This window comes from Streptomyces sp. NPDC006134, from assembly GCF_040628835.1.
Lineage (GTDB): Bacteria > Actinomycetota > Actinomycetes > Streptomycetales > Streptomycetaceae > Streptomyces.
Map to the genome: position 1 here is coordinate 1 of NZ_JBEXTV010000059.1, position 52,192 is coordinate 52,192.

The 52,192-nt window shown below is 74.0% G+C and carries 46 protein-coding genes and 1 pseudogene; 23 read left to right on the forward strand and 24 right to left on the reverse strand.

Going from position 1 to position 52,192, the window contains the following annotated elements:
• Nucleotides 1-345 precede the first annotated feature (345 nt).
• Complete coding sequence (locus ABZ340_RS29725) at nt 346-909, forward strand: DUF6461 domain-containing protein (RefSeq protein ID WP_358784938.1); 564 nt, start codon at nt 346-348, stop codon at nt 907-909.
• A gap of 82 nt (nt 910-991) precedes the next feature.
• Here the strand turns inward: ABZ340_RS29725 and ABZ340_RS29730 are convergent, their stop codons facing one another.
• The 5 genes from ABZ340_RS29730 to ABZ340_RS29750 all read right to left on the reverse strand — a co-directional run bounded on the left by ABZ340_RS29730 (nt 992) and on the right by ABZ340_RS29750 (nt 9,690).
• Nucleotides 992-5,401, reverse strand: a complete 4,410-nt coding sequence (locus ABZ340_RS29730) for a hypothetical protein (protein WP_358784939.1) — start codon at nt 5,399-5,401, stop codon at nt 992-994.
• Between the two features lie 111 nt (nt 5,402-5,512).
• On the reverse strand, nt 5,513-6,025 hold the full coding sequence (locus tag ABZ340_RS29735; protein ID WP_358784940.1) for a hypothetical protein: 513 nt from the start codon (nt 6,023-6,025) through the stop codon (nt 5,513-5,515).
• Between the two features lie 2 nt (nt 6,026-6,027).
• Nucleotides 6,028-6,936 carry a hypothetical protein gene (locus ABZ340_RS29740; RefSeq protein ID WP_358784941.1) on the reverse strand — a complete coding sequence of 303 codons (909 nt, stop codon included), beginning with the start codon at nt 6,934-6,936 and terminating at the stop codon, nt 6,028-6,030.
• Between the two features lie 448 nt (nt 6,937-7,384).
• Nucleotides 7,385-8,860: an amidase gene (locus ABZ340_RS29745; protein WP_358784942.1), complete on the reverse strand. Its 1,476-nt coding sequence runs from the start codon at nt 8,858-8,860 to the stop codon at nt 7,385-7,387.
• Between the two features lie 230 nt (nt 8,861-9,090).
• Complete coding sequence (locus ABZ340_RS29750; protein WP_358784943.1) at nt 9,091-9,690, reverse strand: TetR/AcrR family transcriptional regulator; 600 nt, start codon at nt 9,688-9,690, stop codon at nt 9,091-9,093.
• 109 nt (nt 9,691-9,799) lie between these two features.
• On the opposite strand from ABZ340_RS29750, the gene ABZ340_RS29755 reads away from it, so the two are divergent.
• The 7 genes from ABZ340_RS29755 to ABZ340_RS29785 all read left to right on the forward strand — a co-directional run bounded on the left by ABZ340_RS29755 (nt 9,800) and on the right by ABZ340_RS29785 (nt 17,503).
• Entirely contained in the window at nt 9,800-11,515 is a 1,716-nt protein-coding gene (locus tag ABZ340_RS29755; RefSeq protein ID WP_358784944.1) for a CocE/NonD family hydrolase, read from the forward strand.
• A 162-nt stretch (nt 11,516-11,677) separates the two neighbouring features.
• Nucleotides 11,678-13,342: an ABC transporter substrate-binding protein gene (locus tag ABZ340_RS29760; RefSeq protein WP_358784945.1), complete on the forward strand. Its 1,665-nt coding sequence runs from the start codon at nt 11,678-11,680 to the stop codon at nt 13,340-13,342.
• Entirely contained in the window at nt 13,339-14,289 is a 951-nt protein-coding gene (locus tag ABZ340_RS29765) for an ABC transporter permease (protein WP_358784946.1), read from the forward strand. Before ABZ340_RS29760 ends, ABZ340_RS29765 begins: the two co-directional genes overlap by 4 nt.
• On the forward strand, nt 14,286-15,161 hold the full coding sequence (locus ABZ340_RS29770; RefSeq protein WP_358784947.1) for an ABC transporter permease: 876 nt from the start codon (nt 14,286-14,288) through the stop codon (nt 15,159-15,161). The genes ABZ340_RS29765 and ABZ340_RS29770 overlap by 4 nt, the downstream gene beginning before the upstream one ends.
• Nucleotides 15,158-16,222, forward strand: a complete 1,065-nt coding sequence (locus tag ABZ340_RS29775; RefSeq protein ID WP_358784948.1) for an ABC transporter ATP-binding protein — start codon at nt 15,158-15,160, stop codon at nt 16,220-16,222. Before ABZ340_RS29770 ends, ABZ340_RS29775 begins: the two co-directional genes overlap by 4 nt.
• On the forward strand, nt 16,215-17,027 hold the full coding sequence (locus ABZ340_RS29780) for an ATP-binding cassette domain-containing protein (RefSeq protein WP_358784949.1): 813 nt from the start codon (nt 16,215-16,217) through the stop codon (nt 17,025-17,027). The genes ABZ340_RS29775 and ABZ340_RS29780 overlap by 8 nt, the downstream gene beginning before the upstream one ends.
• Nucleotides 17,028-17,029: 2 nt before the next feature.
• Nucleotides 17,030-17,503: a DUF3237 domain-containing protein gene (locus ABZ340_RS29785; RefSeq protein ID WP_358784950.1), complete on the forward strand. Its 474-nt coding sequence runs from the start codon at nt 17,030-17,032 to the stop codon at nt 17,501-17,503.
• 143 nt (nt 17,504-17,646) lie between these two features.
• Here ABZ340_RS29785 and ABZ340_RS29790 read toward each other — a convergent pair whose 3' ends face one another.
• The 4 genes from ABZ340_RS29790 to ABZ340_RS29805 are packed head-to-tail and all read right to left on the reverse strand — an operon-like array spanning nt 17,647 to nt 19,902.
• Entirely contained in the window at nt 17,647-18,021 is a 375-nt protein-coding gene (locus ABZ340_RS29790) for a hypothetical protein (RefSeq protein WP_358784951.1), read from the reverse strand.
• Nucleotides 18,022-18,056: 35 nt separating this feature from the next.
• Nucleotides 18,057-18,698, reverse strand: coding sequence for a roadblock/LC7 domain-containing protein (locus ABZ340_RS29795; RefSeq protein ID WP_358784952.1), 642 nt, complete (start codon nt 18,696-18,698; stop codon nt 18,057-18,059).
• A gap of 38 nt (nt 18,699-18,736) precedes the next feature.
• Complete coding sequence (locus ABZ340_RS29800) at nt 18,737-19,507, reverse strand: hypothetical protein (protein WP_358784953.1); 771 nt, start codon at nt 19,505-19,507, stop codon at nt 18,737-18,739.
• The gene (locus ABZ340_RS29805) at nt 19,504-19,902 is read right to left on the reverse strand and encodes a hypothetical protein (protein ID WP_358784954.1); all 399 of its coding nucleotides are present in this window, start codon (nt 19,900-19,902) and stop codon (nt 19,504-19,506) included. The genes ABZ340_RS29800 and ABZ340_RS29805 overlap by 4 nt, the downstream gene beginning before the upstream one ends.
• 243 nt (nt 19,903-20,145) lie before the next feature.
• Between ABZ340_RS29805 and ABZ340_RS29810 the strand changes: the two genes are divergently transcribed.
• Together ABZ340_RS29810 and ABZ340_RS29815 are read left to right on the forward strand one after the other, a co-directional pair.
• Nucleotides 20,146-21,246, forward strand: a complete 1,101-nt coding sequence (locus ABZ340_RS29810) for a YihY/virulence factor BrkB family protein (protein WP_358784955.1) — start codon at nt 20,146-20,148, stop codon at nt 21,244-21,246.
• 76 nt (nt 21,247-21,322) lie between these two features.
• A complete protein-coding gene (locus ABZ340_RS29815; RefSeq protein WP_358784956.1) occupies nt 21,323-21,643 on the forward strand; it encodes a hypothetical protein in 321 nt (106 codons plus the stop codon).
• Nucleotides 21,644-21,743: 100 nt separating this feature from the next.
• Here ABZ340_RS29815 and ABZ340_RS29820 read toward each other — a convergent pair whose 3' ends face one another.
• On the reverse strand, nt 21,744-22,538 hold the full coding sequence (locus ABZ340_RS29820; protein WP_358784957.1) for an SDR family oxidoreductase: 795 nt from the start codon (nt 22,536-22,538) through the stop codon (nt 21,744-21,746).
• Between the two features lie 145 nt (nt 22,539-22,683).
• Here ABZ340_RS29820 and ABZ340_RS29825 point away from each other — a divergent pair, with 145 nt between their 5' ends.
• The 4 genes from ABZ340_RS29825 to ABZ340_RS29840 all read left to right on the forward strand — a co-directional run bounded on the left by ABZ340_RS29825 (nt 22,684) and on the right by ABZ340_RS29840 (nt 27,860).
• Complete coding sequence (locus tag ABZ340_RS29825; protein ID WP_358784958.1) at nt 22,684-23,964, forward strand: hypothetical protein; 1,281 nt, start codon at nt 22,684-22,686, stop codon at nt 23,962-23,964.
• Between the two features lie 168 nt (nt 23,965-24,132).
• Complete coding sequence (locus ABZ340_RS29830; RefSeq protein ID WP_358784959.1) at nt 24,133-24,702, forward strand: 2Fe-2S iron-sulfur cluster-binding protein; 570 nt, start codon at nt 24,133-24,135, stop codon at nt 24,700-24,702.
• Entirely contained in the window at nt 24,699-25,694 is a 996-nt protein-coding gene (locus ABZ340_RS29835; RefSeq protein ID WP_358784960.1) for a xanthine dehydrogenase family protein subunit M, read from the forward strand. Before ABZ340_RS29830 ends, ABZ340_RS29835 begins: the two co-directional genes overlap by 4 nt.
• Nucleotides 25,695-25,721: 27 nt before the next feature.
• Nucleotides 25,722-27,860 carry a xanthine dehydrogenase family protein molybdopterin-binding subunit gene (locus ABZ340_RS29840; protein WP_358784961.1) on the forward strand — a complete coding sequence of 713 codons (2,139 nt, stop codon included), beginning with the start codon at nt 25,722-25,724 and terminating at the stop codon, nt 27,858-27,860.
• A gap of 76 nt (nt 27,861-27,936) precedes the next feature.
• Here the strand turns inward: ABZ340_RS29840 and ABZ340_RS29845 are convergent, their stop codons facing one another.
• The gene (locus tag ABZ340_RS29845) at nt 27,937-29,331 is read right to left on the reverse strand and encodes a hypothetical protein (RefSeq protein WP_358784962.1); all 1,395 of its coding nucleotides are present in this window, start codon (nt 29,329-29,331) and stop codon (nt 27,937-27,939) included.
• A 233-nt stretch (nt 29,332-29,564) separates the two neighbouring features.
• On the opposite strand from ABZ340_RS29845, the gene ABZ340_RS29850 reads away from it, so the two are divergent.
• The 3 genes from ABZ340_RS29850 (at nt 29,565) to tgmB (ending at nt 31,228) form a co-directional block, all read left to right on the forward strand.
• Complete coding sequence (locus tag ABZ340_RS29850; protein ID WP_358784963.1) at nt 29,565-29,876, forward strand: YkvA family protein; 312 nt, start codon at nt 29,565-29,567, stop codon at nt 29,874-29,876.
• Between the two features lie 148 nt (nt 29,877-30,024).
• Nucleotides 30,025-30,216, forward strand: coding sequence for a putative ATP-grasp-modified RiPP (gene tgmA, locus ABZ340_RS29855; RefSeq protein WP_358784964.1), 192 nt, complete (start codon nt 30,025-30,027; stop codon nt 30,214-30,216).
• A 16-nt stretch (nt 30,217-30,232) separates the two neighbouring features.
• Nucleotides 30,233-31,228: an ATP-grasp ribosomal peptide maturase gene (gene tgmB / locus ABZ340_RS29860; protein ID WP_358784965.1), complete on the forward strand. Its 996-nt coding sequence runs from the start codon at nt 30,233-30,235 to the stop codon at nt 31,226-31,228.
• 121 nt (nt 31,229-31,349) lie between these two features.
• Here tgmB and ABZ340_RS29865 read toward each other — a convergent pair whose 3' ends face one another.
• Together ABZ340_RS29865 and ABZ340_RS29870 are read right to left on the reverse strand one after the other, a co-directional pair.
• The gene (locus ABZ340_RS29865; protein ID WP_358784966.1) at nt 31,350-31,571 is read right to left on the reverse strand and encodes a hypothetical protein; all 222 of its coding nucleotides are present in this window, start codon (nt 31,569-31,571) and stop codon (nt 31,350-31,352) included.
• 197 nt (nt 31,572-31,768) lie between these two features.
• Nucleotides 31,769-32,539, reverse strand: a complete 771-nt coding sequence (locus ABZ340_RS29870; RefSeq protein ID WP_358784967.1) for a calcium-binding protein — start codon at nt 32,537-32,539, stop codon at nt 31,769-31,771.
• Between the two features lie 815 nt (nt 32,540-33,354).
• On the opposite strand from ABZ340_RS29870, the gene ABZ340_RS29875 reads away from it, so the two are divergent.
• Together ABZ340_RS29875 and ABZ340_RS29880 are read left to right on the forward strand one after the other, a co-directional pair.
• Nucleotides 33,355-33,960: a lytic polysaccharide monooxygenase gene (locus ABZ340_RS29875; protein ID WP_358784968.1), complete on the forward strand. Its 606-nt coding sequence runs from the start codon at nt 33,355-33,357 to the stop codon at nt 33,958-33,960.
• 298 nt (nt 33,961-34,258) lie between these two features.
• Nucleotides 34,259-34,378, forward strand: a pseudogene (locus ABZ340_RS29880) (IS630 family transposase); the annotation flags it as partial.
• A gap of 104 nt (nt 34,379-34,482) precedes the next feature.
• Here the strand turns inward: ABZ340_RS29880 and ABZ340_RS29885 are convergent.
• A complete protein-coding gene (locus tag ABZ340_RS29885; RefSeq protein ID WP_358784969.1) occupies nt 34,483-34,956 on the reverse strand; it encodes a DUF2269 family protein in 474 nt (157 codons plus the stop codon).
• A 235-nt stretch (nt 34,957-35,191) separates the two neighbouring features.
• Here ABZ340_RS29885 and ABZ340_RS29890 point away from each other — a divergent pair, with 235 nt between their 5' ends.
• Nucleotides 35,192-36,235, forward strand: a complete 1,044-nt coding sequence (locus tag ABZ340_RS29890) for a helix-turn-helix domain-containing protein (RefSeq protein ID WP_358784970.1) — start codon at nt 35,192-35,194, stop codon at nt 36,233-36,235.
• Here the strand turns inward: ABZ340_RS29890 and ABZ340_RS29895 are convergent.
• Both ABZ340_RS29895 and ABZ340_RS29900 read right to left on the reverse strand, forming a co-directional pair.
• Nucleotides 36,177-36,443, reverse strand: coding sequence for a DUF5133 domain-containing protein (locus ABZ340_RS29895; RefSeq protein ID WP_358784971.1), 267 nt, complete (start codon nt 36,441-36,443; stop codon nt 36,177-36,179). The two genes, ABZ340_RS29890 and ABZ340_RS29895, sit on opposite strands and share 59 nt — an antisense overlap.
• A 232-nt stretch (nt 36,444-36,675) precedes the next feature.
• Nucleotides 36,676-37,221, reverse strand: coding sequence for a hypothetical protein (locus ABZ340_RS29900; RefSeq protein WP_358784972.1), 546 nt, complete (start codon nt 37,219-37,221; stop codon nt 36,676-36,678).
• A 541-nt stretch (nt 37,222-37,762) separates the two neighbouring features.
• Here ABZ340_RS29900 and ABZ340_RS29905 point away from each other — a divergent pair.
• Together ABZ340_RS29905 and ABZ340_RS29910 are read left to right on the forward strand one after the other, a co-directional pair.
• Nucleotides 37,763-37,990 (forward strand): DUF397 domain-containing protein, encoded by a 228-nt coding sequence (locus ABZ340_RS29905; protein WP_358784973.1) that lies wholly within the window; start codon nt 37,763-37,765, stop codon nt 37,988-37,990.
• Between the two features lie 105 nt (nt 37,991-38,095).
• Nucleotides 38,096-39,019 (forward strand): helix-turn-helix transcriptional regulator, encoded by a 924-nt coding sequence (locus ABZ340_RS29910; protein ID WP_358784974.1) that lies wholly within the window; start codon nt 38,096-38,098, stop codon nt 39,017-39,019.
• A 119-nt stretch (nt 39,020-39,138) separates the two neighbouring features.
• Here ABZ340_RS29910 and ABZ340_RS29915 read toward each other — a convergent pair whose 3' ends face one another.
• From ABZ340_RS29915 to ABZ340_RS29940, 6 genes are all read right to left on the reverse strand, one after another.
• Nucleotides 39,139-39,957, reverse strand: a complete 819-nt coding sequence (locus ABZ340_RS29915) for an SAM-dependent methyltransferase (RefSeq protein WP_358784975.1) — start codon at nt 39,955-39,957, stop codon at nt 39,139-39,141.
• A 166-nt stretch (nt 39,958-40,123) separates the two neighbouring features.
• Nucleotides 40,124-41,404: an ABC transporter substrate-binding protein gene (locus tag ABZ340_RS29920; protein WP_358784976.1), complete on the reverse strand. Its 1,281-nt coding sequence runs from the start codon at nt 41,402-41,404 to the stop codon at nt 40,124-40,126.
• Entirely contained in the window at nt 41,401-42,525 is a 1,125-nt protein-coding gene (locus tag ABZ340_RS29925; protein WP_358784977.1) for a branched-chain amino acid ABC transporter permease, read from the reverse strand. Before ABZ340_RS29925 ends, ABZ340_RS29920 begins: the two co-directional genes overlap by 4 nt.
• A complete protein-coding gene (locus tag ABZ340_RS29930) occupies nt 42,518-43,414 on the reverse strand; it encodes a branched-chain amino acid ABC transporter permease (RefSeq protein WP_358784978.1) in 897 nt (298 codons plus the stop codon). Before ABZ340_RS29930 ends, ABZ340_RS29925 begins: the two co-directional genes overlap by 8 nt.
• Nucleotides 43,411-44,247, reverse strand: coding sequence for an ABC transporter ATP-binding protein (locus tag ABZ340_RS29935; RefSeq protein ID WP_358784979.1), 837 nt, complete (start codon nt 44,245-44,247; stop codon nt 43,411-43,413). Before ABZ340_RS29935 ends, ABZ340_RS29930 begins: the two co-directional genes overlap by 4 nt.
• Nucleotides 44,244-45,128, reverse strand: coding sequence for an ABC transporter ATP-binding protein (locus ABZ340_RS29940; protein WP_358784980.1), 885 nt, complete (start codon nt 45,126-45,128; stop codon nt 44,244-44,246). Before ABZ340_RS29940 ends, ABZ340_RS29935 begins: the two co-directional genes overlap by 4 nt.
• A gap of 379 nt (nt 45,129-45,507) precedes the next feature.
• Between ABZ340_RS29940 and ABZ340_RS29945 the strand changes: the two genes are divergently transcribed.
• Nucleotides 45,508-47,190 (forward strand): ABC-F family ATP-binding cassette domain-containing protein, encoded by a 1,683-nt coding sequence (locus ABZ340_RS29945; protein WP_358784981.1) that lies wholly within the window; start codon nt 45,508-45,510, stop codon nt 47,188-47,190.
• 264 nt (nt 47,191-47,454) lie between these two features.
• Here the strand turns inward: ABZ340_RS29945 and ABZ340_RS29950 are convergent, their stop codons facing one another.
• Both ABZ340_RS29950 and ABZ340_RS29955 read right to left on the reverse strand, forming a co-directional pair.
• Nucleotides 47,455-48,744: a helix-turn-helix domain-containing protein gene (locus tag ABZ340_RS29950; RefSeq protein WP_358784982.1), complete on the reverse strand. Its 1,290-nt coding sequence runs from the start codon at nt 48,742-48,744 to the stop codon at nt 47,455-47,457.
• Between the two features lie 119 nt (nt 48,745-48,863).
• Complete coding sequence (locus ABZ340_RS29955) at nt 48,864-51,839, reverse strand: LuxR C-terminal-related transcriptional regulator (protein WP_358784983.1); 2,976 nt, start codon at nt 51,837-51,839, stop codon at nt 48,864-48,866.
• Nucleotides 51,840-52,192: the final 353 nt, after the last annotated feature.

A 52,192-nucleotide genomic window follows, 5' to 3' on the forward strand; every position in this document is an offset into this window, starting at 1 on the left:
CGCGCCGCTGGGGCGCGAGCGCGTGAAGATCGTCGAGCGCGAGGACATGCTCAGGGAGAGCGGCGCGTGAACCGTTGACCTCCGCCTCCCCGCCCGGCCGCCTCGCCGCGCGGCGAGGCGGCCGGGCATCCCTGCCGCGCCGTGCGATGCCGCGCGGCGGGCGATGTCCCGGACCAGGTCGCTCCCGGCGGTGAAGCCCCGCTGTCCACCGCGTCCATGGGCGTAACCTGCCGCAGTAATCTGACGCCCCGTGCACCGAAGACACGTGCTCCGAAGACACGTGCGCCGAAGACACGTGCACTGAAGACAGAGGCGAGGGCGGTAGGCATGTCCGGCATTTCATGGGTGCCCGATGCATTCGGGCAAGGATTTTCGCTGACGTTCGTCCGTGACGTTCCGGTACGTGAACTGCTCGGCAGGTTCGGATGCGCACCGGGCTCGATCCGGCCGTCGACGCTGGCCGACGCGCGGGAGCTGGAACTCGAGGACGAGGACGACGGCGCGGTGATCTGCGCCGGACGTGCCGGCGGCTGGTCCTTCGCCCTGCAGAGCTGGGGGGCGCGCATCCTGGAGGAGGGGGTCATCGAGCGTGTGTCGGCCGGTGCGGAGATGGTGGGGCTGATCAGCACGGCGTCGGCTCCCGCCTTCGTCTACGCGGTCGACGGCGAGGAGATCTGCGGTTTCGACCCCGGACTGCCCCACCTGCGCTACGGGGCGGATCCCGACCGGTTCCTCGCCCGGATGGCGCAGGCCGGTATGCCCGCGGACGGCACGCCGGTGGAGGGGAGCCCCACGGCCGCGATGCTGCGTTTCGCGGAAGCCGCGTTCGGGTTGTCCCTGCCGCAGTCCTCGACACTGCGGGAGGAACTGCTCAGCGGCAGGGTTCCCGAGGACCCGGATGACGCATGACGGACACATGACGGACGCATGACAGCGACACAGGGGCGCGGACCGTGCGGTCCGCGCCCCTGCGCCTTTTCCCCCGACGACGTCAGGGAAGGTCACACGCCGTCAGGTTGCAGTTGCTGAAACCCGGCACGTCGACGTAGTACTTGTCCTCGTCGTGCAGGCGCATCGCCGTGGTGAACCTGCCGAGCTGGCCGCCCGCACCCGTGTTCTGGTCCAGGGGGATGCTCCCTCGGCCGCATACCTCCTTCCAGGTCGGAAGGGGAGAGTTCGGGTCGTACTCGAGCGACCAGCGACTGCCGTTCTTGACCGCGTAGAACTGGGCGCACTGCGACCCCGAGGTCAGGGTTCCCCCGCCGCTCTGGCGGGACTTGGCGAAGGGGTATTCGTCGCAGGACGGTTTGGTGCTCGATGCCGTGGTGCCGTTCGGCACCGGATTGAAGGTGCTGTCGCAGATCACCTTGCGGTTGTTGGCCGCGATCGTCTCGTCGGCCTGGCGGGACAGCGGGCTGTTGTGCTTCGCACTACCCGGGTGGCTGTCCAGCTTCTCCATCAGCAGCCAGTACAGCGCGGCCGCGGAGGGGTACTTCTTGGTGTTGATCTGCAGGGTGGGCGTGTACGTGGGGAAGACGCAGCCGGGCTTGGTCTCCGGAACCTCTTCCTTGCCCATGATCACGTCGCAGCGGACCACCAGGTCGCTGTCCGACCACGACGTCTCGGCCGTGTCCACGGTCTGGGTCGAGGTGGCCGTGAGCGTCCAGGAGAGGATCAGGCTGTCCTTTCCTGTGGTCCCCGTCCACCAGCTGCCCACACCGAAGGTCGCTTGGTGCAGGTCCTCCTTGAGCCAGGTACGGGAGCCCGCCCACTGTGACTGACTCGACTGGCAGGGCCCGAAGCAGTCGGCCTTCACGTTCAGCGTCACGTTGGTGAGCGCGCCGGTGAAGTTGACGGGCGTGAAGGTGATCTGCTGGTCGATGGCGTTCTCGTTCTTGTACAGCTTGATCTGCTGGTCGATGTCCCAGCTCGCGCTGCCGATCGGATTTCCGCGCTCGGTGAGCGTCGCGACGATGGGGGCGCTGCGGTCGGTCGAGATGCACGCCTCGTACCTGTTGTACAGGTTGACGGCCTGGTTGACGCAGGCGGGCACGATGCCGGCGCGCGTCGAAGGGGACGTGCTGCGCGTCGAAGGGGACGTGCTGCGCGTCTGCCGTCCGGCGTCGCTGTTCACCTGGATGCAGAGCCGGCGGCCCGTCTTGGCGTCCTCCGGGGTGCAGCTCTGCGCGGGGGCGCTCCGGGCGACTCCGGACCTCGTGCCGGACGAGGTGAAGTCCAGCGGCGGCGTGGGGATGGGGATCATCTTCTGAGCGTCGTAGTCGATCTCCGGGGCGTTCGGGTCCGGATCGGGGAAGGTGATCTCCGGCATGCCCGAGTAGTCGCCGGGGACGAAGGCGACGGCGTCGAAAGCGATGTCTTCCTCACCCGTGCCACTCGGCACGATGGTGTCGACCTGGACCTCGGGGACGGCGCCCTTGAACTGGTACGCGCCGAGGGACACCCAGCGGTTCTTTCCCTCACCGCCTTCCAGGAGCTGGTTGACCGGCGGCGTGTCCCGCCAGCCTTGGGCGGTCCTGACGCGGTACCGGGCGTCCTGGGTCTGCGCTCCGTGGTCGGGGATGTGGACCATGACCTTGGCCGCGCTGTCCAGTTCCCTGTTCAGCTTCCAGGTACCGGTGACCTTCAGCCGCTGGCCCTTGGCGTCGTCGGCGCGGGTGTGGGCGAAGTAGAAGTGGCCGCCGAAACCGGCACCGAGCTGGTGCAGGTCGACCTTGGCGGGCCAGACCGTGGAGACGGTCTGTCCGTCATGGGCGAGGCCCGCTTCGCCGGCACCGAAGTCGAGGGTGAAGGTGCCCTCGTTGGTCCAGTCGCTGTTGGAGCAGTCCGGCCGGACCGACGGGGTCCCGGCCGGTGCGTCGTCGACGACGATCGCGCCGGAGGGCAGGCCGGAGGCCGTGCAGTTCGGCGGGTAGGCGGTGCCGTCCGCCTGCTCGTAGTCGTAGTCCGGCGAGGGGAAGCGGAAGAACTCGTTGCCGCACGAGTAGGAGCAGTCCGTCTTCCACTGCACCGACTGGTGATACCAGCACTTGAAGTCGTCACGGGTGCACGGGCCCTGTCCGGGCTCGTTCTTCGCGTCGTCACCGATCTTCGACGGCTCGCACCAGTTGTACGGCCCGCAGAAGAGGTCCTCCGGCGGCTTCACGTGCGCGCGGTTGTACTTCGCCGAGCCCTTTATCGTGGCGTCACCGCCGGTCCCGTTCCACCAGGCGGCGCGGAAGGCCGGCACCATCGTGCCCGGTGACTCCAGGTACGCCGGCGGGTGCGCGGCGAACCCGAGCACCTTCTCCGGGTACGGCCAGTGCTGCGGACGGGCGGCGTCCGCGGGGTCCTCGTTGCCGAGGGCGTCCTCCATGAAGGGGGTGCGGCTCGCGTCCCACTCGGGGTTGGCGGGGTTGTTGGCCCAGCCCACGCCCCACGGCTCGTTGCCGTTGACGTTCTCGTAGAACCCGCTGTTGTAGGCCCACAGGGCGAAGAACCAGTTCTCCAGCTTGGTCGGGTCGCCGTCGTGCACGACGAGCCCGGCCCGCCTGGTCTGGTTCCACTTGTCGGCCAGGATCTGCAGGCCGGCGGCGACGTTGGCCGCGTAGTCCAGGGCCACGGCCCGCTGCTTCTGGTAGTCCCAGGCGGTGCCGCCCTTGCCGTGCTCCCGGCCGGCCAGCCGCATGTGGTCGGTGACCTGCGTGATGCCGTAGCCGCAGTCGGCTTCGGACCAGTCGACGTCCCAGTCGTTGTCGGTGTTGCCGTCGTAGTAGTCGATGCCGTAGTAGTTCCCGATCAGCGGGTTGCCCGTCACGCCGGGCACCGACGAGCGGGCCGCCTGCCACATGTTCGACTCCTGCGCGGTGATGCCGAGCATCACCTGGGCCGGGACGCGGCCACCGCCCTCGAGGGACGGGTTCGGGAAGAGCGTCTGGGGGGAGTAGGCGGGCATCCCCAGGTTCTTCCAGTTCGCCGGCCGTGAGGCGCCGCTGTTCAGCTTCCCGGTGATCGCCTTGTTGACGGCCCACTCGACCTGGCGCGGCTTGGGCTGCATCGCCTGGTTGCGGACGTCACCGCGCGGCACGGAGCACGTGCGCTCCGATTCCACGACCTCCGTCCGCGTGCCCGTCACGTCGCCCGGGTCCTCGGCCGCCAGTGCGCGTGTCCCGGCGCTGTCGGTGCGTACTCCGCCCTCGTCGGCCGCCGTCTTCTTCGCTTCGCCCAGCAGGGGTGACGGGGTGCGGGAGGTCGCCCACCGCGGGGACTTGGCCCGCAGCGGAGTCACCGTGAACCCGGCTCGCCGGCCGGTGTCCCGGACCGTCGTGGTGATGTCGACCGAGCGGGCGTCCGTGGCCTTCTCGGGATGCAGGTACGCGGGGGAGCCCTTGCCGTCCGCCCACACCGTGCGCTGGACGATCGCGGCGCCCTCGGTGGAGAGCGTGGCGTCCTTGTCCGCGCTGGCCAGACGGGTGACCGTCTTCGGCAGGCTCTTCGCCACCCGCACGTCGCCGGTCACGTACACCTGGCCACCGCGCCGTGCCAGCCCCGTCCGGCCGAGCGGTCCCGAGCCGAGTGCGGACGTCTTCCGGTCCGCCCACCGGCGGACCAGCGCGGTCTCCGTCTGCTGGAGGCTGTCGCGCTGCACACGTTCCAGGAACACGTACCCGCCGTCGCCGTCCTTGCTGATGCGGTACGGCACCGTGCCCGTCGTCGCGAGCCTGCGCTTCTCGCCCCGCGTGCCGATCTCGACGAGCGTGCGTCCGGAGGCCGCGACGATCCTGCCGTCGCCGGCCGGGACCGAGGAGGTGATCTGACCGTCCACCGCGACGGGCTCGCTCAGCTCGGCTGTCGCGGCGTCCACACGGATCAGCCGGGTCTGTGCCTTGTCCTCGCCCGGCGACTGCGTCAGCACCGCCTCTTCGCCGGTGCCGCACCCCGGGTTGTAGTACGACAGGGAGGCGTTGGCCTTCAGCTTCGTCGTCGCGCCGCTGGCCAGGTCGACGACGGCCGTGAAGCCGCCACGGGCCATCAGCTCGGGGTCGTTGGTGAACGTACGCGGCGCGTAGACCACGACGGCGCGCTTGCCCGAGCCGGTCACGCACACGTTGCCGATCCACTGGTCCGCGTCGAATCCCGGCTCGGCCAGCGACGCGAGCGTCTTCCAGGCGTATCCGCTCTTCTCCGTGGCGGTGAGGATGTGGAAGCCCTGGGCGTCACCCGTCGTGGTCCAGGCGATGTCGGCGGACTCCTGGTAGTCCTCGCCGAGCAGTTCGGCGCGGTCGCCCGGCGGGACCGCGTCGGTTCCGGACTTCTTCGACGACTTGGCGGCCTGCCCCGGTTCGGGGGTGTCCGCCCAGGCCGAGGCCTGGAGCAGGCCGGCCAGCATTCCGCCGGCCGCCATCACGGCCAGCGGAACTCTTGCGTGTCTATGGCGTATCAACGCTCGTCCTTCGGATGGGGGGAGGGAACGGGCACGGCTGCCGTACCGGCAGAGCACCCGTTCCCGAAGGGGCTAGCTCCGCTTGTGCGACGCGTTTTCGTTCTTCAGGCCGGTCTTCAGATTCTCGGCCCACGTGTATTCGCCGCAGTACGCGTAGAATGACTGGGAGGTGCCCAGGTAGCCGGAGTTGAAGTAGACGGTGTTCATCACCGAGCACTCGCCGTTGGCGACGGACGCGGCGTTGTTCTTGATGGGCTGGCCCTCACCGCTGTCGTCCTTGCACGAACTCGTCCCGTAGATGTTCTGGTATGCGAACACCAGTCGCACCAGGACCGCCCCGTTGGGGGAATAGCCGTAGTGGTCCGGGACGCTCTTGTTCGCGATGTAGCAAGAACCCCCTCCCAGCCAGGTGTTCTCGCTCCGGCTGTTGTAGAAGATCGCGAAACAGTACCTGTTGTCGGTCGACGTGCACCCGTCCGACTCGTACGACGTCGCGGCATGGGCCGGCTGCGCGACGACGGCGCTGGCGGCGAGTACCGCGGAGGTGACCGCGGTGCTGATGAGGTGGTGTGTTCTGCGCTTCACGTTCATTCCCCCGAGAGTGCGCGCTGCGCCTTCAGTACCGTCGTGTTCTTCTTCGAGAGTTCGGCGTCCAGTGCGGTCCGCCGCTTGGTGATCTCCACCTGCTGGGCGTCGCTCTCCACCTTGTGCCAGACCTGGATGAGGGAGGTCTCCTTCTTGCACGCCACGTCGTCGACGGCGAGCCCGATCTCCTCCTCGGATGCCGTGGCCGCCGCCATGTCGACCTGCTCCGGGGGGTCGTAGGGGTGCGCCACGGAGTGGCCCTTGTCCTTCATGCACGCGGACCACGCGGCGATGGCGGCCTGCACCTTCGCGTCCTTCATGGACTGCTGGAGGGCCGTGATCTCGGCATCGGAGGCGACCGGGCTCTGGGGCGCCGGTCCCAGCTTGCGCGACGTCTCACCGCGGCACCCGCCCTCGGGGAGGGCCTTGCCGTTGTACGTGCCGTCGGCCGATTCCGGCCCTTCACCGGTGAAGACGGCCTGCTCGGCGCCGGGCGCCGGTTCCCACACGGGCGGCTCGGCGGCTTGCTCCGGGGGCAGGTGGTAGCCGTACCGGGCGGCCTGCGTCTCGTCCGAGATGCCGTAGCGGCGTGCCATGTTGGCATCGTTGTAGTGCCCCGGCGGATGGGTGCCCGGCACCGGCGGACGGAAGTCCGTGAACCCGTATCGAGCCATGCACCCGACCCACAGGGCCCGTTGGGCCTGCTGCCACTTCACGCCCTCGGGGTATGCCACGAGGTACTTCTCCACCGGCAGCGTGAGGCCCTTGGCGAGGCCCCTCTCCGGTGTGGGCCGGGGCCACTTGCTCTCGTCCGCGACGTTCTCCGCCGCGACGCGGTGCGAGGCGTCAGGAGACCCGGGGGCCCCGCTGCTCGTCCAGACAAGTGCCCCTGTCACAGCGAGCGTTGACACGGCGACGCTCCCTATGAGCGTCCTCCCTGTGCGCATGTACACGACCCCTCTTGTGTCGCCATCGTTTCTGCGCTCTCAGCACACATCGCTCATCCTGTGCGGCGGCTGTGAGCGTCTCGCCTGGATCATGCCTGAACCCTGATTGGTCCAGGCCACAGCTCGGCAACGGAGCGATCTCGGTTCACTACGGCGACAGTTGGCGTGGCCGGCTGTCCGGCCGCCGGACCGGCCACGGGTGAGGGCGTCACGGCGGGGCAGGCCGCCGGGCCACCGGGCCGGACGCGCCGCACAGCCGGATCGGCCGGTGTCCCCGCAGGCCGGAACCCCGAGCCGGGTGGCCGGGCGAGCTCCTTCCCCGATGCCGCCGACCGGCTCGGTGCGATCGCCCGCGTGCGGGGAGGGTCCTGCGACTCCGGCGTGTCCGCCGGCCTGCCGAGCTGACCACCGGTCAGCCGCGGCTCGTTCCCCAGTGCCACACCGGCGGCACCGCGGCCCGCTCCTCCACGGCCTGGGCGGCGTCGAGGACGAGGTCCTCCTCGAAACGGCCGCCGATGAGCTGGGCGCTCAGCGGCAGGCCCTCGTCGAGGGTGACCGGCACCGTGACGGCGGGGAAGCCGAGCACGGGGACCGCCGTCATCGGCCACATGGCGGTGAACAGTTCCACGGCCCGGCTCCGGCCGGTGAGGTCGGCGTCCTGCTCGAAGGGCGGCTCGGCGCACACGGGGGTGAGCAGGAGCCGGTCCCCGCCCAGCAGTTCCTGGAGCCGGGTGACGAGCGTGGCGCGGCGGGCCCAGCCGTCGATGTAGGTGCGCAGGGACGGGGTCTCGCCCCACAGCCGCGCGGCGGCGTCGAAGTGGTGGCCCAGCGCGGTGCGGATGTCCTCGCCGCCCACCTGGTGGACCAGCGGCAGGATCGGGCGGATGTCCTCCGTGATCAGCAGCGACCACAGCCGGGCGGCCTCGGCCAGTACGGGCATCCCGTCGAGTTCCTCGATCTCGTACCCGGCGTCGGCGAGGTGGGCGACGGCGGCGTCCAGCGCGCGGTCGACGGCGGGGTGGTTCTTCACGGTGCCGATGGTGCGGACGACGCTCACCGTGACCGGCCCGGCGGGGCGCGGCCGGTCGGGTATCGCCGGGACGCCGCTGGGGTCCCTCAGGTCGGGCGTGGTCATCGCCTTCAGGGCCAGCCGGGCGTCGGCCACCGTCCGGGCGAGGGGGCCCTGGACGGCGCAGGAGTGGACCGTCGGCGGGAGGTCCGGCTCGGCGGGGCCGCCGGGGGTGCCGGCGTGGACGGGCGGGCTCCAGCCGGAGATCCGGCCGACGGTGGGGCGGACGCCGACGACGCCGCAGCAGGCGGCCGGGAAGCGGATGGAGCCGCCGATGTCGTTGCCCTGGGCCAGGGGCGTCATCCCGGCGGCCAGGCCGCTGGCGGCGCCGCCGCTGGAGCCGCCCGGTGTGCGGCCGGGGTCCCAGGGGTTGAGGGTGCGGCCGTGCAGGTCGTTGGCGGAGAACCAGCGGAAGGAGAAGGCGGGCGCGTTGCTGCGGCCGAGCGGTATCGCCCCGGCCGACCGCAGGGCGGTGACGCAGGCCGCGTCGCCCTCGGCCGGGTGGTGGGCGAGGGCGGGGACGCCGTTGCTGGTGGCGTAGCCCTTCTGCTCCGTATTGATCTTGATGGAGACGGGGACGCCGTGCAGGGGCCCGAGTTCGGCGCCGGCGGCGACGGCCTCGTCGGCGCGGCGGGCCGCGGCCAGCGCCTCCTCGGGGCGGACGTCGGCGAGCGCGTTGAGGCGCGGGTTGACCTCCTCGATCCGGTCGAGGCAGGACCGCACGACCTCGGCCGAGGAGATCTCGCGGGCGCGGATGGCGGCGGCGAGGTCGGTCGCGGTGCGCTGCCACGGTGCGGTCGGTCGGGGTGGAGTCGCCATGGAGTACCTCTTCGCGTCGAGGCCCGGGCGCGTACGGCGGCGCGGGGGCACGGGGGCACGGGGAAAGCACGGGAAGGGGGCGGCGGCGCCCGGCCGGTCGGCGGGCCCGGCGCAGAAGGGAGGTGCGGGGACACCGCCGTCATACAACGGTGTTTTATCTCGCGGCCAGCCTCCGCCCGCCCCGTCCCGCGTGTCAACCCCCGTCCGCGCCCTCGCTCGCCCGGGGCGGCTCAGCCCGCGGACTCCCCCGCGCCGGGCGGCCGGCGCAGCAGGTCGACGACGGCGAGGGCGGCCCGGGCGCCCCGCTCGTCCGGCCAGCGGTCCGGGTCCTCCAGCGTGGTGAGCCAGTAGCCGCGCAGCAGCAGGTGGAGGACGTCCCCGGCCAGCTCGGGGTCGGGCAGCCCCGCCTCGGCGGCCAGGGCGCCGAGTTCGTCGCGGTAGCGCCGGGAGGTGGCCGTCCTGACCTCCTCGACCGCCGCCCCGGCGCCGGGCCCCTCGCTCGCGATCTCCATGAGCAGGCGGCGCAGCACCTCGTCGTCGCGCTCGGTGGTGCACATCCAGCGCAGCGCGGCCCGCAGCCGCTCCTCGCCCGTGAGGCCGTCGAGTTCGCCCTCCAGCTCGCCCGCCCACTCCTCCTCGGCCCGCCGCAGGGCGTTGATCATGAGGGCGGAGCGGCTGGACACGTAGTTGGTGACCATGGCCGTCGAGCCGCCGAGCCGGGCGGCGACGGCCCGGATGGTCACGGACCGCACGCCCCGCTCGCGGGCGACCTGGATGGTGGCGGCGGCGATCTCGTCGAGCCGCCTGGCCTCGTCTACCTCGATCGGCATGCCGTCGACCCTAACGCAGAGGGTTGACCGGGTTCCCAGGAGCTGCAATGTTGTCATACAACGCTGTTACATGACGGCGTTGCATATCGAGCCTCCCGGAGAACAGCAGATGAGCGTTCGTGTCGAACGAACCGGCGCCGCCCCCGTCCCCGGCCACGCCCGGCAGCACCTGGTGCGCATGCGTGACGGGACCCGCCTGGCCACGGACGTCTACCTGCCGCCCGGCCACGACGGCACGGAACCGCCGGACGGCACGGGGCTGCCGGCCGTGCTGGTCCGCCTCCCGTACGACAAGAACAGCCGGTACGTCTACTTCGACCGGGCGGCCCGGCTGTTCACCGCCCGCGGCTACGCCCTGGTGGTGCAGGACGTGCGCGGCAAGTTCCGTTCCGGCGGGCGGACCCTGCCCTTCCTGCGGGAGCCGGAGGACGGGTACGACACCATCGACTGGATCACGCACCAGCCCTGGTCCGACGGGGCGGTCGGCATGTTCGGCGACTCCTACTACGGCTTCACCCAGTGGGCCGCCGTCGCCGCCCAGCACCCGGCGCTGCGCGCGATCGTGCCCCGGGTGACCACGGTGGACTTCAACGCCACCACCCAGGACCCCGGCCGCGACGGCTCCGGGGTGGGCCGCCCGGTGTGGCTGGAGGGCATCGAGTACTACGCGCACCACTGGGTCGACCACGGCGTCTGGGACTTCGAGCCCGACCGCTCGGTGCGGCCGGTGATCGAGCAGTACGAGCAGGCGTTCCAGGCCATCGGCGCCCGCTCGGTGTGGTTCGACCTGCTCGCGCCCCGCTTCACCGACGTGCTGCACGCGCTGGGCCGGCACCCCTTCGACGCGCGGCCGGTGCCGGTGCTGCACTGCATCGGCTGGTACGACAACATCGGCGTCCCGCACATGCGGGACTACCTGGAGCTGGCCTCCCGCCCCGGCTGGGACGCGGTGCAGTACCTGTGGGCCGGGGCCGTCGACCACGAGAACTACGAGCTCGGCCGCGCGCCGGTCACCGACGCCACCGACCACGCCACCAGCGACGCCGCCCTGGAGCGGATGCTGCCGCGGTACGCGGGCCCGGCGCTGGACTTCTTCGACGTGTTCCTCAAGGGCGTCCGCCCGGTCTCCTCGCTGCCCAAGGTGACCTGGGAGCTCGGGCACGCGGACTGGCGTACGGCGCGGGCGTGGCCGCCGCCCGGCAGCCGGGAGCGGACCTTCTGGCTGGCCGACCCGGCCGCCGCGCACGGCCCGCTGCCGGGCGGCGCCCTCGCCGACGCGCCCCCGCCCGGCGAGGACGGCGCCCGGTGGGTGTACGACCCCGAGCACCTGGTCCCCTCCCTGGTGCCCGACTCCTTCGCCTACCTGCGCACCCACCCCGACGTCTCCGCCCTGGCCGCCCGCGAGGACGTCCTCGTCTTCACCTCCCCGGCGGTGACCGAGCCGCTGGACCTGGCCGGACCGGTCGGCGTGGACCTCCATGTCACCGGTACGGCCCCGGTGTTCGACGTGTTCGCCAAGGTGCTGGACGTCTCGCCCGGCGGTGAGGCCCGGCTGATCGTGCGCGGGCAGGTGTCCGTGCGCGGCGACCGGGCGCCCGGCGAGGTGCACGTCGAGTGCGGCCACACCGGCTACCGGCTGCGTCCCGGCCACCGCCTGGCGCTGCTGCTCGCCGGCAGCGACTACCCCATGTTCCTGCCGTCCTCGGGCAGCGACGAGAACCCCTGGACGACCCTCGCCGCCAAGCCCGGCACCCAGACGCTGCGCACCGGCGGCGCCCACCCCTCGCGCCTGACCGTCACGGTCCTGGAGCCCCCGGCCCGCTGACCCTCCACCTGCGCCGGCCCGTCACCTCCGCCCGCCCTCCGTCTCCGCCGGTCCGTCACCTCCGCCGGCCCGTCACCTTTCCGGACTCACCCGCACGCCCGCACACCCCCACGCCGAAGGATCCGTCACCGCCCCACGACTCCCCTCCTCAGGAGCACGACCATGCACGCTCCCCGCACCGCCCCGGGCCTGATCGCGGCCCTGTCCGCCTTGCTGGCGCTGTCCGCCTGTACGTCGGGGGGCGGCTCTCCGGGCGGCCCGCCGGCCTCCGGCGCCCCGAAGCTGACGGCCACCACGCCCGCCGCGGCCGGCACCCTGGACGAGGTCACCTGGAACCTGCCCCTGGGCGAGCCCACCACCCTCGACCCGGCCAAGGCGGGCGACTACTCCCCCAGCACCGTGGTGTCCAACCTCTGCGACCCGCTGCTGCGCCTGAAGCCCGACTACTCCATCGCCCCCGGCCTGGCCACCGGCTGGCGCCGCCCGGACCCGAAGACCCTCGTCCTGGACCTCCGGGAGGACGTGAGGTTCTGGGACGGCACGCCGATGACCGCGCAGGACGTCGTCGCCAGCCTGTCCCGGCAGCGCGATCCCGCCACCCAGGGCGTCAACGCCCCGGTCCTGGCGGCCGTCTCCTCCATCGCCGCCTCCGGCACCCACCAGGTCACCGTCCGTTTCAAGGCGCCCGACGAGCTGTTCCTGAAGTACCTGGTGAACGGCTTCGGCGCGGTGAACAAGGCGTCCTACCTGAAGAAGGCCGAGGGCTCCTACGGCACCGCCCGAGGCGGCCTGATGTGCACCGGCCCGTTCAAGCTCGCGGGCTGGAAGCCCGGCGAGTCCGTCACCCTGGTCCGCAACACCGGCTACTGGGACACCTCACTGCGCCCCAGGGTGAAGAAGCTGACCTTCACGTTCGTCACCGACCACAGCACGCTGACCGGCGCCCTGCTGTCCGGGCAGATCGACGGCAGTTACGAGATCCCCTCCACCGTCGCCCGCGCCCTGCGCAGGTCCGATGCCGGCACCCTCTACCACGGCCCCTCCGCGCAGACCGTGTTCATCTCCCCCACCGGCCCCTCCTCCCCGCTGGCCGACCCGCGGCTCACCCGCGCGCTGTCGCTGGTGCTGGACCGGGACGCGCTGGTGAAGAACGTCTTCGACGGCGCCGCCCACACGCAGAAGACGTTCATCCCGTCGTTCGTGTGGCGCGGCGGCGAGGCCGCCGACGTCTACGCCGAGGGCTACGCCGCCCTGCCCGCCGTACCGGAACCGGACGAGGCGGCGGCCCGGAAGCTGGTCGAGGAGGCCGCCCCGAAGCGGCGGACCCTCACCGTCGCCATGGGCGCCGGGGACCAGCAGTCCCTGCAGATCCTCACCTTCGTCCAGGCCGCGGCGAAGCGGATCGGGCTGAAGGTGGTCATCCGCCAGCTCCAGCCGACGCAGATGTCCGGCCTGTTCTACAACCCGTCCCTGCGCAGGGGCCTGGACGCGACGATGGCGCTGGGCTACGTCGAGATCCCCGACCCGCTGTCGTACGCGGAGATGTTCACCTCGCCCGCCTCGCCCATGAACTGGACGCGCTACGACAACCCCGAGGTGACCTCCCTCCTCACCCGGGCCCGGGCGGCGCTGGACCCGCGCGAGTCGGCCGAGCTGTTCACGCGGGCGCAGGCCCTGTACTCCGAGGACCTCCCCCTCGTGCCGATCGCCTGCCCGCACGAGCGGCTGTTCCTGAACAAGCGGCTCAGCGGCGCCCCGGCGTCCTTCGCCTACCTCAACATGCCGTGGGCGGCGCAGCTCGGCGGCACGGGCGAGGCGGCGTCATGATCTGGCGGTTCGTGGCCCGGCGGGCGGTGATGCTCGTGGTGACCGCGCTGGTCGCGAGCGTCGCCGTCTACGGGGCGCTGTTCGTCTCGCCGGGCGATCCGGCCACCCTGCTGGCCGGCGGCGGCAAGCCCCCGAGCCCGCGGCTGATCGAGGAGATCCACCGCCAGTACCACCTGGACGACCCGTTCCTCCAGGGCTACTGGCGGTGGCTGAGCGGCATGCTGCACGGCGACGCGGGCCAGTCCCTCACCTACCGGGACTCCGTCACCCGCCTGGTGACCGACCGCATCGGCAACACCCTCTTCCTCGTCGCCTACGCCGCCGTCCTCGTCGTCCTGCCCGGGGTCGCCCTCGGCACGCTGGCCGCGCTGCGCGGCGGGCTCGGCGAGACGCTGGTGACGGTGGTGACCACCGCGCTGATGGCGGTGCCCACGTTCGTGATGTCGGTGCTGCTGATCTGGGGGCTGTCGGTGCAGTGGGACTGGCTGCCGGCGTACGGCGCCGGGAGCGGCTTCGCCGGGCGGCTGGAGCACCTCACCCTGCCCGCGCTGGCGCTCGCCGCGTCCTGGCTCGCGTACGTCGCCCAGGTGACCCGGTCGGCGGTCCGCGCCGAACTGGCCTCCGAGCACGTGGAGACCGCGCGGGCGCGGGGCATCCCCGAGCGGTTCGTGCTGCGCAAGCACGTGCTGCGCAACGCGGCCGGGCCCGTCTTCTCCGTCTCCGGTGTGGCCGTCGCCGGCCTGATCGCCATGTCGTCCGTCGTCGAGCAGGCCTTCGGCGTCAACGGGATCGGTGCCCTGCTGATCCAGAGCGCGGCCAAGCAGGACCTGGCGGTCGTGCAGGCGCTGGCGCTGATCGCCGTGGTCGTCTTCGTCACGGTGAACACCGTCGTCGACGTGGTCGGCGCCGCGCTCGACCACCGGATCTCCCTGGAGGGCGCCGCATGAGCACGTACCGGATCGCCGCGCTCGGCGAGCGCCGGGCGCGGGCGGGCCGGCTGCGGGCCCTGGCCCGGGGACGGGGCGTCCTGATCGCCTCGGGGACGGTCGTCGCGCTGGCGGTGCTGGCGGCGGTGTGCGCGCCGCTGATCGCCCCGTACGACCCCGAGGCCGTCGACCCGTTCGCCGTGTCGCAGGGCGGCTCGGCCGCCCACTGGCTGGGCACCGACGACACCGGCCGGGACATCCTCTCCCGGCTGCTGCACGGGGCCCGGCCCAGTCTGCTGGCGCCCGCGCTGGTCACGCTGGCCGCCGGTGCGGTGGGCACCGCGCTGGCGGTGAGCGCGGCCTGGGCGGGCGGCTGGTGGGACCGGCTGGTCTCCGCCCTGCTGGACGTCGTCTTCGGCTTCCCCGGCCTGGTGCTGGCCGTCGTGGCCGCCGCCGTCTTCGGCGCCGGGCTGAAGGTGGCGGTGGTGACGCTGTCGATCGCCTATCTGCCCTACATCGGCCGGGTGGTGCGCAGTGCGGCGCTGCGCGAGCGGAACCTGCCGTACGTGCTGGCGCTGCGGATGCTCGGCATGCCGGGGTGGCGGATCTGCCTGCGCCACCTGGTGCCCAACCTGCTGCCGCTGGTGCTGGTGCAGCTGGCGACCTCGTTCGGCTACACGCTGCTGGACGTGGCCGCGTTCTCCTTCATCGGGCTGGGCGCCCAGCCCCCGGCCGCCGAATGGGGGCTGATGGTGGCGAACGGTTCCTCCGGGATCCTGGCCGGCCGTCCCGAGCAGTCCCTGTACGCGGGAGCGGTGATCGTCGTGTTCGTCATCGCCTGCAACCTGCTCGGCGGCGCACTGTCCGCACGGCTCCTGGAGGACGGGCGATGACCGCGCACGAGACCCCGCTGCTGGAACTGGACGGGCTGCGCATCACCCTGCCGGTGAGGGGGCAGGACCGTACGGTGATCCACCGGGTGGACCTGTCCGTGCCGGCCGGGACCGCAGTGGGCCTGGTCGGCGAGTCCGGGTCGGGCAAGTCGATGACGGCGCGGTCGGTGCTGCGGCTGCTGCCGGCCGGGGCCCGCACGGGCGGGGAGGTCCGCTTCGACGGCGCCTCGGTGACCGCGATGGGCCCGGCCGAACTGCGGCGGCTGCGCAGCCGGGACGTCGCCATGGTGTTCCAGGACCCGCGGGCCCACGTCAACCCCGTCCGCACCGTCGGCGACTTCCTCACCGAGGGGCTGGTCACCACGCGGGGCGTGCGCCCGCGGGAGGCGGAGCGGACCGTCACCGCGCTGCTGCGGGACGTCGGTGTCGCCGACGCCGCCCGCCGGATGCGGCAGCGCCCGCCGGAGCTCTCCGGCGGCCTGCTGCAACGCGTGATGATCGCCGCCGCGCTGGCCGCCGAGCCCCGGCTGCTGCTCGCCGACGAGCCCACCACCGCGCTCGACGTCACCACGCAGGCCGAGGTCATGGCGATCATCGACGAGGCGCGCGCCGCACGCGGCCTGGCGCTGCTGTTCATCACCCACGACCTGGACCTGGCCGCGGCCGTGTGCGACCGCGTCGCGGTCATGTACGCCGGCGGTGTGGTGGAGGAGCTCCCGGCACGGCACCTGCACGGCGGTGCCCGGCACCCCTACACGCGCGCTCTGCTGGCCTCCCGTCCCGATCCCTCGGCTCACGGCCGGCCGCTGCGGGCCGTGCCGGGACGGCCGCTGCCGGCGTACGAGGCGGGCCCGGGCTGCGCCTTCGCGCCGCGCTGCCCGGCGGCCCGGGAGATCTGCCGCACCGAGCGCCCGGAGCCGGCCCCCGCCGGGGACGGCCTGGCCGCCTGCCATTTCCCGGCCGAAGTCCCGGCCGAAGCACCACCCGAAGTCCCGGCCGAAGTCCCGGCCGAGCCGCGCACCGCGGTGCGCGAAGGCGACAGGAGCACCCCTCATGGCTGACCCGTCCCCGCCGCCCGCCCTGCACGCCACCGGACTGCGCAAGACCTTCGGCGGCTTCACGGCCGTGGACGGCGTCGACCTGACCATCGCCCCGGGCGGCTCCCTGGCCGTCGTCGGGGAGTCCGGGTCGGGCAAGACGACGACCGCGCGCATGGTGGCCGGGCTGGAGGAGCCGACCGCCGGCGCGGTCCTGCTGGGCGGACAGGAACCGCCGTACCGCCGGGCCCGCCCCGCCCGGCGGCGGGCGTTCGCCCGGCAGGTGCAGATGGTCTTCCAGGACCCGTACGCCTCCCTCGACCGCCGCCAGCGCGTCGGCGACTGCCTCGCCGAGGTGCTCGCCCTGCACACGGAGCTGCGCGGTACGGAGCTGAGGCAGCGGGTCGCCGAGCTCCTCGGCCAGGTCGGCCTGGACGAGCGGCACGCCGCGTCCCTGCCGCGCGCCCTGTCCGGGGGCCAGCGGCAACGCGTCGCCATCGCCCGGGCTCTGGCGGCCGAGCCGCGCCTGCTCGTCCTGGACGAGGCGGTCGCCGCCCTGGACGTCTCCGTACAGGCGCAGATCCTCACCCTGCTGGGCCGCATCCGCGAACGGACGCAGGTGGCCTACCTGTTCATCACCCACGACCTGGGCGTCGTCCGGCACGTCTGCGACGACGTCGCCGTCATGCGGCACGGCCGGGTCGTGGAGCGCGGCCCCGCCTCCGCCGTGCTGTCCGCGCCCGGCCACCCCTACACCCGCGAGCTGCTCGGCTCCGTGCCCCGCCGGGGCTGGAAGCCGGCCCGCCGCACCACACCGAACGGAGCCTGACCATGTCCTTCACGCCTTCGCTGACGTACGCCTTCGAGATCCGCGCCGCCGTCGCCCCGCCCCTGCACATCGGCCACGGCGACGGCGAGCGGACCGAGTTCACGCCCATCACCGGCGGCACCGTCCACGGGCCGCGCCTGAACGGCACCGTCCTCGCCGGCGGCGGGGACTGGTCGAACACCCGGGGCAAGGTCTGCGAGCTGGAGGCCCGCTATCTGATCCGGGCCGACGACGGCGCCGTCATCGACATCGTCAACCGCGGCTACTACCACGAGGGCGCCGGCGGCCCCGACCAGTTCGACGGCACGCTGAAGGTGGCACAGGCCGGTGTCTACTTCCGCACCTCGCCCGTCTTCCGCACCGACGCGCCCGCCCATCGCTGGCTCGCCGGGACGGTGTTCGTGGGCCTGGCGCGCGCGGAGGGCGACCCCGAGCGGGGCGAGCACATCGTCATCCGCTGCTTCACGGTGGACTGAGCGGGGCGAAGAGGGAGGAGCAGAGCGGCGGAGAGCGGGGAACCGCTCGGGAGGACCGGGCGGCGGCACGCGGGCGTGGGTCCGGCGGCGGGGGGAGTCCCGCCGGACCCACGCCCGCGTCCGCGCCTTCGGGGCGGGCCGGGTCACACCTCCAGTTCGGCCTCGATGCGGCGCAGCTGGTGGCGGGCCATCGCCAGGTTGGCCCGGCCCGCGTCCAGGACGAGGTACAGGAACAGGCCGTTGCCGCCGCGGCCCTTGAGGAGGCGGATCAGGTGGTACTGGGTGTTGAGGGTGATGAGGATGTCCTCGATCTCCTCCTTCAGGCCGAGGTGCTCCATCGTGCGCAGCTTGGCGCGGACGACGTCGGTGTTGCCGGCGGCGGCGACCTCCAGGTCGAAGTCCTTGGTGCCGCCGAGGGTGCCGAGGGCCATGCCGCTGGTGTAGTCGACCAGGGCGGCGGCGGTGGCTCCGTCGATGGAGCTCAGGCACTCCTTGAGGGCGGTCTCCAGGTTGGCCATGCGTGGGTTTCCTTTCCGTACCTACGGGATCGGGGTCAGACGGTCCGGCGGTGGCCGCCGGGCTGCGGGCTCGGCTCGTGCACGGGCCGCTGCGGTGTGCGGACCGGCAGGGTGCCGATGGGGCGGGCGGCGCCCGGGGGTGTGGCGGGGAAGTGGTCGGCGGGTGCGGACGGGAGGTGGCCGGAGGACACAGGGGGCGCGGGGGGCATGTGCCCCGAGGGCGCAGGGGGGACGTGGCCGGGAGGCACAGGGGGGACGTGGCCCGGGGGCGCGGGCGGGTCGCCGGGGCGGTCGCGCTGCGGGGCGAGGCGGGCGGCCACCAGCTCCCCTATCCGGGCGCCGCTGCGCCGGCCCTCCAGGTGCAGGCGGCCCACGTTGACGCGGCCGTCGGCGAGGAGGGTGAGCACGGCGGACGGGCCGGCCGCGTAGGTGGCGACGTAGCCGCGTTCGCCGCGCAGCAGCAGCTCCCGGAAGGCGCCGCGCGCGGCGGCGTCCGCCATGCGGTGGGCGACGCCGAGGGCGGCGGCGGTGAGCGCGGCGAGCCCTTCGGGCTCGGTGTCCGGCGCGTCGTGGGCCAGGACCAGCCCGTCGACGGTGGCCGCGAGCGACCCGGTCAGCTGGGGGACGCGGTTGCGCAGTCGGTGCAGTTCGTCGAGGACGTCGCTCTCGACGGCCATGAGCAGTCTCCTTTCGGCACGCTGCCGGCGCGCGCGGATCACAGGGCCTCCAGGGCGTCTTTGAGCCGCCGCAGCAGCGCCGTGTCCGGGTCGTCCCACACCGCGCCGGGCCGGCCGGGGACCGGTGCGGGGGACGCGGCGGGCCGCGGGGCGGGGGCGATCAGTCCGCCGGCGGCCAGGCGGCGCAGTTCGACGAGGGTGTGGTACGTACGGCAGGCGAGCGCGGCGGCGATGTCGGCGGCGGTGCGGACGCCGTCGACCTGGGCCAGGATCCGGCCGCGCCGGACGGGCAGCGGGCCGGCGTCGGCCGTCCGCGCGAGGGGGGCGGTGTCGACGGCGGGGTCGGGCCAGATGCGGTCCAGCAGGGCCCGGCGGCGCCGCGACTCGCGGACGACGGTGTCCACCGGGACCGTGCGGACGGGCCCGAGCCAGTGCGCGGCACCGGGCCGGAAGCGGCGTACGGGCCCGTCGTGGGCGAGGACGAAGTACGCCGCGTCGAAGAGGGCGCCGAGGTGGCACAGTTGCAGCGCGCCGGGGGCGAGCCGGCCGCTGTCCACGAGCCGGCGGCCCACCCGCTGGTCCGCTCCGGCCCGGCCGACCGCGTCCCACCAGCTCTCGGGGGTGACGGCTCCGCTGTGGACGAGCAGGGACCCGAGGTCGGGGGTGAGGGCGGACTCGACGTGGACGACGCGGCCGTCCGCGAGGTGGACGACGCCGCGCTCGCCCGACAGGGCGCCGGTGGCACGGTCGTCCGCGAGGGCGGCGAGCGCGCCGGAGACGGTGTCGTGGGCGGCCTGGACCTGGGTCATCCGAGCACCAGTCGCTCCGCCAGCTCGGCCAGCCGGATGCGGGCCAGCGCCAGGTTCCCGTCGGCGCGGTCCAGCCACAGGTGGAGGAAGACCGTGCTGTCGAACGGGGTGCTGACGAACCGCAGAAGGTGGTAGGAGTCCGCGGTCGTGACGATCAGGTCCTCGACGGGCGGTTCCTTGTCCGTCGCGGGGGCGCCGCGGGCCGGTGCCAGGATGCCGCTCTCCGCGGCGTGGCGGGCGAGTTCGGCGGCCTGGGCGGCCGCCGCCTCCGCGTCCTCGCCGGGGGCCTCGCCCACCGTTCCCAGGGCGAGTCCGCTGATCCAGTCGACCAGCGACGCACCGCGTGCGCCGGGCAGCCGCATGGCCTCCAGCAGACTCTCGTCTATTCCGGACACGCCGGATCCCCTCCCCTGCACGGCTCACACCGCGAACGTGAGAGCGAGACTACGGAAAGTGCTCGGCACGAGTGAGCCGTTTGGCATTTTCCAAAGGAATGTGCACAACGGGACTTCCGAGTGCGTTCGAGTCCGCCCGAGTCCGTTCGACGAGGACCGCTGATGATCGTTTCGATGTGCGGGGCGGGCACCCGTTCGGAGGTTCCCCGGCGTGGACACGGCGGGACGGGCTACCCGGCCCTCATGGCCCGACTTCATCTCCCCCACCGCGGGAAGCACAGTTCCCGACAGGACGAGGCGCACGCGCCCTCCGGCGGCCGGGAGCCGCACACGGAGCGGACGCACGACGGTGCCGAGGCGTACGGCCCGGGGCCCGCCACGGAGCGGCGGGCCGCGGACTCCCCCACGGAGCTGCCGAAACGCTCGTGGTCCGCACTGCTGCGGCGCGTGGTGGCCGAGTTCAAGGACGACGAGCTCACCGACCGCGCCGCGGCCCTGACCTACTACGGGATACTGTCGCTGTTCCCCGCCCTGCTGGTCCTGGTCTCGCTGCTCGGGATCGCCGGGCAGTCGGCCACCCGGGAAGTCCTGGACAACCTGCAGAAACTCGCGCCCGGCTCGGCGCGGGACATCATCTCCGACGCGGTGCGGCAGCTGCAGAGCAAGGCCGGCCTGGGCTCGGTGCTGGCGGTGGTCGGCCTGGTGGGCGCCGTCTGGTCCGCCTCCGGCTACGTCGCCGCCTTCATCCGCTCCGCGAACGCGGTCTACGACGTCCCCGAGGGACGGCCCGCGTGGAAGGTGCTGCCGCTGCGCGTGGCCCTGACCGTGGTGCTGCTGCTGCTCGCCGTGGCCAGCGCGCTCATCGTCGTGTTCACCGGCACCCTGGCCCGGCAGGCGGGCACCGTCCTCGGCCTCGGCGACACCGCGCTGACGGTGTGGTCGATCGCCAAGTGGCCGGTCCTGGTCCTGCTGGTCGTGCTCATGATCGCGCTGTTGTACTGGGCCACGCCGAACGCCCGGGTCCGCGGCTTCAGGTGGATCACCCCGGGCAGTGTGCTCGCCCTGGTGGTCTGGCTGATCGCGTCGGCCGGTTTCGCGTTCTACGTGGCGAACTTCGGCTCGTACAACAAGACGTACGGGACCCTGGCGGGCGTCATCATCTTCCTGGTCTGGCTGTGGGTGACCAACCTGGCCATCCTCTTCGGCCTGGAGTTCGACGCGGAGCTGGCCCGGCAGCGCGTCATCGACGCCGGTCACCCGGCCGACGGCGAGCCCTACGTCGAGCCCCGCGACACCCGCGCCTGGGACGACCAGGACCGGCGGCGCGCGGAACGGGATGATTGATGCGGAACAGGACGAGCGGCACGGAACGGGACGGCCGGCCTCACATGCCCCGGTCCCCCGTGGGTACGCGGAGGCCATGACCGACGGCAAGACCCCAGAACCGCAGGACCACCCGCACACGGAGCAGACAGAGGAGGAGCGCGCCCGCTCCCGCCCCTTCAGCTACCCCTACCCGGAGCGGCACGCCAACGTGCGCGCCACCCGGCACATCAGCCGCGAACAGGCCGACGCGGACAGCGTCCCCGGCGTACCGGGCGGCTACGGCACCACCGGCGGCGGCCAGCCCGGCGGCCGCAGCACGCCCCGGCCGGGCAAGGAGGCGCCCGACGAGTCCGGCGTGACCGACGTCGTCGGCGGGCGCGAGACCCGGCCCACCCGGAAGGACGAGGAGGGGTAGCGTCCGGGGCCGCCCCCGGGCGCCATCCCGACCCGCCGCGCCGCAGGCGTCCGCCATGACCGCCGTACGTCGGCGTACGTACGGCGGTCGTACGGCGGCCCTACGGCAGGATGGAGTCGACGTACCCGCCGTCCACCCGCACGGCCGCGCCGGTCGTGGCGGACGCCTGCGGCGAGCTGAGGTACACCACCAGGTTCGCGATCTCCTCGGGCTCGATGAGCCGCTGGAGCAGCGACTGCGGGCGGTGCTCCCGCATGAACACGCGCTGCGCCTCCTCCCAGGGCAGGTCGCGGTCGACCAGCTGGTACACGAAGTCCTCGACGCCCTCGGTGTGGGTGGGCCCGGCGATGACCGAGTTGACCGTGACACCGCTGCCGGCCGCCTCCTTGGCGAAGCCGCGGGCGACGGCGAGCAGCGCCGTCTTGGACATGCCGTAGTGGATCATCTCGGCCGGAACGACGACGGCCGAGTCGCTCGCGATGTACAGCACCCGCCCCCAGCCCCGCTCCCGCATCCGGGGGAGGTAGGCGCGTGTCAGCCTGACACCCGCCAGGACGTTGATCTCGAAGTAGCGGCGCCACTCGTCGTCGCTGATCTCCAGCGCGGGGACGGCCCCGAAGATCCCGAGGTTGTTCACGAGGATGTCCGCCTCGGGCAGCAGCCCGACGGCCCGCGCCGCGCCCTCCTCGGTGGCCAGGTCGGCCGCGACGGGCACGAACTCGCCTCCCGGCACCTCGGCCCGCAGCTTCCCGACACTGCGCTCCAGCCGGTCGGCGTCGCGCCCGTTGACGCCCACCCGGGCGCCGGCCCGGGCCAGCCCGGCGGCGATCGCCGCTCCGATGCCCTGGGAGGAGCCCGTCACCAGCGCGGTCCGTCCGTCGAGATCGAGCTTCATCAGATGACTCCTTGTCGTGGCGTTGCCGTGACGCCCGCCGCTTCCGGCGTACCGTCGTCCGTCGTCGGCGGCCCCCGGTTGATCTCCGCCGGGCCGTGGCGACGATACTTGCTGTACCCGTTTCCCCCTGCGCACAGATGGACTCATGCCGACCTCTCCCACCGTCCGCCCCACGACTCCCCCCACGGTGTGGCTGGCCCGCGGCCGCCACCTGGGATCCGCCGCGGAAGACGTCGTCCTGCGTACGCTGCGACGGCTGAAGGACAGCCGGGTCGTCGACGACTTCCTGGAGCTGCCGGAAGCCGAGGACGCGCGCGAACGCGTCGTCGAGGCCCGCTGGCGGGCCCCCGGGGAGGTGACCGTCCGCGCCCGGCTCGCGCTGGCCCGTGCCTCGGGCGGCGGACAGGAGTGGACGCTGGCCGCGGAGGCGGAGCAGCCCTGGGACCCCGCGTGGCCGTCGCCCGCCACCCTGTTCTGGCCCGACGACCCGGACGCCACCTGGGACCGTGACACCGCCACCGGCCTGCGCTTTCGCGGGTCCAATCCGCTGCCGGAGGACGAGAAGGACATACGGCGGGTGCTGCGGGCCGCCCTGCGCAGTCCGTGGAACATCCACTTCGTCGTCCACGAGGCGATGACCCCCGACCACCGGGGACGGGAGCCGCTGGTGCGATGGCTGCCGCCGGGCCTGCGGCACCGTGTGATCGAGCACCGCGCGGCGCCGCAGCAGCTGCGGGTGGTGAACTGGGTGCTGGAGGACTCCGGCGTCCAGGTGCCGCGCGGCGGTGCCGTGGTGCTGCCCGGCACGCCGGTCCCGGACGGCTACGACGCCCGGGACTTCGCCGTCCGCAGCGTCTTCCTGGACGGCTCCGAGCCCGCCGAGCTGATCGCGGTGCTGACGGCGTTCGCGGCGCTGCCCAGGCCGCTGCCGGACGGCGGCGAGGAGGCCCTCACCGGGCTGCGGGAGGAGTGGCACCTGCTGACCCTGGAGGAGGAGCTGGCCCGCGAGCGCCGGCTGGTCGCCATGTACGCCGAGGCGCTGGAGGCGATGACGAGGTCCCGGGACCTGTACCGGGAAGCGGCCGAACGCGCCCACGAGGCGCTGGCCGCCTACCGGGAGTCCGCCGGGGCCGTGCCGGCGCAGCAGCCGTCCGGCGCGCACTCCCTGTCCCCGCTGCGGCAGCTGACCCGGACCCTGGAGCGGCTCAAGGGCTCCGCGAAGACGCTGCGCCCCTTCCCGGCCGGCGGCGCGTCCTCGTCCGGGAGGGACGAGGGCGAGAACCGCCGGCCCGCGCAGGCCACCGGCACGGACGGCGGCGGCAGCCGGTCCCACGCGGACGGCGACGACAGCGGGGCCCCGAGGACCACGGGGGTGGGCGACGGCCCGGACCGGCCCGCCGGGAACACCGGCGCGCACGAGGACTGAGCCGGGCGGGGCCCGGGGCGGACAGCGGGGGGCCGTACGGCGTCCGGGCCCGGAGCCGGCCCTGCGTGCGGACCGGCCCGGTGCGCGGACCGCACGTGTCGTCCCGCGCCACCTGGATACGCGGACTGCACAGCACAGCACCGCCCGTCCCGGAAGGTCACCGACGCCATGGAAAGCCGGCCCCACGACGGCAGCGGACCCCGCACCGCCGCCGAGCCCCGCCACAGCTCCGACACGACCCTGCGGGTCAACGGCACACCGCACACCCTCACCGTCGACCACCGCCGCGTCCTGCTGGACCTCCTGCGGGAGGATCTCGGCCTCACCGGCGCCAAGAAGGGCTGCGACCACGGGCAGTGCGGCGCCTGCACGGTCCTGGTGGACGGCCGGCGCGTCAACAGCTGCCTGCTGCCGGCCGTCGCCCTGGACGGCTGCGAGGTCGTCACCGTCGAGGGTCTCTCCGGTGACGGCGAGGAACTCCATCCACTGCAGCGGGCGTTCCTGGACCGCGACGCCTTCCAGTGCGGCTACTGCACCCCGGGCCAGATCTGCTCCGCGGTCGGCGCGCTCGCCGAGGCCGCCGCCGGTCACCCCTCGCACGTCACGGACCCGGCGACGCCCTCGGGCGAGCCGGTGCCGCTGGGCCGGGAGGAGATCCGGGAGCGGCTGAGCGGCAACCTGTGCCGGTGCGGCGCCTATCCGCGCATCGCCGAGGCCGTGGAGGACGTGATCCCGTGAAGCCCTTCGCCTATGTGCGCGCCCACAGCGTCGAGGAGGCCGCCGAGGCGTACGCCGCCCACCCCGGCGCCCGCTATCTCGGCGGCGGCACCAACCTGGTCGACCTGATGAAGCTCGGCGTCGAGCGGCCCGCCGCCCTCGTCGACGTCTCCCGGCTCCCCCTCGCCGGGGTGGAGGAGCTGCCCGACGGCGGCCTGCGGATCGGGGCGACGGTCCGCAACAGCGACCTGGCCGCCCACCCCGCCGTCCGCGACCGCTGGCCCGCCCTGTCCCAGGCACTGCTCGCGGGCGCCTCCGGACAGCTGCGCAACGTCGCCACGACCGGCGGCAACCTGCTCCAGCGCACCCGCTGCCCCTACTTCCAGGACCTGGCCAAGCCGTGCAACAAGCGGGAGCCGGGCAGCGGCTGCGGCGCCCTGGAGGGCGTCCACCGCGACCACGCCGTCCTCGGGCACTCCCCGCACTGCGTCGCCACCCACCCCTCGGACATGGCGGTGGCGCTCGCCGCGCTGGACGCCCGGATCGAGCTGTACGGACCCGAGGGCGCCCGCAGCCTGCCCGCGGCCGGTTTCCACCGGCTGCCCGGCGACCACCCGGAACGGGACACCGAGATCCGCCCGGGCGAGCTGGTCACGGGGGTGCTGCTGCCGTCCGCGACGGCCGGGCTGCCCTCGCTGTACCGCAAGGCCCGCGACCGGGCGTCGTACGCCTTCGCGCTCGCCTCCGTCGCCGCCGTGCTGCATGTGGCGGACGGCGTGGTGGACCGGGTGGGCATCGCGTTCGGGGCGCTGGCGCACCGGCCGTGGCGGGCCCGGAAGGCCGAGGAGGCGCTGCGGGGCGCCGCACCCACCGCGGCGGCCTTCGAGCACGCCGTCGACCTGGAGCTGGCCGCCGCCGAGCCGCTGCGGGACAACGCCTACAAGGTGCCGCTGGCCCGGCGGCTCGCCCTGGACGTGCTCGGCCGGCTCGCGCCGCCCGCCACCACGACCTGACCCCGGCGTCCTTCGAGGAGGAACTCCATGACCGGCACGCAGACCGCCGTGGGCGCCGGCACCGAACGCCGGGAGGGCCGGCAGAAGGTCACCGGCACCGCCCGCTACGCCGCCGAGTACGACGCCCCCGGCCGGGCCCACGCCTGGCCGGTGCCGGCCGCGGTCCCCCGGGGCCGGGTGACCGGCGTCGACCCCGCGCCCGCCCTCGCCCTGCCCGGCGTGCTCGCCGTGCTCTGGCACGAGAACGCGCCGCGCCTGGCGGAGCCCGACGACCCCACCCTCGCGGTGCTCCAGGACCCGCGGGTGCCGCACCGGGGCTGGTTCGTGGCCCTGGTGGTGGCCGAGACCTTGGAGGCGGCCCGGGCCGGTGCCGCCGAGGTCCGCGTCACCTACGCCACCGAGGACCACGACGTCACGCTCACCACGTCGCACCCGGGCCTGTACGTCCCCGAGGAGGCCAACGGCGGTCACCCGGCCGTCCGCGCCCACGGCGACCCCGACGGCGCCTTCGCCCGCGCCGAGGTCCGCGTGGACACGGAGTACCGGGTGCCGCCGCTGCACAACCACCCCATGGAGCCGCACGCCAGCACCGCCCGCTGGGACGGCGACCGGCTCGTCGTGCACACCTCCAGTCAGGGCACCACGCCCGTGCGCGCGGTGCTCGCCACGATGTTCGGCGTGCCCGAGGAGCGGATCGTCGTCAGCGCCGAGCACGTCGGCGGCGGCTTCGGCTCCAAGGGCACGCCCCGGCCGGACGTGGTGCTGGCGGCGATGGCCGCGCGGCACACCGGGCGGCCGGTCACCGTGAACCTGCCGCGCCGCCTGCTGCCCACGGTGGTCGGGCACCGCGCCCCCACCCTGCACCGGCTCCGCCTCGGCGCCACGGCCGACGGCCGCCTGACCTCCCTCGTGCACGAGGTGGCCACCCACACCTCCCGGATCAAGGAGTTCGTGGAGCAGGCCGCCGTCCCCGCGCGCGTGATGTACGCCGCGCCCCACAGCCGTACCCTGCACCGCGTGGCGGCGCTGGACGTGCCCTCGCCGTCGTGGATGCGCGCCCCGGGCGAGGCGCCCGGCATGTACGCGCTGGAGTCCGCGATGGACGAGCTGGCCTGCGCGCTGGGCGTGGATCCGGTGGAGCTGCGGATCCGCAACGAGCCGGACGCCGAGCCCGACGGCGGGCGGCCCTTCAGCAGCCGGCATCTGGTGGAGTGCCTGCGCGAGGGCGCCCGCCGCTTCGGCTGGGACGGGCGCGACGCGCGCCCGCGGTCCCGCACCGCCGGGCCCTTGCTGATCGGCTCCGGGGTGGCCGCCGCCACGTACCCCGTCATGGTGTCGCCGTCCACGGCGTCGGCGCGGGCCCTGCCCGACGGGGCGTTCCTGGTGCGGATCAACGCCACCGACATCGGCACCGGGGCGCGGACGGTCCTCGCGCAGATCGCGGCGGACGTCCTCGGGGTGCCCCTGGAGCGGGTCGGCATCGAGGTGGGCAGCAGCGACCTGCCGTCCGCCGCGCTGGCGGGCGGTTCCTCCGGCACCGCCTCCTGGGGCTGGGCCGTCCACACGGCCTGTACCCGGCTGGCGGACCGCCTGGCCGGCCTGCCGGGTCCGCCGCCCGCCCCGGGGATCGAGGAGAGCGCCGACACCTCCGGCACGGCCGACGCCGAGAGCCCCTTCGCGCGGCACGCCTTCGGGGCGCACTTCGCGGAGGTGACGGTCGACACGGTCACCGGTGAGGTGCGGGTGCGGCGCCTGCTGGGCGTCTACGCGGCCGGACGCATCCTCAACCCCCGTACCGCCCGCTCCCAGTTCGTCGGCGGCATGACGATGGGCCTGGGCATGGCGCTGACCGAGGGCAGCACGGTGGACGCGGCCTTCGGCGACTTCGCCGAGTCCGACCTGGCGTCGTACCACGTGCCCGCGCACGCCGACGTCCCGGACGTGGAGGCGCACTGGATCGACGAGGAGGACGGCCACCTGAACCCGATGGGGAGCAAGGGGATCGGCGAGATCGGCATCGTCGGCACGGCGGCGGCGATCGGCAACGCCGTCCACCACGCCACCGGCGTCCGCTTCCGCGAGCTGCCGCTCACCCCGGACCGGATGCTCGCCGGGCTGCTCGCCCACGAGCGGCCGGCCGGAACGGTGGGGACCGCGAGCCGGTGAGCCCGTGAGCCGTACGGCGCCGGGGACGCCGTACGGCTCGGAAGAGGCGCGGTGGGAACCTGCCGGGGCCGGGCGGTCAGTCCGCCGTCGCCCGGCGGGCGCGGACCAGCGGACGGACCGGTCCGCTCCCGGCCTGGATCTGTGCCATCACCCGCAGGCACAGGGCCGTCAGCGCCGCCAGGAACGCACACACGGCGACCGGCGCGGCGACCCAGGTGGAGGCCAGGGTGTGGTCCAGGGCCCGGGCCGGCCACCCCGAGGGGAACGAGTGGGTGTACAGCTTGGCGGCGGCCAGGCCCGCCGGCACCACGACCGCCGCGGCGAGCACGGGCGCGGCGGGCCGCAGGGTCAGCAGCAGCGCCACGACCAGGCAGAGCGCCGACAGGCCGAGGGCGAGTCCGTAGGCACCGGCGGAGGCGCCGCCGGAGTACAGGGGGAAGAAGGCGGCCCCGCACGCGGCGAGCACGGCGGCCGCCAGCCGGCCCGGCCAGGAAGGGCCGTCGCTGTCGGACGGGTGCGGGGCGCGGCCTTGCCGGGCGCGGCCGTAGCGCGGGATCCGGCGGTGTTCGCGGACGGTGTGGTCCGGGGCGGTGGACGCGGCGGTGAATCCCTCCGGCCGCTCGCCGGTGCCCGGTCCGTCGTGGGCGGCGTCCGGCGGCACGTCCTCGCCGTACAGCGGGGGGAGGTCCTCCTCCGGCCACTCGGTCCGCGCCCGCCGTTCCGCGGCGAGCCGGCCGATCAGCTCCACCAGGTCCTCCACCGGACGGCCGGTGACGGCGGCCCGGACCGCCTCCTGCCCGCAGTGGGGCTCCAGCGGGGTCCGGCTCAGCAGCTTCATCAGCCGGGACACCTCCTCCACCGGACGGCACGCGACCGCGGCGCGGATCGCCTCGTCCGCGCCGTCGGGATGGCGCGGCGGCCGGGTCAGCAGGGCGACCAGGCGGGTGACGTCCTCCACGGACCGGTTCACGCCGACCGCGCGCAGGGCGTCGGCCGTCGCCTCGGCGTGGTCGGGCGACTGCTCCAGCAGCGTGATCAGGTCGACGACCTCGTCCAGGGGCCGGTCGGCCACGGCGGCCCGCACCAGTTCGACGACCGGATCGCCGTACGTCCGCCCGCTGCCGTACCGGTCGAAGAACTCCCGTCCGGTGGAGGGTCGTTCGTCTGCCGGTGGTTCGTCCGACGGTCGTTCGGCGGGCGCCGGCCGGCGTTCGGCGGACAGCCGTTCGGCGGGCGCGGGCCGGGCGGGGGGCTCCTCGGGGCGGGCCGACCGGCCGGGCGGGACCTCGGCGGCTCGCAGCCGGTGAGCGGCCGTCCCGGCGGAGGGGGCCCGGGCGGCGGGCTCCGCGTCCGCCCCGGACATCGTGTGGGCGCCCGTGGCCGTGGCCGTTTCCGTGGACGGCGCGTCCCAGGACGGTACGGGAGGTATGCCGTAGTCGTTCGATCGCGGTGCTGGCGAGCCGGTGGTCATGATCTGCTCCGTGGGAAGGGGTGCGGCCGCTCCTTGGCCCCCGACGCGACACGCGACGTGTGCTGACCATTACTAGGCGCCCTTGTGACGGCATGCCACCGCAGTGGGCCACGGGGATGAACGGACGCGGCGGGAACCGCCGCACAGCCATACCGGCGCCCCGAACGGGGAATCGGGAGGAAGACGCGTGCGTCCCGGCCCACCGGCGCGGGACACCCGGAAGGAGGGGCGGGGTGGACACCACCACGACGGTGATCACCGCGGCGGCCGTGCTCGCGGCGATCGTGCTGGCGCTGGCCGTCGGCCTGCTGATACGGCTGGCCCGAACCCGGCGGGAGCCGGCACGGGCCGGGTTGCCGACGGGCCCGCGCTGGGTCTTCTGGGGCGCCGTCCTCTATCTCGTGCTGCCGGCCGATCTGGTGCCCGATCCGGTGTATCTGGACGACGTCGGCGTCCTGCTCCTCGCCCTGCGTTCCGTGCGCGGACCCCGCAGCGGGCGCCAGCACGCCGCGCCCCGGCGGCCGGAGCGGGAACCCGCGCCGTGATCACACCCGCGTAACACCGCGCGGCACGAAGCAACCATTCGCCCGTTCGATTCGTATAAGTCTCTGGAAGCCGGGGGAAGCCGGCGGACCAGGCGACGGCGCAGCCGAACCATCGCTTGATCGGCACAGCACCGACGAGGGAGAGACGATGCAACCGTTCGCGCTTCAGTACGCACGTCCCGCACCGGAGTCGGACGCCGCGGCCCCGTACGTCTACGACGCCGGGCTCCAGGTGAACGTGCTCCTCGACGGGCGGGTGGCCGCCTGCGACCACGCCCTGCTGCGGGAGCTGGGGACCACGACCTCCACCGCGGGTTCGAAGACGCACTTCGACGACTGACCGCGGACGGGCGACGATGACCGTGTTGATCCTGACCTGTGACGAGGACGTCACCGCGGACATGGTGGTGGTGCACCTCAACGCGTCGGGGGTGCCGGTGGTGCGCCTGGACCCGGCCGACCTCACCGGTTCCGTGGCGCTGTCCGGGGAGTTCGCGCACGGCTCCTTCCACGGGCACCTGTCCTCGGGGGGCCGTCTGGTGAGCATCGGCGGGCTGCGGTCGGTCTGGGTGCGCAGACCGGGCGCTCCGGCCGCGCGGGCGCCCGGGGCGTCCGCGTGGCTGACCGAGGAGTCCTCCCAGGCGCTGTACGGCATGCTCCGCGGCTGCGGGGCCCGCTGGATGAACCACCCCGACGCGGCCCGCAGAGCGCGCCACAAACCGTGGCAGCTGCGGCTGGCCCAGCAGTGCGGCCTGCCGGTGCCGGCCACGCTGATCACCACCTTTCCCCAGGCGGCGCGGGAGTTCGCGGAGCGCTACCCGGATCTGGTGGTCAAGCCGGTCTCGGGGGCGCATCCGCAGGATCCGCCCCGGGCGGTGCCCACCAGCCGGGTGTCGCCGGAGGCGGACTTCACCGCCGTCGCCCACGGACCGACGCTGCTGCAACGGCGGATCGCCAAGCGCGCCGACATCCGCCTCACCGCCGTGGGCGACCGTCTGCTGGCCGCCCGGAAGACGACCGCGCCGGGCGCGGACTCCGGCGGCCCCGACGAGATCGACGTCCGGTTCGCCGCGTCCGACGAGCCGTGGCGGCCCGCCGATGTGCCGCCGCGCGTCGCGGAGGCCGTCCACGCCTATCTCCGGGGCGCCCGGCTCGCCTACGGCGCCTTCGACTTCGCCGAGGACGCCGACGGGACGTGGTGGTTCCTGGAGAGCAACCAGTCGGGGCAGTTCGGGTTCGTCGAGGTGGACACGGGCCAGCCGATCGCCCGCACCATCGCCGCGTGGCTGGCCCGGCCCGGCACCGGGGAGGCGGCGCACACCGACGGCGCGCCCACCACCACGGCCTGCTGACCGGAGGGCACCGCGCCGCGGACCGCCGGGACGCCGACCGCCGGACACGACAGGCTCATGTCACACCCCTGGCCGACGGGGCCTCGGCACGCCCGGTACGGGGCGACGCGGCCTTCGCCGGTCAGTGCGGGCGGGGAGCCGGCAGCATCGCGGTGCGCTGCCACCCGTTGCCCGGGTTCGGCGGACGCTCGGGGCCGGGACCGGGAAGGTGGCCGGGAACGTGCAGGGGGCGCAGGACGACCTCCAGTTCCCTGTTCACGCGCTCGGCCTCCCGGCGCACCTGCGCGGGCACGTCGCCGCATTCGGCGACGAGTCGGTCGTAGATGGGGGAATCCTGGAACACCCGTCAACGCGCCTTTCGTGTCGTCCGCCCCCGTGCGGGGGTACGACTGCCGAGTCTAGTGCTGTGGCCGCATGGGTCCACCGGGTCGGGTCCCGATCCGGTCGACGCGGCTCGGGTGGCGGGTCGCCGACGGCGGTGGCCCTGGCCCGCGACGCTGTGCGCGCCGCGGGCCAGGGCCTTCGGGCACGGAGGCGTGCTTACGGGAGGACGATGTCGCGGCCGGGTCCGCCTTCGAGGGCGTCCTTTCCGGTGCCCCCGCAGACGAGGTCGTCGCCGCCTTCGCCGTCCAGTGTGTCGTTGCCGGGGCCGCCGAGGACGATGTCGCGGCCGTCCCCGCCCATGACGTGGTCGTCGCCGGGGCCGGCGTGCACGGTGTCGTCACCGCCGTAGCCCTCGATCATGTCGTCGCCCCGGCCGCCCCACATCTGCTGGTTGTCGCCGTCACCCATCAGGTGGTCCATGCCGTCGCCGCCGTGCAGGGCGGCGGGTCCCATGACCATGTCGTTCCCCGCGTCGCCCAGCACCGTGCGTGCGGTGTGGGCGTGCAGTTCGTCGTCGCCGGGACCGCCGCCGACGGTGCCGATCCCGGGGGTGAAGGCGGCGATCGTGTCGTTGCCGTCGCCGAGGAAGACGTCGATCCTGTCGGGCCGGGGGCTGTCGGCGGGCAGTTCGCAGACGACGGAGGTGGTGTCCTCGGCTCTGGAGTACGCGCAGTGGTCGCCCGGTTCGAGCGGGACGACGTCGCTGAAGCCGATCCGCCGGATCCCGTCGCTGGTGTACATGGAGAATATGCTGAGGTCGTTGGTCTGCCCTGCGGCGGCGGTGAAGACGATCGACTGCGTTGCCCAGTCGGCTCCGACGCGGGCCTTCGCCTCGGTGGCGGTGGCGGCGGCTGCCGGGCCGACGGCGAGGCCGGCGGTGAACAGGGTCACGGCGACCGCGCCGACGGCGGCTCGGTTTCGGTTCATGAGACCTCATCTCGGTGGAGTGACGGTGGGCCGACCTGCTTGGCGTGGTGCTGCCGGGGACCGGGCGGAGCCGGTCGTGAAGGCAGTCCTCCCCGCCGGTCCGGATCCGCGAGAACGCGAATTGACGCGGCGTCATGGTAAGCCGTTGTCCCTCCGGATGTGAGGGTTGGGATTCTTCGGTCAGGCGTGTTCCCGGTGTCGCCGCGGCAGGGTTCGCCGGCTCGATTCCTGCTCGGTGAAGGGGAGTTGAACGACGCAGCCGATGGCCGGGATCGCCGGAGGAGCGGAAGGCGGCCGCCCGGGTGCGGGCGGAGGGCTCGGCGGGGGAACCATCGTCAGCGGGGGCACCGGCGACGGCCGGGCCGCGGCCCACGCCGCCCGCTCACCGCGAGGCGGCCCTGTCCGGAACAGCCGTGCCGGCGAACGCGGAACGGACCCGGACGTGATCAGCCGGACCTCTCCTCCATGACCTGGCCGGCGATCCACCGGGCAGCGTTCCGGCCCCCTGGTCCGCGAGCACCTCGGGGCCATGAACACCCTTCCCCGGCGTCACCCCGCGCACCGGTACGGGCCGCATCCTCGCTTCCCGGCCCCGGGAGCGGTTCCGGCTCCCGGCTCCCGGCAGATTCCCTGCTCGCCACTCACCCCCGTGATCAACTCTGTTTGTTTCATTGACATTTCACTCAGAAGTCCTACCGTTGGGAGCGCTCCCATTACAGCCTTGCAACTGGAAGGAGTCCCCCCACATGCGCAGACAGAGTCCGTTAACCGGGCGTTCGCGGTCGTCCCTCCGTCGGCCTCTCCAGGCGCTCGTCATGCTGTTCGCCGTGGTCGCCGGCGCACTGACCTGGTCGGCCCCCGCCCAGGCTCACGGCACCATCGTCAACCCTGCCTCCCGCGCGTACCAGTGCTGGAAGACGTGGGGCAGCAACCACACGAACCCGGTCATGCAGACCGAAGACCCCATGTGCTGGCAGGCCTTCCAGGCCAACGCCGACACCATGTGGAACTGGATGAGCGCGCTCCGCGACGGCCTCGGTGGCCAGTTCCAGGCGCGGACCCCCGACGGGACGCTCTGCAGCAACAACCTCTCGAGGAACGCCAGCCTGGACAAGCCCGGGCCGTGGAAGACGACCAACGTCAGCAACAACTTCACGGTCCAGCTGTACGACCAGGCGTCCCACGGTGCCGACTACTTCAAGGTCTACGTGAGCAAGCAGGGCTTCAACCCCAAGACCCAGACCCTGGGCTGGGGCAACCTCGACTTCATCACGCAGACCGGCCGCTTCGCCCCGGCGCAGAACATCTCGTTCCCCGTCCAGACCTCCGGCTACACCGGACACCACATCCTGTTCGTGATCTGGCAGGCCTCGCACCTCGACCAGGCCTACATGTGGTGCAGCGACGTGAACTTCGGCTGAGCCGGGGAGTGCCGCACACGGCACCGGCCTCTGCCGGGCACCGGTAACCCGCCGCCCGGCCGACCGAGCCCCGTCGGGGCAGGGGACCCATGTGGTCGCCCCGCCCCGACGGGGCTTCCTGCGCTCCTGGTGCCGTGACCGGGAACCTCTGCCGGGCCGCTCGTCGTGCCGGGTGTCAGGGCGGCGTGCGGCAGGGGGCGCGGGTAGGGCCTCACCGGTGAGGGTTCGCCGGCCGACCGGGCAGGAGGGGCAGAAGCCGCAGCGGATCGTTCGGCGGGGAAGCATGGGCCGCCCGGAACAGGGTCGGGCCCCGCACACCTACCCGCGCCGGCGCGACCAGAACGCCCGCCACCCAGACACCCTCGCCGCCCGACGACGCGCACGCATCCGCGGCGAGAAACACATCCGCCGGGGCGGCAGCCCTCTCCACCTCGCGGCCCGAACCGGGAAGACCTGCTGGTCACAGCAGCAGATGCCCGCACACTCTGCTGCGTGCGTTCCCCCGGGCACCCGCACGGTGGCTCAGGCGCCGGTGGTGGAGCCGGGGCGGACGATCATGAGGACGGTGACGGTGGCCCACAGCAGGTTGAACACGCCGGTGAACAGGGCGAGCCGGGCGGTGCGGGAGCGCTCCACCGGTTGCCGGCCGGTCAGCCGCTCCAGGAGTTCCTCCTGGCGGGGCAGGACGAAGGCGACCAGGACGCCCGCGGCGACGGTGGTCAAGACGATGGACGCGACGAGCCATGCGCTGCCCAGGACGCCCATGGCCAGGGCGGTGGCGAGACCGAGGACGGGCACCGCCGCCCCGAGGCCGGCGTAGACGCGGCAGATGCGGTGCAGCAGCCGTACGGTGCCCACCGCCGCGGCGCCGGTCTCCGCGCCGTCGGCACCGGCCGCGCGGCGGGCGGCCGGTGGGAACATGCTGGCCGCGACGGTGATGGGCCCGATGGCGACGATGGCGGCCAGGACGTGCAGGGACAGCAGGATCTTCGTCATCGGGCGAGGCTCCGGAAGGCAGGGACGGGCGGGGTGGTCACACGGGGGCACCGTCCGCCGCGCGGGCGTCCGGCGGTGCCGGGATCACGTTAGGAAGCCGCCGGGGGAACGCACAGTGGCTGAAATGACAGATCCCAACGGGTTCCCGCCACCGCGTCGTTCCGGCTCGGTACGGCACCGGGTCGCCGGGACCACTGCTCACCGTGGTGGCGGGAACCCGCTTATCGTGGCGGTCATGCACCGTGTGGAGATCCTCGTGCTCGACGACGTCGTGCCGTTCGACATGGCGGCCCCGCTGCAGACCTTCGACTGGACGCGTCTGCCCGACGGCCGCCGCCCCTACCGGGTCCGTCTGTGCGCGGAGTCGCCGGACGTGCGCAGCGAGGGCTTCGGCCTGCGGATCGACCGGGGCCTGGAGGCGCTGGAACACGCCGACACGATCATCGTGCCGGGCCGGTCCGAGGAGGCCGGGCCGCCGTCGGACCGCGTGCTGACGGCGCTGCGCGAGGCCGCCGCGGCGGGCACCCGGATCGCGTCCGTGTGCGTGGGCGCCTTCGTCCTCGCGCAGGCCGGCCTGCTGGACGGGCTGCGCGCGACCACGCACTGGTTCGCCGCCGGGGAACTGGCCCGCCGCCACCCGCGCGTGCGGGTGGAGCCCGACGTGCTGTACGTCGACAACGGGCAGATCCTCACCTCGGCCGGTGCCGCCGCCGGCCTCGACATGTGCCTGCACATGATCCGGCGGGACCTGGGGTCGGCCGTCGCCGCGCACGCCGCCCGGATGTGTGTGATGCCGCTCGAACGGGAGGGCGGCCAGGCCCAGTTCATCGTGCACGAGCGCCCGCCCGTGCCCCGGGGTTCGGCCCTCGAACCGGTTCTGGAGTGGATCGAGGAGAACCTGGCCGACGAGATCACCGTGCGGGCGATGGCGGAGCGTGCGGGGATGAGCGAGCGGACCTTCGGCCGCCGGTTCCGCGAGCAGACGGGCACCACGCCGCTGCAGTGGCTGCTGCGGGCGCGGGTACGGCGGGCCCAGTACCTGCTGGAGAACAGCGACCACCCGATCGAACGGATCGCGCGGCAGGCCGGGTTCGGCTCCCCCACCGCGTTCCGCGAACGGTTCCGCCGGGTGGCCGGCACCGCTCCGCACGCCTACCGCGCGGCCTTCCACGGCAGGCCGGCCACTCCGGCGGACCGCTCCCCAGAGCTGTCCGGCAGCCTCACACGGCCAGTGGCAGCCCGCTCTCGCCGTCCTGCTCCGCCGCCGTCTCGGCGGTGACCGGGTTCCGCTCTCCCCCGAGCAGCAGGGCGTCCGCCTTGGCCACCGCTTCATGGATGTCGGTGGTTCCCATCGTCACGCACAGCGTGTAGCAGACGTCCTCCAGCTCACGGGCCACGCCCGGCGTCACCCTCTCCGCCCGAGCGATCTGCAGCGACGCGTATCGCGTCAGCAACTCCCTGACTGCCTTCGGATCCGGTACGAGCACGAAGCGCCCCTCTCTCGATTTTCGCTGCGTATGCCCGGACACAGCCGAAACATTCACACCAAGCTCTTACTTCTTCGGAGTTGACGAAAAACTTTCGCTTTCCGCCCGTTCAGAAGGCTGCCGAGAAGGCTGGGTGGCCGAAAGTAAGCGGTGTGACCGGGTCGCGAACCGCGAAAACCGGCGGGTACGCCGGGAGACCCGCGCCTTCACCCCCGTGGAAGGCGCGGGCGTCTCATTCCCCCAGGGTGCGAGCCAGTTCGGCGGTGGCCCGGGTGACCTCGGCGTCCTTCTCGGACAGCAGACGCCGCAGGTCACCGCGCCGGGCGCGGACGGCCTGCCGCGCCGCGCGCTCCCACACCACGTGGTTCTCCCGGTGGCTGAGGAGCTTGGGGTAGACGGCGGCGGTGTTCTCCCACTGCCGGGCGGCGGCGATGTCCTTCAGCAGCCGGATGATCCGTGCGCGGCAGCTCACCTGGGGCAGCTGGGCGAGCTCCCAGAGGAAGGGAACGGTCGCGGCGGTGGCCTGCTCCACCACGAAGCCGTACTGGCAGATCCGTTTCCGCAGCTCGTCCAGGGCGGCGTGGGCGGTGTCGGGTTCCCCCCGGGCAATGCGGTCGAGCAGCAGGGGGATGGCGGCGGCGGAGCCGGTGGAGTCCTGGATCCTGTCCCAGGGCACCTGGGACAGCGACGCGAGGGGCGTGGGGCGCGCCGGCCCGTCCGGCGGGGTGGGACCTGGCGTGCGCTCGGTGCTCGGCTGACGGATCGGAGCGGTGCGCATGATGGGGGGCCTTTCCGCGGCGGTCGTGTCGGACGAGTGGCAGGGCGCCGACGCGGCCCGGACGGCCGTGCCCGCGCGGGGTCTCGGGGCACGGCCCCGATGCGCCATGGGGGCCTCGGCGGAGTACCGGGCCCGGCCTCGTCCGTCCGGGGTGGGATGGCCGGCCGGTGCGGGGAGGGGCAGGTCGTCGGCAGGGGGGTGGGAGACGGGCGGCATCGGGAGGCCGGGGGTCCGGTCGCGCGGGCGGCACCGGCGGGGGTGGGCCGGTCGCGTTGTGCGCGGACGCCGGCCGTTCCCGCCCGTCACGTCCGCCCGTGACGCGCGCCCGCCCGGCGGCGGGAGCGTTCGGTGCGCGATGGACGACACGGCATCTCCCTGATGCGACGTCAGGAGGGGGCGCCGAACCGGGGGTTGACGCCGTGGCTATTATCCACGCTGACAGCGCCCCCGTGCAATTGCACGGGAAATTGCGCGGAAGTCGGCCGGGAACAGACGGTGGCGGCACGGTGCGGTCCGCCCCCCGACATGCAAGGAGACTGCGGTGCCACCAGTGCGGAACGGAGTGCGGGCCAGCTCGCTGGACGCCTCCTGGATGAAGAGCCGGCACAGCAACGCCGAGGGCAACTGCGTCGAGGTCGCGCGCGTCGAGGGAGGCATAGCGCTGCGCAACTCCCGCGACCCGGACGGCCCCGCGCTCGTCTACACGGCCGCGGAGGTGGCGGCGTTCCTGGCCGGCGCCAAGGAGGGCGAGTTCGACCACCTGGTGTGAGCCGCCGCGAGCGGCTCAACTGCCCTTTGTCTCCAGGGGGATGCGGCGCGCTCCGGCGGGATGCGATAGTATTTTCCCAAGTCTGCCGGTCTGCTGGGAGTCAGGATGTCCGCCGCGTCGCATCGCATCTCCCGCCTCGAACCTTATCTGGACCGGCCGGAGCCTGCTCCGACCCTGTTGAAGATGCTCGTCGGCGTCCAGCTGGCGGGCTTCCGGGAGGATGCCGGCCTGTCCCAGGAGCAGGCGGCCCGCCGGCTGGGCTTCAGCCCGGCCAAGCTCTCGCGCATCGAGTCGGGCAAGGGTCGCAAGCCTCCCGCGGAGAAGGACGTCCGCGCGCTGCTGACGCTGTACGGCACGGATCCCTACGAGGCGTCGGTGCTGCTCAAGCTGTTGCAGCGGGCCGGTGAACCGGGCTGGTGGCAGCGGTACGACAAGCGCCTGATGCCGGAGTGGTTCGAGCGGCTGGTGGGGCTGCAGGAGGCGGCGGCCACCATCCGGACCTTCGAGATCCAGTACGTCCCCGGCCTGCTGCAGACGGCGGACTACACCCGGGCCGTGGTGGAGCGCGGCCTGCCGAACGCGCCTGCGGGCGAGGTGCAGCGCCGGGTGGAACTGCGCATGCGGCGGGCACAGTTGCTGTTCCGCGCGGACGCGCCTCAGCTGTGGGCGGTCATCGACGAGTCCGTGCTGCTCCGCGTGCTGGGCAGCCGGGAGGTCATGCGCGAACAGCTGGCACACCTGGTGACCATGGCGGGGCGGCCGAACGTGACCCTGCAGATCGTTCCTTTGAACGTCACCAACGCCTCGGCCCCCGCGATCCCGGTCACCTATCTGCGTTTCGGCGGTCTCGATCTGCCGGACGTGGTGTACCTGGAGCACATAAAGAGCGCGAACTTCCTGGAGGACCGGGACGAGACGGAAGAGTACCGGCTCGCGCTGGACCGGCTCGCCGACGAGGCGCTCACGCCGCGCGCTTCGCTGGAACTGCTGCGCGCGACGCTGGAACAGCGCTATCCCCCCATGAAGTGAGAGCCGCGCGATCGTGAAGTGAGAGCCGCGCGATCCCTTCGACCGGAAAGCACCGGAAAACACCGGAAAGCTTCGAGCGGAAAGCGGAGCCGGCGCGGACGGCCGGCGCGGGGCGGCCCTCAGCGGAGGCGGCCGACTCCGCCGAACTCGATCCACTCCTGGGTGAGCTGGCGGGGGGCCACCTCGTTGTCCGGGCGCCAGGTGGAGACCTCGACCAGCCCCGGTTCCAGGATGTCCATGCCCTCGAACCACTCGGCGACGTCCTTCTCCTCGCGGACGCGCCCCCAGTGCCCCTGGGTCACCTGGTCCATGAACCCGGTGACGAACTCGCGCACCTTCGGGTCCTCGCTGACCAGCTGGCACATCACCAGGTAGCTGCCGGGCACGAGCCGCTCGGTGACGCGGCGGACGACGGCCAGGGGGCCGTCGGTGTCGCTGTCGGGGATGCAGTGGAAGACCGAGTTGAACAGCACGGCCACCGGCTGCGAGAAGTCGATCAGGCGCTGGGTCTCGGGGTGGGAGAAGATGCCGTCGGTGTCGCGCATGTCGGCGTGGATGACGGCGGTGCGCTCGTTCTGCTCCAGCAGCGCGCGGCCGTGGACCAGCACCATCGGGTCGTTGTCGACGTAGACGACGCGCGACTCGGAGGCGATGCCCTGCGCGACCTGGTGCACGTTGTTCTGGGTGGGCAGGCCGGAACCATGGTCGAGGAACTGCCGGATGCCGTACTCCGCCGTGAGGGTCTTGACGACCCGCTGGAGGAAGCGCCGGTTGTTCACGGCCAGACGGCGGGTGCTCGGGACGACCTTGTCGAGCTCCTCGCACGCGGCCCGGTCGGCCGCGTAGTTGTCCTTGCCGCCCAGATAATGGTCGTACATGCGTGCGGCCGTCGGCACGTTGGCGTCGATCTCCGTGGACAGTCGCTTCTCGGTCTGCATCGTTCCCCCAGCTTCGTACCGCGCCCACCGCACCGGCTCGACAGAGCGTACATCGCAGGAAGCCCGTGTTCACGGGAACCGGCCAGGAACGAGGGAGCCGCCGAGCCCGACGGCCCGCATCGTCCGGGTTTTGGTCAATCCGCCTGCGCGGAAGGCCAGTTGGTGATCAAGAGCTGCGCGAGGCCAGGTACTCGTCGACGCCCGGCGGCTGGTGCGCGTCCTCCACGCCCACCAGGCCGCCGACCGCCCCTCGGTCCGGCTTCAGCACGTAGGTGGAGCGGCTCGCGGGCCGGTCGACGTCGGTGAAGTCCTGCGGGGTGCCGAGGCCGGTGTCGGCGTTCTTCTGCGAGCGGTGCGCCGCGACCACGTCCTCGCGGGCGAGGCTGCCCTTCTCGCAGGCCTTCTTCAGGGCCGCGCCGAGGAGCTGGGCGGCGTTGTACCCGGACAGCACGCCGGAGTCGACCGGGGAGTCCGGGTACTTCTTCCCGTAGGAGGACACCATCCGCTTCACGCCCGGCAGGTCGGAGCTGACGGCCGGTGCGGCGCTCACCACGTGCACCATGGCCTCCAGCGCCGCCGCCGCGGGGGTCTTCATCAGCTGCGGGGCGTAGCCGGGGGCGCTGCTGACGATCGGCACGCGCAGCCCGCGGGAGGCCGCCACGCCGGCGAGGGAGGCGGTCTGGGCGGGGCCGGCGCTGATCAGGACGGCCTTCACCCCGGCCTTGCGCAGGGCGGACACCTGCGCGGTCAGGTCGGTGTCCGTGGCCTTGATCTTCTGGCCGACCACCTTGATCCCGGCCCGTTCGGCGGCCCACTCGGACCCTTCCAGGGCGTTGGCGCCGTAGTCGCCCTCGAAGTAGACGTGGCCGATGGAGTCGCCCTCGGCCACCTTCTCGGTACGGGTGAGGAAGTCGACGGCGGCGATCATGTCGAGGTCGTAGGTGGTGCCGAGGACCTGGACGGGGTCCCGGCCCAGCAGGGAGGCGGCCCAGGCCTGCGGGAAGGTCAGCAGGCCGTCCCGTTCGATGTCGTCGATCAGGGCGGCGACCACCGGGGAGCCGATGACCTGGGGCAGGGCCACCACGTCCGGGGAGATGTCGGCGTAGGCGGTGACCGCCTTCTGCACGTCGTAGCCGTGGTCCTTGACGACGATCTCGACCTTGCGGCCGCAGATGCCGCCGGCGGCGTTGGTCTCGTCGGCCCACATCTGCTGGGCCTGCACGATGGACTTGCCGAGGGTGGCGTAGGGGCCGGTCAGGTCGGTGAGCGCGCCCAGCCTGATGGACTTCTCGCCGATGCCGGGGCCGGTCCTGACGCCGTCGGCGCCACCGTCGCCGTTCGCGTCGCCGCCCTTGGAGCTGCAGGCCGTGCCCGCGAGCAGCACGGCGGCGACGGCCGCGGCCAGGGTGATCTTGGTGGTGCGGGGCCTGCGGTGCGTGACGTTCACGGGGTGTGCTCCTTGGCTCGTACGGCAGTGGCGGGAGGCCGGGGCGCGGCCCCGGGGCCGAGGGGGGCGGGGGCGGACGGCCGCCGGCGGGCGAGACGGGCGCGGGTACGGCGGGCCAGGCCCGTCAGGCCGTCGGGCGCGAACAGCAGGATCACCACGATCGCGGCGCCGTAGAGGTAGCGGGCGGCCTCGGTCGGACCGACCGAGCCGTCGCCGGTGCCGGGTGCGGCGACCAGCGGCAACTGATCGGCGTAACGGGTCATCAGCAGGGGCAGCGCGGTGACGAAGACGGCACCCGCGGTGGCTCCGGCGACGGAGCCGAGCCCGCCGATGACGATCATGGCGAGGTAGTCGACGGAGAGGGCGAGGGAGAAGTAGTCGGGCACCACGCGCCGGAAGGACAGGGCGAGCAGGACGCCCGCGAGTCCGGCGTACATCGAGGAGACGACGAACGCCGCCGAGCGGTACCGGGCGACGTGCACGCCCATCACGGCCGCGGCGGTCTCGCTGTCGCGCAGGGCGGCCAGGGCGCGGCCGGGGCGTCCGCGGAGCAGGCCGCGGGCGGTGGACCAGGTGAGGGCGAACAGGGCGAGGCCCAGGTACCACAGGCGTTCCTCGGCGCCGAACGGCACGCCCAGGACGGTGAGGCCGTCGCCCTGGTCGAAGGCGAAGCCGCCGATCTCCAGCGGCGGCACCGAGCTGCCGTTGAAGCCGCCGGTGACGGAGTCGGCGGTGAGCAGGACGTGGTGGCCGAGGAAGACCAGGGCGAGGGTGGCCACCCCCAGGTAGATGCCCTTGACCCGGCCGGCGACGGGGCTGAACAGGCCGCCGGCGGCTCCGGCGAGCAGCACCGCGAGGACGAGGGCGACAGCCGGGGGCAGGCCCGCTCCGTCGTCGCCGGCCAGCCATACGTAGCCGTAGGCGCCGACGGCGAGGAAGAAGGCGTGGCCGAGGGAGAGCTGGCCGGCGGTGCCGCTGAGCAGGCCGAGGCCGATGGCGCCGATGGCCGCGGCCATGGAGAACAGGCCGATGCGCAGCCAGAAGGCGTCCAGGTAGAACGGCAGGGCGGCGAGCAGCAGGGCGGGCAGCAGGAACCTGCCGCGCTTGAGGAGGTCAGACACGGGCCGCTCCCTTCGCCGCGAACAGTCCGGCGGGGCGGATCAGGAGGACGAGGACCATCACGGCGTACGGGGCGACGTCGCCGAAGCCCTCGCCGAGGACGTGCAGGTCGGACTGGTATCCGGCGACGAACGCCTCGGTCAGGCCGATCAGCATCGAGCCGGCCAGCGCGCCGGCCGGGGAGGCCATGCCGCCGAGGATCGCGGCGGGGAATGCCTTCAGGGCGATCTGCCCGGTGGTGCGTTCCAGTCCCGGAGCGGGGAACGCGGCGAGGAAGACCGCGGCCAGCGCGGCGAGCGCGCCCGCCAGGCACCAGGCGAGCGTGCGGACCCGGGTCAGCCGTACGCCCATCAGGGCGGCGGCCTCGGAGTCCTCGGCGGCGGCGCGCAGGGACAGGCCCCAGGGGGTGAACCGGAAGAGGGCGAAGACGCCGCCGATGGCCACGGCGGAGACGACGATCGCGGCGATGCGGCTGTCGGCCACGGTCGCCGGTCCCATGCCGGTGACCGCGTCGCCCCACGGGTCGCCGAGGCCGAGCAGGTCGCCGCCGATGCGCCGGGACAGGTCGGTGACGAGGACGATGTCGACGCCGATGGTGGCGATGGTCGCCACGTGGGCGGCGTGCGGGTCGGTCCCGATGCGCTGGAGGACGAACCGGTCCAGCGCCCCGGCGACGGCCGCCGTGACGAGGACCGCGAGGGCCAGCGCCCCGGCGAAGCCCAGGTCGTCGTGGAGGACCGCGGTCAGGTAGCCGCCGAGCAGGAGCAGCGAGCCGTGGGTGAAGCTGAGGACGCCGGAGGCCTTGAAGATGGTGACGAAACCGAGGGCGATCAGGGCGTAGACCGAGCCGAGGGCCAGGCCGTTGAAGACGTTGTCGACCAGGGTGGTCATGCCGCGTCCTCCCCGGTGTTCTCGGTACTTTCGGTGCTCTCGGTGCTCTCGGTGCTCTCGGTGCCGAGGTAGGCGCGCAGCACCTCGGGGTCGCGGCGGACCTCGCCGGGGGTGCCGTGGGCGATGCGGCGGCCGAAGTCGAGGACGGTGACCTCGTCGGCGAGCCGCATCACCAGGCCCATGTCGTGCTCGACCAGGACGACGGACAGGCCGAGTTCGGCGCGTACGGTCCGCACGACCTCGGCCATGCGGACCCGTTCGGCGGCGTTCATGCCGGCCACGGGTTCGTCGAGCAGCAGCACGCGGGGCTCCAGGCAGAGGGCGCGGGCGAGTTCCACGCGTTTGCGGTCGCCGTAGGAGAGCAGGGCGACCGGGGTGTCGAAGTGGGCGCCGAGGCCGGTGAGTCCGGCGATCTCGCGGGCCTTGGCGAGGTGCTCGCGCTGTTCGCGCACGGCCCGGGGCAGGCGCAGGGCGCTGGCGGCGAACCCGGCGCGGGACAGGGCGTGGCGGCCGAGCATCAGGTTGTCGGCGACCGTGCCCTGGGTGGTGACGATGTTCTGGAAGGTACGGGCCACGCCGAGCGCGGCGATCCGGTGCGGGGCGAGCCGGGTCAGCTCCCGGTCGCCGAGCCGGACGGTGCCGGAGGCGGGCCGGTACAGGCCCGACAGGACGTTGAAGCAGGTGGACTTTCCGGCGCCGTTGGGGCCGATGACGGCGTGCACGGTGCCCGGAGCGACGGCGAAGGAGACGTCGTCGAGGGCGGTGAGGCCGGCGAAGCGCACGGTCACGTTCCGGACGTGCAGCGGGGGCGGGGTGCCGGGGCGGGCGGTCACGCGGCCCCCTGCCCGTCGACGGCTCCGGCGGTCCCGGCGGCTCCGGTGCTCCCGGCGGTCCCGGCGGCTCCGGTGCTCCCGGTGGTCTCGGTGGTCTCGGTGGTCTCGCCGAGGTAGAGGCGGCGGACCGCGTCCGTCCCGGCGAGTTCGGCGGCGGGGCCGGAAAGGCGGACCTCGCCGACCTCCAGGACGTGGGCGTGGCCGGCGAGGGACAGGGCCATGCCGGCGTTCTGCTCGACCAGCAGGACGGCGGTGCCCTGGGCGTTGATCTCGCGGATCACCTCGGCGATGCGCCGGACCATCAGCGGAGCGAGCCCGAGGGAGGGTTCGTCGAGGAGGAGCAGGCGCGGAAAGGCCATGAGGGCGCGGCCGATGGCCAGCATCTGCTGCTCTCCGCCGGACAGCAGGCCGGCGGCCTGGCGGTGCCGTTCGGCGAGCCGCGGGAAGAGGGTGAAGACGCGGTCCCGCGCCTCGCGGACCTGGGCGGGGGCGCGGCGGGAGAGGCCGAGTCCGCCGGCCTTGAGGTTCTCGTCGACGCTGAGTCCGGCGAACACCCGCCGGCCCTCCGGCACCTGGACGACGCCGGCACGGACGGCGGCGACGGGGTCGCGGCCGTCGAGGTCCGTGCCGCCGTAGCGGATCCGGCCGGCCGTGACGGCGCCGCGGTGCAGGCGCAGCGTGCCGGACACGGCCCGCAGCAGGCTCGTCTTGCCGGCGCCGTTGGCGCCGAGCAGCGCGACCACGCCCCCGTGCGGGACGGTCAGCGACACGGAGCGGAGGGCGGACAGGGCCCGGCCGTACGTCACGTCGAGGTCTTCGACGTGCAGGGAGGGCGCCTCGACGGGCGAGGAGGACTCCTCGCCCGGTGGTGCTTCGGGCATTGCAGCTCCTTGGGACCGCGTGCCGAAGGCGCGCGGTTGCGGGGGCGTCGGGGAAGGACGCGCTCACGACAGCACGGGCGGGCGGGGCCGTACAGGGCTCGGGCAGTGGTCGCTGCGGCGTCCCAGTCCCGGGCGGGGGAGGTTGTGCGGATGCCCAGCGTCCGGCCGGACTCCGGGCGTCACCGGCCGGAAAGCGGGTGAACCCGGGACGCCGGCGTTGTTAGCATGAATCCCATGGCACGAGGTATCTGGTCGCAGAAGGTGCGGTCCGCCCGCTGACGGCGGCGCCTTCCTTCTGCTGAGTCCGCGCTCGCCGTCCCGGTCCCCGCCGGGCGGCCGCTGCCCGCTGCCCGGCTCCGTCGCGAGCTGCGGAGCATCCGTGAACCTCACCTCGACCCATCCCTCCCTGTCCCTGCCCGTCGAGGCGGGCGACAGCGCACACGTCCGCGCCGAGGGCGTCGTCGTCACCCGCGCCTCCCGGCGCGTCCTGGACGACGTCTCGGTCACCGTCTCCGCCCGGTCACGGGTCGCCGTCGTCGGCGAGAACGGCCGGGGCAAGACGACGCTGCTGCACGTCCTCGCCGGGCTGATCGCGCCCGACGAGGGCACCGTGCACCGGGCCGGCACGATCGGCCTGGCCCTGCAGGAGCTGCCCGTCCGGGGCGGCGAGACCGTCGGCACCCTGACGTCCGAGGCGGTGGCCGCGTCGCTCGCGGCTCGCACCGCGCTGGACGAGGCGGCCCTCGCCCTGGCCGAAGGCGACCCGGCCGCCCAGGACCGCTACGCCGCCGCGCTCGACGCCGCGACCCGGCTCGACGCCTGGGACGCCGAACGCCGCGTCGACGTCGCCCTGGAGGGCCTCGGTGCCTGTACCGACCGCGACCGTCCGCTGGCGACGCTGTCGGTCGGGCAGCGTCACCGGGTCCGGCTGGCCTGTCTGCTCGGCGCACGGCACGACATCCTGCTGCTCGACGAGCCGACCAACCACCTCGACGCCGACGGCCTGGACTTCCTGACCCGCGCGCTGCGCCGGCACGACGGCGGCCTCGCCGTCGTCAGCCACGACCGGGCGCTGCTGCGCGACGTCGCGGACCGGTTCCTCGACCTCGCCCCGACCCGTGACGGAAAGCCGCGCCTGTACGCCGGCGGCTACGGCGCCTGGCAGGACGCCCGGTGCCGTGAACGTGAGCGCTGGGAACAGGACCACGAGGAGCAGCAGGCCGAGCACCGGCGGCTGCACGACGCGGTGGCGCAGGCCCGTGACCGGCTCTCCACCGGCTGGCGGCCGGACAAGGGGACGGGCAAGCACCAGCGCCAGTCCCGCGCACCGGGTGTCGTACAGGCCCTGAGGCGGCAGCAGAGCGCCCTGGAGGCGCACCGGGTCGACGTGCCGGAGCCCGCTCCGGTGCTGCGGTGGCCGGACCCGGGGGTCCGGGCGGGGGCGCCGCAGCTGCGGGCGCACGGCGTCGCCGTCGAAGGGCGGCTGGCCGGTCCGGTCGACCTCGCGCTGGACGGCGGCGACCGGCTGCTCGTCACCGGCCCGAACGGGGCCGGGAAGTCCACGCTGCTGGCGGTGCTGGCCGGTGCGCTCGATCCCACACAGGGCCACGTCCGGACGGCGAAGGGGACACGGATCGTCCGGGTCACCCAGGAAACGGCCGGTCAGGACCCCTCGCTCACCGCCCGCGAGGCGCACGCCCGGCACGTGGGCCGGCTGGTGGCCCGCGGGGTGCTCCGCGACGCCGACGCCGTCCCGCTCGGGGCGCTCGGGCTGCTGGACCGCGAGGCGTTGCGGACTCCGGTGGGGCGGATGTCGCAGGGGCAGCGGCGGCGCCTCGACCTGGCGCTGGCGCTGGCCGGGCGGCCCGGGCTGATCCTGCTCGACGAGCCGACCAACCACCTGTCGGCGGCACTGGTCGACGAGCTGACCGAGGCGATCCGCGGCACGAGCGCCGGCGTCGTCGTGGCGACGCACGACCGGCAGCTGCTGCGGGACCTCGGGGACTGGCCGCGCCTGGAGGTGGGCGGCGCGGCGGGGAGCGCCACGGCGGGCGCCCCGTGACGGAGCGCGGCCCCGGGGCGCTCCTCCGGGGCCCATGTGACGGAACCCGGGCCCCGGGGCGCTCTTCCGGAGTCCGTGCCGCGCACCGCCGCCGGTCTCAGAGCCCCGGACGGAAGGGGGTCCGATCGGCTCGCGGCGTCCGGTGCGTGCGAGCGCAAGGCGCCGGAGCGCCCTCGTGGCGGAGCCACGTGGGTGTTTCGGCAACGCGGCAAGCGTGCGTGCCGGGCGCCGCGAGCCGATCGGACCCCCTTCCGTCCGGGGCTCTCAGTCGCGCAGCAGCCGGTGGGCCGTGAGGGCCAGGCTGATCTCCACCACGTCGGACGGGCGGGCCAGGCAGCGGCCCGTGAGCTGTTCGCAACGGCGCAGGCGGTTCAGAACGGTGTTGCGGTGGCAGTAGAGCCGCTCGCCGGCCCGTTGCGCCGAGCCGTCGCACTCCAGCCAGGTGGTGAGGGTGTCCAGCAGCACTTCCCGGTCGGCGGGTTCCAGTCGCAGCAGCGGGCCCAGGACCCGCTCGGCGAGCGCCCGGCCGAGGGCGGGACCGGAGACGACCAGGGCTGCGGGGAGGTGCTCGGCCAGCCGGACCGTGCCGCCGGAGTCGGGGCAGATGCGCAGGGCCGTGTCGGCCAGCCGGCGGGCGTCGCCCACGGCGGCCAGCCCGTCGACGGCGCTGCTCACGCCGATCCGGGCGCCGGGGGCGGTCCGGCCCGGCCGGCGGTCCGTTCCCGGCCCAGGCACCATTTCCGGCAGCTCGCCGTCATCGGCCAGGACGATGCCGTAGTCCACTTCCACTCCCCTGTGCCAGTGGACGCGCAGGCCCTCCGGTACGGCCGCCGCGCGGGCCGCGGCACAGCCCGCGGGGTGCCCGCCGGCGACCGCGACGACGACGTACCGGCCGTGCTCGGGCAGGTCCAGTGCCCGGGCGGCCTCGGGCACGTCGGCGATGCGGCTGGTGCCGTCGAGCAGGGCGGCGGCCAGCAGCCGGGCCCGGTTCTCGCGCCGGCGGCTCAGCTGCCACTCGACCTGCCGGTAGGCGTCCGCGACGAGGGTGCAGTGCTCGTCGACGAAGTTCCACACGTCGGCGGCGACGTGGACCAGGAGGCGCACGTCCTCCGGGGCCGTGCGGGAGGTCTCCTCCACCAGCCGCTGCCAGACCAGGGAGCCGCCGAGGCGGAAGGCGTGCAGCAGGGCGTCCAGCGGCAGGCCCTGCTCGGCGCGTGTGGCGCCGATCCGCCAGGTGCAGCGGCGGGCCGCGTCCCGGGTGCCGCGGGGGTCGATCAGCGACGCCACGCTGTGCCGCAGTGAGCGGTGCGCCTCCTGCCAGATGCCGGTGGGGTCGCCGGCCACGGCGGCCCGGTAGGCGGGTTCCTGTTCCTGCAGGACGGCCACCAGCCGGTCGGTCAGGCCCGGCAGGTCGTCGAGCAGGGCCCGGGCGGCCCGGTGCAGGACGCGCAGGGCGTCGGCGTCGATCAGTGGCGTCACGCGCCGTGTCCGCGGGCGCGGAACGGGCGTGGGCCCGGTGCGGATCATTCCTCGTGACCGTACGGCGTGCTGCATCGCGGCCCTCCCCCAGGTTCGGCCTCCACGGGCGGAGTGGCGCGGGCGCCCCCGCCCGTGCCACTCCGGATCCCGTGACTCGTCCTGCCCCGAAGGATGACATACCGTCTGGTCGGTCCCTAGGGGTGTGCAGGGGCCTTTTCCGCCTGTTCGACCATGCGGGCCAGCTCCACCCGGGACCGTACGCCGAGCGCCGCGAACACCTTGCGGAGGTGGTAGTCGACGGTGCGGGTGCTGACGGCGAGGCTGAGGGCCACTTCGCGGTTGGTGGCGCCCTCGGCGACGTACCGCGCGATGCGCAGCTGCTGCGGCGTCAGACGGGTCAGCGCCCCGGCGTCCGTACCCTGCGAGGCGGCGCCGAGCGCGCGCAGCTCACCGCGCGCCTGGTGCGCCCACACGCCGGCGCCGCAGCGGTCGAAACCCGCCAGCGCGGCGCCGAGGTGGTCACGGGCCTCGCGCGGTCTGCGCCGCCGGCGCAGCCACTTGCCGTACAGCAGGGCGGTGCGGGCCTGTTCGAAGTCGCCGCCGCCCGCCGCGCCGGCCGTCTCGTCGTGCAGGGCCAGCGCCCGCCGGTAGAGGTCGTCGGCGCGCTCCGGCGGGGCCAGCAGGGCACGGCAGCGGGCCAGTTGGGCGGCGGCCTGCGGATCGGCGCCGAACGCCGCCCACTCGGCGAAGTCCGCCAGGACCGTGCGGGCCTCCTGGTGCCGGCCGGCGAGGGCCGCGGCCTCGACGAAGCAGGGGACGGCCAGGCGCCACACCGCGAAGTGCCCGCGCCGGGGGCCGGGGAGTACGAGCAGGCCCAGCCGGTCGGCGGCGTCCAGCGGACGGCCGCGTCCGAGGTCGGCCCGGGCCGCCGCCCATTCCGCGAGGGTGGCGGCCTGCGCCAGTCCGTGCCGCCGGGCGGTGGCCAGCGCGGCGGCCACATGGTGGTCGACGACGTCCGGTTCGTCCTCGATCGCCGCCGCCAGGGCCAGTACCGCGTGGTGGTGCGCCGCCACGTTGCGCTGCCCGGTCCGCCGCGCGGCGCGCAGTCCCTCCTCCGCGTGGGCCCGGGCCTGGGCGTGGCGGCCCGCGCGCAGTTCGGCGTAGGCGAGGTACTCCAGGGCCTGGGGGACGAGTGCGGCGGACCCGAGGCCGCGGGCGGCGGCCAGGGCCCGCGCACCGGCCCGGCGCGCGGCCTCCACCTCGCCCAGCAGCAGCGCCGCCGCCGCCGACCGCAGCAGCACGTCGGGCCGGTCGTCCGCCCCGGCCCGCCGCACGAGCCGCCCCAGCGGCCCGGCCGCCCGGTCGCGGTTCCCTTCGAGCAGCGCGCGCAGGCCGAGGCGGTGGTGGTGCACGGGGTCGGGGGGTGGGCTGTCGGGAGGGGGAGCGACAGGGGGTGGGGTGACGGGAGATGGGACGACGGGAGGTGGGGTGGGGGCGGGCAGGCCGTCGTGGGGCGCGCGGGGCGGGGCGACGGCGGGCGGGGTGTCGCGGACCGGGGTGTTTTCGCGGGGTCCTGGGGGCTGACGGTTCCCGGCGTCCCGGCCGTTCCCGGCGTCCCGGTGCGATCCGGCGTCCTGATGCGATCCGGCGTCCCGGTGGAGTGCGGTGTCCTCTTCCGGTTCCCGCCGTCCCGGCTCGTCCCCGAGTACGGCCAGGCACGCCGTCAGGTCTCCCGCCGCCCAGGCCGCGTCGGCGGCGGCCAAGGTGGCGGTCGCCGCCGCTCCGGGGGCGTCGGCGGCGAGGAGGGACGCGGCGAGCAGGAGGGACTGGTGGGCGTCGCCGGCCGGCCCGTCGCGCAGTTCCGTCAGTCCGCGGACCAGCTCCGCGCGCCCCCGCACCACGGCCGGTACCGCCGCGGCGCGGGCCTCGGCGAGCAGCGGGCGCGCCCGGTCCGGCCGCCCGGCGAGCAGCTCCTGTTCGGCGGCGGCCGTGTACCGCTCCGCCCGCTGCGCGACGTCCGTGGTGAGTTCGGCGGCGCGGGTGTACGCCAGGGAGCGCAGCCGGGGGGAGGCGGTCGCCGCCGGGTCGGCGGCGCCTTGTGCCAGCCGGGCCGCCGGGCCGGGCGCGGGACCGGTCAGCGACCAGGCCCGGTGCAGCAGCGCGGGCAGCCGGTGCCCGTCGGCCTCCAGTGCCCGGGCGAGTGCGCGGTGCGCGGCGCGGCGCCGGTCGGGCCCGGCCCCGGCGTAGACGGCGCGGCGGACCAGTCCGCCGAGGAAGCGGAGCCTGCCGTCCGCCAGGGCGAGCGGCTCGGGCGGCGGCCTCAGGCCGGGGGCCGGCGCGGCGGGCCGCAGCCGTCCGAGCGCCCTGAGCACGAGGCCGGCGTCGACGTCCGTACCGTCCGACGCCCGTACGGCGGCCGCCACCGTCAGCAGCAGGTCCCGGGTGTCCGGGGCGGGCCGGGGCAGGGCCTCGCCCGCCACCCGGGCCAGGGTCGCGGCGTCCGCCAGCGGTCGCGGCAGTGGCCCCAGGCCGCTCAGCTCGGCGGGCGACAGACGGTGGAGCAGGGCGAGCAGCAGGGCCGGGTTCCCCTCGGCCTCGGCGAGCAGTTCGTCCCGGACGGCCGGGTCGGCGGTGCCGCCGGTGGCCTCGTCGAGGAGGGCGGCGGCCTGGGACGGGCCGAGCGGGTCCAGTCGTACGAGGGGCAGGCGGGCGAACTCCGGGTCGACGGCGCGGTCCCCGCAGACCGTGACGAGCAGGCCCACCCGGCCCGCGGTGTCCAGGTGCTCGGCCGCGCCGCCGAGGGCGGCGCGGGCGGGGGCGCTCCACCGGTGGGCGTCGTCGGCGCACACCAGCAGGGGCCTGTTCCCGGCGGCGGCCCGCAGCGTACCGAGCAGGGCCCGGGGCCCGGTGCCGTCGGTGATCCGCGCGTACGCCGCGCCGGGCGGGGCGGCGGAACGGGCCGGCCCGGCTTCCAGGTACAGAACGGTTCCGGCGGTGAAGGAGCAGGCCGCCCACCGGAGCAGGCTGGTACGGCCGAGACCGGGCTCCCCGGTCAGGACGAGCCCGGCGCTGTGGGTCCGCAGCCGGTCCAGCAGCGCGCCGACCGCTCGCCGCTGCGCGCTGTTGCCGTGGAGCCGCGGAGCCGTCCGTGTGGTCGTGTCTCCCGTCATTCCCGCGAGGTTACGTGTGGGTAACCGAAGGCGGAAGGCATCGGTCCGTACCGTTGCTCCGGCCATCGGCACCACCACCTGCGCATCCGCCCGGCACAGGCGGCGGGCGGCCTGTGCCGCTGCCCAGCTTTCCGGGCCCGGGGCCGTGCCGCGGCACAACGCCGGCGGCGGTCGCCTCGCGGGTGCGGCCGCCGCCGGTTTCGGTGCCGTCACCGGACGCCGGGGCGTCCGGTGACGGCCGGGCCCGGAAGGTGCCCGGGCCCGGGGGGTGGAAGGAAGATAGGAAGAGCGGCGGGGAGGGTAAGAGTGTGGAAGGGCGGGTGTAGATCTCGGGGGGCGCCGGCTCAATAAAA

Excerpts from the sequence above, each read along its gene's own strand:
- ABZ340_RS29730 (WP_358784939.1), bottom strand. The coding sequence starts at position 5,401 with ATGGCGGCCGGCGGAATGCTGGCCGGCCTGCTCCAGGCCTCGGCCTGG.
- ABZ340_RS29745 (WP_358784942.1), bottom strand. The coding sequence starts at position 8,860 with ATGGCGACTCCACCCCGACCGACCGCACCGTGGCAGCGCACCGCGACC.
- ABZ340_RS29750 (WP_358784943.1), bottom strand. The coding sequence starts at position 9,690 with ATGCCGATCGAGGTAGACGAGGCCAGGCGGCTCGACGAGATCGCCGCC.
- ABZ340_RS29755 (WP_358784944.1), top strand. The coding sequence starts at position 9,800 with ATGAGCGTTCGTGTCGAACGAACCGGCGCCGCCCCCGTCCCCGGCCAC.
- ABZ340_RS29760 (WP_358784945.1), top strand. The coding sequence starts at position 11,678 with ATGCACGCTCCCCGCACCGCCCCGGGCCTGATCGCGGCCCTGTCCGCC.
- ABZ340_RS29765 (WP_358784946.1), top strand. The coding sequence starts at position 13,339 with ATGATCTGGCGGTTCGTGGCCCGGCGGGCGGTGATGCTCGTGGTGACC.
- ABZ340_RS29770 (WP_358784947.1), top strand. The coding sequence starts at position 14,286 with ATGAGCACGTACCGGATCGCCGCGCTCGGCGAGCGCCGGGCGCGGGCG.
- ABZ340_RS29775 (WP_358784948.1), top strand. The coding sequence starts at position 15,158 with ATGACCGCGCACGAGACCCCGCTGCTGGAACTGGACGGGCTGCGCATC.
- ABZ340_RS29780 (WP_358784949.1), top strand. The coding sequence starts at position 16,215 with ATGGCTGACCCGTCCCCGCCGCCCGCCCTGCACGCCACCGGACTGCGC.
- ABZ340_RS29785 (WP_358784950.1), top strand. The coding sequence starts at position 17,030 with ATGTCCTTCACGCCTTCGCTGACGTACGCCTTCGAGATCCGCGCCGCC.
- ABZ340_RS29790 (WP_358784951.1), bottom strand. The coding sequence starts at position 18,021 with ATGGCCAACCTGGAGACCGCCCTCAAGGAGTGCCTGAGCTCCATCGAC.
- ABZ340_RS29795 (WP_358784952.1), bottom strand. The coding sequence starts at position 18,698 with ATGGCCGTCGAGAGCGACGTCCTCGACGAACTGCACCGACTGCGCAAC.
- ABZ340_RS29800 (WP_358784953.1), bottom strand. The coding sequence starts at position 19,507 with ATGACCCAGGTCCAGGCCGCCCACGACACCGTCTCCGGCGCGCTCGCC.
- ABZ340_RS29810 (WP_358784955.1), top strand. The coding sequence starts at position 20,146 with ATGGCCCGACTTCATCTCCCCCACCGCGGGAAGCACAGTTCCCGACAG.
- ABZ340_RS29815 (WP_358784956.1), top strand. The coding sequence starts at position 21,323 with ATGACCGACGGCAAGACCCCAGAACCGCAGGACCACCCGCACACGGAG.
- ABZ340_RS29820 (WP_358784957.1), bottom strand. The coding sequence starts at position 22,538 with ATGAAGCTCGATCTCGACGGACGGACCGCGCTGGTGACGGGCTCCTCC.
- ABZ340_RS29825 (WP_358784958.1), top strand. The coding sequence starts at position 22,684 with ATGCCGACCTCTCCCACCGTCCGCCCCACGACTCCCCCCACGGTGTGG.
- ABZ340_RS29830 (WP_358784959.1), top strand. The coding sequence starts at position 24,133 with ATGGAAAGCCGGCCCCACGACGGCAGCGGACCCCGCACCGCCGCCGAG.
- ABZ340_RS29840 (WP_358784961.1), top strand. The coding sequence starts at position 25,722 with ATGACCGGCACGCAGACCGCCGTGGGCGCCGGCACCGAACGCCGGGAG.
- ABZ340_RS29845 (WP_358784962.1), bottom strand. The coding sequence starts at position 29,331 with ATGACCACCGGCTCGCCAGCACCGCGATCGAACGACTACGGCATACCT.
- tgmA (WP_358784964.1), top strand. The coding sequence starts at position 30,025 with ATGCAACCGTTCGCGCTTCAGTACGCACGTCCCGCACCGGAGTCGGAC.
- tgmB (WP_358784965.1), top strand. The coding sequence starts at position 30,233 with ATGACCGTGTTGATCCTGACCTGTGACGAGGACGTCACCGCGGACATG.
- ABZ340_RS29870 (WP_358784967.1), bottom strand. The coding sequence starts at position 32,539 with ATGAACCGAAACCGAGCCGCCGTCGGCGCGGTCGCCGTGACCCTGTTC.
- ABZ340_RS29875 (WP_358784968.1), top strand. The coding sequence starts at position 33,355 with ATGCTGTTCGCCGTGGTCGCCGGCGCACTGACCTGGTCGGCCCCCGCC.
- ABZ340_RS29885 (WP_358784969.1), bottom strand. The coding sequence starts at position 34,956 with ATGACGAAGATCCTGCTGTCCCTGCACGTCCTGGCCGCCATCGTCGCC.
- ABZ340_RS29890 (WP_358784970.1), top strand. The coding sequence starts at position 35,192 with ATGCACCGTGTGGAGATCCTCGTGCTCGACGACGTCGTGCCGTTCGAC.
- ABZ340_RS29900 (WP_358784972.1), bottom strand. The coding sequence starts at position 37,221 with ATGCGCACCGCTCCGATCCGTCAGCCGAGCACCGAGCGCACGCCAGGT.
- ABZ340_RS29910 (WP_358784974.1), top strand. The coding sequence starts at position 38,096 with ATGTCCGCCGCGTCGCATCGCATCTCCCGCCTCGAACCTTATCTGGAC.
- ABZ340_RS29915 (WP_358784975.1), bottom strand. The coding sequence starts at position 39,957 with ATGCAGACCGAGAAGCGACTGTCCACGGAGATCGACGCCAACGTGCCG.
- ABZ340_RS29930 (WP_358784978.1), bottom strand. The coding sequence starts at position 43,414 with ATGACCACCCTGGTCGACAACGTCTTCAACGGCCTGGCCCTCGGCTCG.
- ABZ340_RS29940 (WP_358784980.1), bottom strand. The coding sequence starts at position 45,128 with ATGCCCGAAGCACCACCGGGCGAGGAGTCCTCCTCGCCCGTCGAGGCG.
- ABZ340_RS29950 (WP_358784982.1), bottom strand. The coding sequence starts at position 48,744 with ATGCAGCACGCCGTACGGTCACGAGGAATGATCCGCACCGGGCCCACG.
- ABZ340_RS29955 (WP_358784983.1), bottom strand. The coding sequence starts at position 51,839 with ATGACGGGAGACACGACCACACGGACGGCTCCGCGGCTCCACGGCAAC.